Source organism: Paraburkholderia silvatlantica, assembly GCF_003096715.1.
Taxonomy (GTDB): Bacteria; Pseudomonadota; Gammaproteobacteria; order Burkholderiales; family Burkholderiaceae; genus Paraburkholderia; species Paraburkholderia silvatlantica.
Window position 1 is genome coordinate 113,852 of sequence record NZ_QEOL01000015.1, and the last position, 57,671, is coordinate 171,522.

The window sequence follows — 57,671 nt, forward strand, 5'->3', positions numbered from 1 at the left end:
ATGAGGCGGCGTGGCGCGAGAACTTTGCGCTGCTGGAGAAGCACGGTCTTTCGTTCGACCTGCAGCTTTATCCCTCGCAGATGGAGGAGGCTGCCGCACTCGCGCGTGCGCATCCCGGCATTCAACTCGTGATCAATCACGCGGGCATGTTCGTCGAGCGCAACAGCGTCGCGGGCTACCGCGCGTGGCGCGACGGCCTGCGCCTGCTTGCGGCATGCCCGAACGTGGCCGTGAAAATCAGCGGACTGGCGATGTTCGATCATGCATGGAGCGTCGAGAGCCTGCGCCCTTATGTGCTGGAAACGATCGACGCATTCGGCGCGGATCGCGCGATGTTCGCCTCGAACTTTCCGGTGGACCGCCTGTTCGGCGGCTATTCGAAGCTTTGGCATGCGTATGCGTCGATCGTGAGCGGCGCGAGCGAGGGCGAAAACGCGGCGCTATTTCGCGGCAACGCCGAACGTATCTACCGCATTTGAGCGTGTGCGCAACGACAGGGAGACCGGCGTGGAAGCAGAAGCGAAAACCAGGGCCGACAACACTGCGCGGCTCGAACTGCGTAACGCGAGCAAGTCGTTCGGACGCGTGCGGGCGCTCATCGACGGCAGCTTGAAACTCATGCCCGGCGAGGTGCACGCGCTGCTCGGCGAAAACGGCGCGGGCAAGTCGACACTCGTGAAGATCCTTGCGGGCGTGTATCGGCCCGATGGCGGCGAAATGCGCGTCGACGGCGTGGCGTGCGCGTTTGCGACGCCCGGCGAGGCGCGCGACGCCGGTATCGCGGTGATTTATCAGGAGCCCACACTGTTCTTCGATCTTTCGATAGCGGAGAACATCTACATGGGGCGTCAGCCCGTGGATCGCGTGGGCCGCATCGACTACGACACGATGCATCGCGAGGTCGCGGCGCTGCTCCAGTCGCTCGGCGTCGAACTGAGGCCCGAGAGGCTCGTGCGCGGGCTTTCGATTGCGGACCAGCAGGTGATCGAAATTGCGAAGGCGCTTTCGCTCAATGCGAACGTGCTCATCATGGACGAACCCACGGCCGCGCTATCGCTGCCCGAGGTCGAGCGGCTCTTTACGATCGCGCGCACGCTGCGCGAGCGTGGCGTGGCGATTCTCTTCATCACGCACCGGCTCGAAGAAGTCTTCGCGCTCACGCAGCACGTGACGATCATGCGCGACGGCGCCAAGGTGTTCGACGCGCCTACCGCCACGCTCAAGACCCAGGACATCGTCGCGAAAATGGTGGGACGCGACCTCGCCACGTTCTACCCGAAGGCGGACGTGCATCCGGGCGAAGTGATGCTGCGCGTGCGCGGCCTCACGCGCCGCGGCGTGTTCAAGGACATTTCGTTCGACGTGCGCGCGGGCGAAATCGTCGCGCTCGCGGGTCTCGTGGGCGCGGGGCGCAGCGAAGTGGCGCGCGCGATATTCGGCATCGACCCGTGCGACGCCGGGCAGGTTCAGATCGCGGGCAAGCCGTTGGCCTCCGGCATGCCCGCTGCCGCCGTGAAGGCAGGGCTCGCGCTCGTGCCCGAGGACCGGCGTCAGCAAGGTCTCGCGCTCGAACTGAGCATTGCGCGCAACGCCTCGCTCACGGTGCTCGGGCGGCTCGTGCGCTTTGGCCTCATCTCCACGGGGCGCGAAGCGGAGCTTGCCGGGCAGTGGGGCAGGCGCCTGCGCCTGAAGGCCAGCGATCTGAACGCACCCGTGGGTACGCTATCGGGCGGCAACCAGCAAAAGGTGGTGCTCGGCAAGTGGCTTGCCACCGGGCCGAAGGTGCTCATCATCGACGAACCGACGCGCGGCATCGACGTGGGCGCGAAGGCCGAAGTCTACGGCGCGCTCGCGGAACTCGTGAAAGAGGGCATGGCCGTGCTGATGATTTCGAGCGAGCTGCCCGAAGTGCTCGGCATGGCCGACCGCGTGCTCGTCATGCACGAAGGCCGCATCACCGCCGACATCGCCCGTGCCGACGCCAACGAAGAGCGCATCATGAGCGCCGCGCTCGGCGAACCCAACATTCATCTGGGGCACGCCGCATGATGCGCCATTCCACTTCTCCTCACCCCCTGCACGGCGGCGAGCCGCGCCCGCAGCGGCGCAACGCGGGTGCGTTGGCCGAAGCGCTGGCGCGCAGCCGCGAGACCACGCTTTTCGTGGTCCTGCTGGCGATCGTGGGCGGCACGGCGCTCGCGCGGCCGCAATTTCTCAACCTGCAGAATCTGCGCGACGTGCTGCTCAACGTCTCCATCGTGAGCTTGCTCACGGCGGGCATGACGATCGTGATCCTGATGCGCCATATCGATCTCTCGATCGGTTCGACGGTCGGCATCAGCGCCTATGGCGTGGGCAGTCTCTACGTGGCGTTCCCGCATATGCCCGTGCTCGCGGCATTGAGCGCCGGGCTTGCCGTCGGACTCGTTGCAGGCGCAATCAACGCGCTGCTCGTGGCCGTGGGGCGCGTGCCGTCGCTCGTCGCGACGCTTTCCACGCTCTACATCTTCCGTGGCGCCGATTACGCATGGGTGCATGGCGGCCAGATCAACGCCACAAGCTTGCCCGACGCGTTTTCGCGGCTCGCTACAGGCTCCGTGCTCGGCATTCCGGTGCTGGCGCTCATCGCGATCGTGCTGCTGGCCGCGCTCTCCGTCTATCTCAAGCAATTCCGGCCGGGCCGCGAGTACTACGCGATCGGCTCGAACCCGGAGGCGGCGCGCCTTGCCGGCATCAACGTGGAGCGCCGCGTCGCGACGGGTTTTTTGATCAGCGGCGCGATTGCGGGCCTGGCGGGCGCGCTGTGGCTCGCGCGCTTCGGCACCGTGGACGCGAGCACCGCGAAGGGGATCGAGCTGCAGGTGGTCGCGGCCGCCGTGGTCGGCAGCGTGGCGATCACGGGCGGCGTGGGCACGATACTCGGCGCGACGCTCGGTGCGCTCGTGCTGGGCGTGATCAGCATCGCGCTCGTGGTGCTGCACGTCTCGCCGTTCTGGGAGCAGGCGATTCAGGGCGCGCTGATCGTGGCCGCCATCGCCGCCGATACGCTGCTCGCCCGCTCAGTGGCAAAACGCATGATGAGGAAACGCGACCATGGCTAAGAACGCCCCGAAACCCGACGCCGCGCTGCTCACGCGCAAGCCCGGCTTGCCGCTTGACTGGGAAGCGCTGCTCGTCGTCATTCTCATGGCGTCGCTCGCGGTGGGGCGCGTGCTCTCGCCTGTGTTCCTCACGGGTGCGAACATCAGCAACGTGCTGGCGGACCTCACCGAAGTCGCGCTCATGGCATTGCCGATGACGCTCATCATCGTCGCTGCCGAAATCGATCTTTCGGTGGCCTCGGTGCTCGGCGCATCGAGCGCCTTGCTGGGCGTGCTGTGGCACATGGGCTTGCCGATGCCGGTCGCCATGGCGCTCGTACTGGTGGCGGGCGGCCTGGCGGGTCTCTTCAACGCTCTCGTGATCGTGAAGCTCAATCTGCCTTCGCTCGCGGTGACGATCGGCACGCTCGCGCTCTTTCGCGGGCTGGCGTACGTGCTGCTCGGCGACCAGGCGATTGCCGACTTCCCGCCGGGTTATACGCTCTTCGGCATGAGCAACCTGGGCAGCACGTTCATCCCGTTGCCGTTCCTGATCGTCGCGGCGTGCGCCATCGTGTTCACGATATGGCTGCAGGCCACGGCGTTCGGCCGCAGCCTCTTCGCGATCGGTGCGAACAGTACGGCCGCGTCGTTCTCGGGCATCGGCGTGCCGAAGATCAAGCTGCGCCTGTTCGTGCTCTCGGGCGTGATGAGCGCGCTCGCGGGCATTGTGTATACGCTGCGCTTCACGAGCGCGCGCGGCGACAACGGCGAGGGCTTCGAGCTTTCGGTGATCGCGGCGGTGCTGTTCGGCGGCGTGAGCATTTTTGGCGGGCGCGGGTCGATGTATGGCGTGCTGCTCTCGCTCCTGATCGTCGGTGTGCTGAAGAACGCGCTCACGCTCGTCGATGTGTCGAGCGAAACGCTCACGATCGTGACCGGGGCGCTGCTGCTGGCTTCGGTGCTGATCCCGAATCTCGCTGCGCGCTGGCGCACGGTGCGCGACCGCCGCGCGCTGGCGCGGGCCGCTTGAACGTGGTGTGAAAACAGGCAAGGAAGTCAATAGGCGGTCAATCAGCCGGACGCGTCCGGTACCATCGAGGAGACGATTCATGAGAAAGCCAGTACGTCACGTGTGCACGGCCTTGCTGTGCGCGATGCTAATGGGAGGCGGTGTCGCGGCGCATGCGGCCGGCATCAAGGAGGGGTTGAAGATCGCGTTCGTGCCCAAGCAGATCAACAACCCCTACGAGGTGATTGCCGATAACGGCGGCATGGATGCAATCAAGGAATTCAAGGGCGACGGCAAGGTGGTCGGACCTTCGGATGCGGGCGCGTCCTCGCAGGTCTCGTACATCAATACGCTCACCACGCAGCACCAGGACGCGATCGTCATTGCGGCCAACGATGCGAATGCGCTCGTGCCGTATTTGAAGCGCGCGATGGATCAGGGCATCAAGGTCGTTACGTTCGACTCGGACACGGCGCCCGAAGGGCGGCAGATCTTCGTGAACCAGGCGAACGCGGAAAGCATCGGCCGCGGCCAGATCCAGCTCGTTTCGAAGCTGATGGGCGGCGACGGCGAGTTCGCGATTCTCTCGGCCACGCCCAACGCGACGAACCAGAATACCTGGATCAAGTGGATGCAGGAAGAGCTGAAGAAGCCCGAGTATTCGAAGATGAAGCTCGTGAAGATCGCCTACGGCAACGACGACGACCAGAAGTCGTTCGTCGAGACCCAAGGCTTGCTGCAGGCGTATCCGAACCTGAAGGCAATCGTTGCGCCCACATCGGTCGGTATCGCGGCGGCGGCGCGTTATATCTCTTCGTCGCCGGGCAAGGGCAAGGTGGTGGTGACGGGCCTCGGCACGCCTAACCAGATGCGCGCGTTCGTGAAGAATGGCACGGTGAAGGCGTTCCAGCTTTGGGATCCGGGTGCACTCGGCTATCTCGCCGCGTATGCGGCAGCCAATCTGGCTTCGGGCACGATCACGGGCAAGGAAGGCGAGTCGTTTGACGCGGGCAAGCTCGGCAAACGCACGATCGGCAAGGGCGGTGAGGTGATTCTCGGGCCGCCCACGACGTTCGATGCCTCGAATATCGATAACTTCAACTTCTGAGTCACGTTGCTGGTTCGAGGGGCGAGGGCTGAGGCTCGGCCGCCATCCCCTCCACTGGATACGGTATTCGGGACGGAAAATGGGAAGGGATCATCGTCGCCCATTCGTATGGCACGCTGAAATTTGGTTGTAAGTGGCCCTTGTTAGAGTCCACGAAAGCAGTTGTCCTTCGTGGCAGTCAATACAAGAGCGACTTCTCATGGCTATTGTCCGCGCATGCTGGTTCGTTCTGGCGCTGCTTTTCAGTGCTCCCGTCTGGGCCTACCAGACGCGTGTCGTTTCGATTCCCAGCGCCGCGATGCAGCGCACGTTCGACGCGACCGTCGTCTTGCCCGACGACTACGCGCGCGGCAACCACGCCGCGCGCTTTCCGGTGATCTACGTGCTGCACGGCTCGGGCGGCAGCTATGCCGACTGGACCTCGAACACCCGCATCGGCAAGCTCGCCGACCGCTATCACGTGGTGCTCGTGATGCCGGACGGCGGTCACGAGAGCTGGTACATCGACAGCCCGTTCGATCGGAGCAGCCGTTATGAAACGTATGTGGGCAGCGAGGTCGTGTCGTATATCGACACGCATTTCCGCACGATCGCCACGCGCGAGGCGCGCGCGATCACGGGTTTGAGCATGGGCGGATTCGGCGCGCTGCGCATCGCGCTGGACCGGCAGGAGACGTTCGGCGCGGCCGGCAGCATTAGCGGCGCCGTCGATCCGCGCAACTGCGAGGACGAACCCGGCATCGATCACGTATTCGGCGATCCCGCGCGGCACGCGTCGTTCTGGAACAGCAACGCGATCGTGGATAGCGCTCAGGACTTCGAACACGCCCATATCGCGCTCACCATCGACTGCGGCGTGAGCGACTTCTTCGTGCAATCGAATCGGACGCTGCACGAAAAGCTCGTCGAGCTAGGCGTGCCTCACGACTACGCGGAACGTCCAGGCGGCCATACGTGGTCCTATTGGTCGAACTCGATCCGCTACCAGGTGCTTTTCTTCGCCACGGCGTTCCAGCGCGCCGGCTGGCATCCACAAGTGGCGTAACGCGTCACGAAGCGCGCGCTTTTGCGGCGCGCGCGTGTTTGCCGACATCCTTCCAGTTCAGTTACACCATTCCCGCGAACGACTGCCCGGTCTCGGGCACCGCGCTTGCTGTCATGATCCTGCAGGCGCGGGCGCGTAGATCCGTCCTGTTCAACCAGATGCCGGGCATCGGGCGACCGCACGCGGCGCCGGGGCGCGGCGACCACCCTTGAGCCGGTTCGCACCGGATGCAGGAGGACGTCATGCTTCAATACGCTGTTATTTTCTTTATCATCGCGATCATCGCGGCCGTGTTCGGTTTTGGCGGCATCGCGGCGGGTGCGGCATCGATCGCCAAGATCCTGTTCTTCATCTTCCTCGTGATCTTCCTCGTCACGTTGCTGCTCGGCGTCATGAGAAGGGGCTAAACAGCGAGCCACGCTGGTTGCAGTCGAATCGCAGCCCGCCCGCGCGGGCTGCATTTTTGCATTCGACGGCTGCGTCTCGATGCCTGGTATGACGAATTAAATCATCTCGCTTGCAGCCGGGCACGTCACGCGATGGTATCCACCACGCCGCCGTCCACGCGCAGGGCCGCGCCGGTGGTTGCGGAAGCCTCTTTCGAGCACGCGTAGACGATCATGTTCGCCACTTCCTCCACGCTCGCCGCGCGCCGGATGATGGAAGAAGCACGGTGCGTCTGCACGAACTGCGCGGCGACTTCCTCGACAGTTTTGCCCGAAGCGGCCACTTCGTCCTTCAGCATGTGCGTCACGCCGTCCGAGAGTGTCGGGCCCGGCAGCACCGAATTGACTGTGACGCCCGTGCCCGCAAGGCGTTTGGCGAGGCCGCGCGCGAGCGCGAGTTGTGCGGTTTTCGTCATGCCGTAATGGATCATGTCGGCGGGAATGTTCAATCCCGATTCCGACGAGATGAACACGATGCGCCCCCAGCCGCGCTCGACCATTGAATTCGCATAGGCACGCGAGAGACGCACGCCCGACATCACGTTGGTTTCGAAGAAGCGCAGCCACTCGGCATCGGGAATCTCGAAGAAGTCCTGCAGCTGAAACACGCCGAGATTGTTCACGAGAATGTCCACCTGCGGATGCGCCTTCACGAGCGCGTCGCATCCTTGAGCGCCGGAAAGATCGCCGACGAAGCCCTGCACCCGCGCGCCGGGGGCAGCGGCGCGCAGCGCAGCCTCGGCTTCGCGCACGTTTTCGGTGCGTCGGCTGCTGACGATCACGTCGGCGCCCGCGAGCGCGAGGCCCTTGGCCGCGGCAAGACCGATGCCCGCCGCCGAGCCGGTGACGAGCGCGAGTTTTCCAGTCAGATCGATTTTCATGCGGGCTCCTTGAGGGGGGAGGCTGGCCACGCTTGCGAGCGCGCGTTGTACGCGTATTGAACGTTCTGGACGCAACGTCGCGCGCGGCCATCGTGAAGGGAACGGGCAGTGTACTGCTCAGGCGCTCTGGATGCTTGCTCAGGCGTCTCACGCACCCATCGCCGGATCGCTCACGCTGTCCCTGCCGGTTTCCACACGGCCCGCGAAGCGCCTTAGCACGCCGTTCTCCGCGCTCAGCGTGAAGTCGTACCAGCCGCCCGAGTCCGCGAGCGCCCAGTTCGACTGCACCTGTTCGCCGGCACGCAACGCGTAAGTCCAGGGCCCGTCCCTGCGGTAGGCATTGGCCGCCACGCTCACGTTCGAAGCCTCGCTCGCGCGATTCGCGATGCTCAACTCGAGTGCAAGGCTCGCGGGGTCGTACCGCACGCGCACTTCGGGATTGGGCCCATGTGCCGCCGCGCGCACGTTGCCCTCGAAGTTGCGATGAAAGCCGTTCGGGCCGAGCACCCACAGGCGGTACGCGCCGTCGTCGGCGGCGGTGGGCGTCCACGAGTCGCGCAGTGTCTTGCCTGCTTCGACGGTATAGCGGCGCGGTGACCTGTCGAGGTGAAGCGTGTCGTACACGTGAAAGACGGCACCTGCTTGCCCTTCGTTGCCGAACTCCAGTTGGACCTTGTGATGACGCCCGTCGACGCTCGCATCCACGTTGAGGCGGTACGGCAGTGCGCGCGAGGGCCGTGCCTTGCGCGCCTGTTGCGGCATGGTCTGCATGCCGGCCTGTGGCGCCGGCACGGGCTTGAGCGCGTTCTGCTGCTTGTTCAACGCATCGGCCTGCGCTTTCGTCGGCGCGGAAAACGCCTGCACGGGCTTTTCATTCGGCGTGCTGAAGTTGAATGCCGAAGTGAGGTCGCCGAATACCGCACGCCGCCACGGGCTGATATTCGGTTCGCGCACGCCGAAGCGCGTTTCGACAAAGCGCAGCACCGACGTGTGATCGAAGACTTCGGAGTTCACATAGCCGCCCGTGCTCCACGGCGAGACGACGATCATCGGCACGCGCGGCCCGGGCCCGAACGGCAAGCCGTCTGGCGCGACCGGCTTGCCGTCGCCTGGCGGGTTCGGCATGGTGAAGTATTCGTGGCGCGTACTGGCCGTGGATTTGCCTGCGTACTCACCGTCCTTGATGGGCGAGGGCGGACAAGGCGGCGGCATGTGATCGAAGAAGCAGTCGTTCTCGTCGAAGTTCACGAAGAGCACGGTCTTGCTCCAGATGTCCGGGTTGCGCGTCAGCGCTTCGAGCAGCTTCTGGAGATAGTACGCCCCCTGGCCTGGCGTCGAAACGGCGGGGTGTTCGGAGTAGGCCGGCGGCGCGATGATCCAGCTCACCTGAGGCAACTGGTTCGCCGCAATGTCGTCATTGAGCGCCTGCAGGAAGCCGCCATCGGGCATCGTATTGCCGACACCCTTATAGAGCGGCTCGCGCGCGTCGAGCGCCTGGGTCCACGGCACGTTGGGCGAGCCTTCGATCGCCTCGAGCACCGTGCGATAGCTCGCGAACCCGACGAGCGGATTGTCGGAGTAGTTATCGGGCTGGTTTTCGTACACCTTCCACGTCACGCCTGCGGCCTGCAAGCGCTCCGGATACGTGGTCCATTTCAGGCCCGTGGACGGCGCGCCAATGTTGTCCCAACCATTGTTGTCGACCACGGCATAAGACGAAGCCGTGGGGCCGTTCGTGCCGCTGAACAGAAAGAGCCGGTTCGAATTGGTGCCGCCGTGCAGCGAGCAATAGTAGGCGTCGCAGACCGTGAAGGCGTTGGCGAGCGCGAAATGAAATGGCAGGTCCCAGGCCTGAAAATAGCCCATCGAGGCCTCGCCCTTGAACTTTGGCCAATGCGTCATGCGGCCATGGTCCCAGGCCTCGTGGGCGTCGGCCCAGTTGTGTGCGCCGCCCGCGAGCAACGCGTTGCCCTTGCGGCTGTCCAGGTAGAACGGCAGCAGCATGCGTGTACCGTCGCTTTGCTGCCACACGTTGGCACCGTCGGGCAAGGGAATCGTGATGCGGTCCGAGAAGCCGCGCACCCCGGGCAGCGTGCCGAAATAGTGGTCGAACGCGCGGTTTTCCTGCATGAAGACGACGATATGCTGCACGTCTTCAATCGTTCCGGTTGCGTTGTTTGCAGGAATGGCCAGCGCCCGCTGGATGGCGGGCGGAGCCAGGCTGAGCGTCGCACCCGCAGCGGCGGCGCGAAGGAAATCACGGCGGTCCATCGAAGTCATGGGGGGGGGCGCGTTATTGTCGTTGTGTTCGCGACCATTAGCATGACACGTTGGCGCCGCCGCGGGCGCTCGATGAAGGGTTGCCGGTGCGCGTGCGCGCGCGTCAGAGCTTCACGCCTCCGGCCTCTGGCGGCTCCCGGCCCGGCTCGTCCAGCGGCAGGCTCGCGGCGTCGTTGCTCCAGTACGGCTGCCGGCCGTAGTACTGGTGCACGGAGCTGGCCCAGGTGCGGTCCGCCATCGAGGGCCATTCGCCCTTGTCGAAGCCCGGCGCGTTCTTCACGCGTTCGGAGTCGAGCGCGATGACGAAGCACTTGCGTGCCGCATCGAGCGTGAGGGCATTCCACGGCACCGCGAGCAGCTTGTCGCCAATGCCGAGAAAGCCGCCGCTCGACATCACCATGTAGGCAATGCAGCCGCTTTCCACGTCGAGCATGATCTCCTTGACCTTGCCGACTTCGTCGCCGTCCGAACTCAGCACGCGGTCGCCGCCCAGCGTACTGGCCGCCATCACTTCCGGGCCGGGACCCGGCGTTGCCGAGCGGTCGCGGCCGACGATACTTGCGCCGCCGCCGTCCAGGCCCGCTCCTTGGCGCCACACTTCCTTGCCTTGCTCAGAGAGCTCGCCGCTGCTGTGGGTGGCATCGGGCTCGGTGCCGTGCACGGCCATATCGCCGCCCGGCGGCTCCGTGGCGCCCTTCTTCTCGCGCTTGCGTTGCGCCACGCGCTCGTCGTGCGACCGGCCTGCGTATTCGCTCATTTCGACCTCCTTCGGATATGCGCATCGCATCACGTCGCGGTGCGGCCAGGGTTCGATACCATGCCGGTCCCTAAATGGACCGGCTACGCAGATTCCACAGCATCGGTCATGCCGTGGCGTGCCAGACGAGGTCTTCGATCAGGGACCGGTCAGGACACCGAATCAGGAAAACGTCCGCGAACCGGCGCGTCAGTCGCTACAACGATGATGTAAATCGTTCATGCGGTGAACGAGGCTCAAGCTTGTCAGGGCGTGGCGACCCGGTGGAGGATGTCGAGCAGTTGCGAAACCGCGAAGGGCTTGCGCAGGAAGCCCGCGACGTCGGCGTCGGGGGGCGGGGTGACAAGCGCAGAGACGAGCACGAGCGGCACGCCCGCGAGCTTGCTGCTGCGCCTCATTTCGCGCATGAGGGAGAGGCCGTCCATGCCCGGCATCATGCAGTCGGAGATCACGATATCGGGAGGGTCGTCGAGCGCGCTTCGCAGGGCATCCGAACCGTCTGCGGCGGTCCTGACCCGATAACCCTCCTGCCCGACCAGTTCCTTGAGCGCATCGAGCGCGTTCGTGTCGTCGTCGACTAGTAATACGGTTGCCATACGTTTCTTGCGTGAGTGGCCCGGCCAATCATGGCGGCTGTGCCTTTGTTCTTCGCGATCGCGTCGCGGCGGACCGGCGGTCTCCGGCGGCCGTCCACAGAACGCAATTCCTGTTCCCGCAGCACGCAATCGAGATCAGGCGCCGGCATCGTTTCAGTTTCGTTCGTCATCCTTGCGTCGCTGAGCCCCGTTGGGCGGTCGAGCCGCACACGCCCAACTGCGCCGCGACGATGAGCGCCGAGACTTCGGGAAAGCTGCCGAACGCCTCGTCGGGCAGGCGGCGCAAGGCGTCGATCACGTCGCGCGGCGCGCCGCTGCGCTCGGCGCTTTCGATCAGCGTGGCGGGGTGCGCGGGCCACGTGACGCGTTCGAGGGCGTGCAGCACGCGCCCGCTCAGCGCCGCTGCGTTCGAACGCGCCGCGTCTGGGGTATCAGCCCGGGTTGCCTCGCAAGCGGAACCAGGCTTCATCGGCTTCTCCTTCGAAGATCGCGACGCTTCCCGCAGGTGCCATTCCTGGCGCCTTTTACCTGTGCGCGCAGGCGCGCACGTCCTCTCGGGCAATCTGGCGGGAGTTCAGCCGGGAAGCTTGTCGGCGAGCACGTCTGCGCGGCGGATCTGTGGCGGCGCAGCCAGCAGCTCGCCCGCGCGCGCCATCAATGCCGCGGCCACCTGGCCGTTCAGATGCGCGTTGCGGCCGGCTTCGTCGTCGAAGGCGTCGAAGATCGCAAACGTCGTGGCGTCGAAGCGCACGCCGAACCAGGCCAGCGTGGCGGGTTCTGCATCGACCAACGGCTTCGCGCTCGCGAGAAATGCCGCCAGCTCCTCTTCCTTGCCGGGCTGCGCGTGCAGCTCGACGTACAACGCATGTTGGGTCATGACGTGGCTCCTGTCAGGTCGTGGCGTCTCAGGCATGGTCGCGGTCCTTCGGGGCGTTCGTCAAGCGTCGGGAGGGCGCGGCGCGTTTTTCCAGCCTGCCCCTGCTGGCCGGAACGAATGTTTTTCAAAATGATGCCGTAAACCCGGACATATCTTCAGACCACGCCGTACATGCTAGATCCGGTCAATATTCTTCTCGTCACGGTGCTTTCGAGCATCATGAGCCTCGCCATTCTCGGCTCGTTGCGGCCTGCGGGTATTCCCGGTGTCGGGCGGTGGATCGGCGCCTACCTGATGGCGAGCATCGCGATCCTGCTCGCCGGCATGCAACGGCTCGGCTTGCCGATCCTCACCGTCTTCGTTTCGAATACATTGCTGGCGCTAGCCGTGGTGTGCATACTCGAGGGCTGCCGCGAGTTCTTCGGGCTCAAGCCGCGTGTGCCGCTCGCCTACGCAGGAACCGTTGCGCTCGCAACGGGTATTGTGTGGTGGTACTGGGTCGCGCCCAGCCTCGGCGCGCGCGTGGCCGTCGTCTCCGCGTTCCATGCGGCCATTTACGCGTCGATCGGCTGGCTCGCATGGCGTTGCCGCCCGCCCGCGCGCCCCGTCTACAGTTACCGGTTCGTGACGCTGGCGGCCTGGCTGGGCGCATTCGCGCACGCGCTGCGCGGGGTGATGTACGGCAGCGGCTTCGTGAAGCAGTACGGGCTGCTCGACTCCACGCCGCTCAACGTCGCGTGGCTTGCACTCGGCATTCTCGTGCTGCCCGCGCTTTCGATCGGCATGGTTCTGCTCGCGCACGATCGCATGGCCGAACGGCTCGAACGCCTCGCGAACCAGGACGAACTGACCGGCGCGCTTACGCGCCGTGCCTTTCTCGCCCAGGCGAGCGCGTCGCTCGAAGCCGCGCGCGGGAAGGGCCAGCGGGTCGCGTTCGCGATTGTCGATATCGATCACTTCAAGTCGATCAACGACCGCTACGGACACGCCGCAGGTGACCGCGTGCTCGCGCAGTTCTGCCGCGTCGTGAAGGGCGGCGTGCGCGCGGGAGACGTATTCGGCCGCCTCGGCGGGGAGGAATTCGCATTGCTCTTCGTGGGCATGACCCGCGACGAGGTCGTGACGCGGCTCGATGAATTGCGCGTGTTGACGCTCTCCGTGCGCCGCAGCGCCGACACTCCCGCGGGCGAATCGGGCGAGGAGGCCCATGACGGCCTGACGTTCAGCGCAGGCGTAGATGAACTCCAGGCGCAAGACTCGCTCGTCACGTTGATGGCGCGCGCCGACGCCGCGCTGTACGTCGCCAAGTCACGCGGGCGCGACCGCGTCGTGGCCATCTGACGATTCCGCCGGTCTCTTTCGCACAATCTATGCACGATGAATCAACGCTCGCGCCCTTTCGCGGCGCGACGGGCAATCCTTGTCGAAACTCCATGCGCTACGCATAGTTGCGCACTGCGAAGGGCTTAACAGCGCTGTTTTTAAACGATAATTATCAATGGCGCGACTGACGTTGCGTGCAGCGTGAAGGCGCTTTCGCTGCATGGCGTGGGTCCAGGTGGCCTCTCGTGGCGCGCCTCAAATATTTTCGGGCGGGCGTTTCTTCCCTTGTAACCAGTGGCGATCACGCGAAGCGGGATTCGTGCGGATATGAAGGCGCCTGCTCCCGGCGCCACGCGCCCGCATTGGTTTTCTCTCAAGCGCGCTCTGGCGCCGCCGGCCGTGACCGCTCCCCGCCGCGCGCCGCGACTCACGCGCTCGCCAGTCATTGCATCACCCACATTCGAAAGTCCGCTGCCGGAATGCGCACGTCAGGCCTCATCGCGCGTGTCGTTTCGCTGCGGGCACATTACGGGCCTGCCTTTCGGAATCCACCCTGACCAGACAAGTCGCCTCCGGGGCCGGCCTTTAACCACAAGGAGCCTGAGATGAAAGTTGGCAGCAACTGGCGTAACGCACATAACAACGACGCGGCATTGCCCGCATTCCTCGCAGCACGTGTCGATCGGTACTACACCGAGCGCGTGCAGGAAAGCTGGGCCGGGGGGCACATCATGAAGGGCCGTGTTGCCGATGCCGATGCGTTGCACCTTTCGAGTAACGACTACCTTTCGATTGCGCGTCACCCCGAGATTCTCGATGCCATGTGCATGAGTATCCGCTCGGAGGGCAACGGGCTCCTGATGTCGGGCGTGTTCCTGCACGGCGACGATTGCCCGCAGCTCGCGCTCGAAGACCGCTTCGCGTCATACATGGGGGCCGAAGCGAGCGTGCTGTGCCAGTCGGGTTTTGCCGCGAATACGGGGCTGATCCAGTCGATCGCCAATGCGCAGACGCCGGTGTACGTCGACATGATGGCGCATATGTCGCTGTGGGAAGGCATACGCAGCGCCGGCGCGCGCGCGATCAGTTTCTTCCACAACGATGTCGATCATCTCGAGCAGCGCATCCAGCGTTACGGGGCCGGGATCGTGATCGTCGATTCGGTGTACAGCACGAACGGCAGCGTGGCGCCGCTCACGGCGATTGCCGAGGTGTGCGCCGAGCACGACTGCGTGCTGGTCGTCGACGAGTCGCATTCGCTCGGCACGCACGGCCCGCACGGTGCGGGCATGGTGGCCGAACTCGGGCTCATCGACCGCGTGCATTTCCGCACCGCGAGTCTTGCGAAGGCGTTTGCCGGGCGCGCGGGCATCATCAGCTGTTCGCGCCGGTTTCAGGAGTATTTCAAGTGCGAGGCGCTGCCCGCCATTTTCAGCTCGACGCTGCTGCCGCATGAAACCGCGGGTCTCGCGGCGACGCTCAGCGTGATCGAGCGCGAAGACTGGCGGCGCGCGCGCGTCGCGGCCAACGCGCGTTACGTGCGCTCACGGCTTGCCGAGCTTGGCTACAACCTGAATGGCAGCGAAACGCAGATCATTGCGCTCGAAGCCGGGCCGGAACCGCAGACGATCGTGCTGCGCGACGCGCTCGAAGCGCGCGGCATTTTCGGTTCGGTGTTCTGTGCGCCCGCCACGGCGCAGAACCGCTCGCTCGTGCGGCTCTCGCTCAATGCGGCGCTGTGCGAGGAGGAACTGGAACGGCTCGTGCAAGTATGCGCGGAGATTCGCGACGAGGTGCAGATGTGGAACTGGCCGTCCACGCGCCGCAACGAACGCAACGCGGGCCGTGCGCGCGTGCGTATGCCGCAGGCTGTGGTGAACATGCCGATGGTGGCCGTGGCGGCCTGAGCCGCGCGCGGTTGAGGCGGGATGGAGCGAGGCAGCGACAGCGTGGGGTGCGCCCGATTTACGGCCTGCGAAAAACGTAGTGTCAATCAGTGTCGTCAATCAGCGCCGTAAATCAGGGCGAGTCCCACGCCGCCTGGATTTCCCGGTCCAGCTGGTCGAGATGCCGGTCGTAGGGCAGCACGTTGTCGAGCGCGAGCCCCGCCGGCTTCTTCACCACTGCGTAGAGATAGCGGCGGTCGCCGTGAAACTCCGATGCGGGGTGCATATACGGCTGCCATTCCACGCACTGTGACGGGTAATAGCCTTCTGTGCGCCAGAAGTAGGGAAGGCTGCGGCGGCTGTCGAGTTCCGCGAGAAAGCTTGTGGGCGCACCTTGTTCGACGGCGATTTCGCGCACGCCGCGCAGCGATTCGTCGGTGTGAATGACGAGCAGGTACGCGGTGCCGACACCGTCGAACATCAGGAGTCCGTGCGGTTGGTACGAGAGATAGTGCTCGACGATGCCCAATGAATCGGCAATGCCCTTCACGTGCGCGGCGAGCGCATGATCCTTGAGGAAGGCATATTCGGAAACGGCGAGCGCGTCGAGCACCGTGCTGCAGCAGCGGTCGAAATACGCGCGCTGCATGTCGCCGATCGCCTGGTTCAGCGTTTCCACCGCATCGACTTCATGCTTGCGGATGAAGCGGTCGATCAACCCTTCGTTGAAGCTCTTCACGGCCACGTGCTCGTCGGCTTTGCCGGTCAGCACGATTTTCCTGATCGACGGGTCGGTGATGCGGCGGCAAAACTCCATGCCGTTGAGTTCGGGCATGTCGTAATCGACCACCACGACCGAAACCGACTCGAAGCGCGAGGCGTTATGTACGAGGCTACGTATCGCATCGACGCGCATGGCGATGACCTGGTGCGCATCGTTTTCTTCGGTACGGTCCAGATAGGGGCTGAAGATAGGCTCTGCCGTGCGGTCGTGCGGCGCACGGCCATTGAGGAACTTCAGCGCCTCGGAGGGCGAACTGAACAGGCGGAAGGCCAGGTCGGGGTCGAGTTGCAGGCTCAGGTTCGAAAGGAACGCGGCGCTGTCGTCGACGAATGCGACGGTGGTCGGGTAGGAGAACGGCTGAATGGCTTTCGTCATGGCGCAGGGAATGTCAAAACGAACTCGGTATATTCGCCTTTTACGGAAGAGCAGGTAATCGCTCCACCCATCGCTTGCATGACATCGCGGCAGAATGCCAGCCCGATTCCTGCTCCGAGCGTCACGTCATCGGTGGCGGTTGTCGAAGTATAAAAGCGCGTGAAGATGTGCGGCAATACCTCAGGGGAAATACCTGTGCCCGTATCGCTGAAAATCAAACGATTGGCCCTTTGCCCTGATTCAAGACGAATCGAAATCTGCGCGCCTTCGATGCTGCCCATATGCCGGAAGGCATTTTTGAGCAGATTGAAGAGCACGTGAACGGTAAGCATTTCAGATCCGTGAAATTCGAAATCGGGGCGCAGATTGCAGATTACCCGGCGCCGGTCGCCTTCGCGAAACGGAAAACGCGCGAGCGCGGTTTCCACGCAATGTACGATCGAACATGTCGTTGCGTTTTGCATGTTACCGCCCGTGAAGCGCGCCGTGGCGAGCAGCATGTCGATGATGGCATTTGAATGTAGCGCTTCCTGTTCGATGCGGCCTACCACGCCTTGCAGGGAATGCAGATGCGCCACGCGTATTTTGGGCACGGGCAAGCGGCTGCGCTGGGCGAGTTGATAGGTGTCGAGCAGCGCGGGCAAATAGCGCATGAGGCCCGCGGCGCCCACGCGTATCGCCACGAGCGGCGTGCGCAGTTCGTGCGCCACGCTGCCCGCCGTGGCCAGCATGGCGCGCTCCTGTTCGATCTGAATGCGGTCCTGATCGTAATTGGCCACCGCGCCGATCGCCACGGCGAACGAAAAAATCGCCAGATGCGTGAAGTAGTTCGGCCCGAGCACGATGGGGTAGGTGGTGAGGCAGTACGCGATCACCGCGAGGCTGATGCCCACGAGAAACTGCAGCACGAGCATGAGCCAGTCGAGCAGCAGCACCATCACGAACGCCGCGATCAGTGCGCTTTCCACCCACACTTCGTTGCCGTTGTTCTTGAGCAGCATGAACGTGAAAAAGAACGGCAGTGCGTAGAGCGTGCAGAAGTACCAGTACCACGGCAGCAGCTTTTTCAGCGCGGCGGGCCAGCGCTCGAACGCGAGTATCGGCACGAACAGCAATGAGCCGATCAGGCGCAGCGTGAGATTTTCATACGGCTGAGGAAAGAGGTCTTTCCAGACGTAGTAGTAAAGCGGGAAACCCACGCTCGCCACCACGGCGAGCGGGCGCATGCGGCGCTTCACGTATTGCAGGTTGCGCAGCGCGGGCGCGAAGGCGCGCACGAAGCGCGGACGCATCGACGCCCAGGCCCGCCTCAGCCGCACCGAGGTTCTTGACACGTTCATCAGGATGGAATCGCTCATCGTTCTGGCCGGCGCGCGTGATCCGGCCGGTCTTCTTGCGTCTCGCTTTTTTGGTGCCCCGTTTTACCGTTGGGTTCGCGTGATCGGACCCCGTCTCCCGCTGCGCAAAGAAAGACAATATCACCAAAGGATTGCGGCGATGAGGCTGGTTTGGCCCTGGATGGGCTTCGGCGCTGCGTTGGCGGGGGAGTGTTATGCGCAGTGCATCGATTCGCCCCTGTCTGGAGGCATTCGATGGGCGCCGATGGGGGCTTGCAGGGCGCTGGGGTTTGCCTGTGCGGCCTTCAGTTTGCGGGCTTGCGCTGCGAGCAGACGAATTGTTCGATGACGTCGTCCAGCGGCTGCGGCGCGTCGCGATGCGGGCTATGGCCGCCTTGCACAAGCGCGTGGACGCGCGCGTGCGGCACGGCCGCGCCAATCGCCTCGACTTGCGCCATCGTGCCGTAGTGATCATCGAGCGCCTGCACGGCGAGCAACGGCGCGCGAATCGACGCCAGTTCGTCCTCGATGTTCCAGGACCGGAAGGCGGGATCGAGCCAGATATCGTTCCAGCCGTAGAACGCCGAATCGACGTCGTCGTGATAGCGCGCCAGCCTTTCGCGCAGGCGGGTCGTTTCATACGCAACCTTCGTCTCGCCGATGCTTTCGATCGAAATGTCTTCGACGAATACGTGCGGTGCGATTGCCACCGCGCCCGCGAGTGCTTCGGGGAAAGCGGCGGCGTAGAGCAGGGCGATGGATGCGCCGTCGCTATGACCGATCAGCCACATGCGCGCGCGTTCGGACGCGCTCACCCCTAGCGCGTCGAGCAACGCAGGCAAGACGGTGCGCGCCTGCGCCGACAGGAAATCGACCGGCCATTGCACGCCTTGCGCGCGCGGTGTGGAGCGCCCGTAACCCGGGCGCGAATAAACGAGCCCGCGCATGCCGAGGCGTTCGCAAAGCGCGGCAGGCCAGTCTTTCCACATGGCGATCGAGCCGAGACCCTCGTGCAGGAACACGGCGAGCGGCGCCTCGCTCTCGGCTGCGGCGATCCAGCGATATTCGATACGCAGTGCATCGCGCGCAGGCGTGGCGGGCAGATCGGCGAATTCGCTTTCGTTCATGGTGCTTGTCATTGTCGCGACTGAAACTGCTGGCGCAGCCGGAAACGCTGGACGGCCGACGCCGGCACCGTGCGCGCAGAAAGGCGCGCGCTAGATCGCCGCGCGCGCCTTGTCCTCGATGAGCCGCACGAGCGTCTGCAGCATGCGGTTCGCAGGCGTGGGCACGCCAAGCGCCGCGCCGCGTTGCACGACATAGCCGTTGAGGTGATCGATCTCGCTGAGCTTGCCGCGCGCGAGATCTTGCGCCGTGGACGAGTACTGGCCCGGCATGGTCTGCGCGATACGCGTCACCGCGCTGTCCATGTCCGGCGGCAGGGTCACGCCGTCGGCCTGCGCGACGGCCATGCATTCGCCCACGATGTCGCGCATCGTGTCGCTCACGCCCGCACCCTTCACGAGACGCCCATAAGGCAATTGCGTGATCGCCGAAAGCGCGTTGTACGCGCAGTTTACGATCAGCTTCGCCCAGAGCGCGCCGCGCACATCGGCTGAGATTTCCGTGGGCACGCCCGCGTCGATGAGCGTGCGCGCGGCGGCGTCGCTCGCGCGCGTTGGCTCGATCACCAGCTCGCCGCGGCCGTGATGGCGTACATGGCCGGGTCCCGCCATCTCCGTGGCGACATAGACCACGGCGGCCGCCACGTCCTGCGGGATCACGGTGCGCAGACGCTCTGCGTTATCCGCGCCGTTCTGCAGCGTGAGCACCAGCGTGTCGGCACCCAGATGCGGCTTGATCGCGGCGCCCGCGCTCTCGGTGTCGGTCGACTTCACGCAGAACAGCACGAGGTCCGCGCCCGCCACGGCGGCGGCTTCGGTGCTGGCCGTGAGATGCGGCGCGCCGATGCGCTCGTCGAACCGCTGCGCTTCGAGGCGCAGCCCGTCGCGCGTAATGGCCTCGACATGCTGGGGCCGGCCGATCAGGACCACATCGTGTCCCGCGCGCGCGAGCATGCCGCCGTAAAAGCAGCCTACTGCGCCTGCGCCCATGACGGCGACTTTCATTTGCGTCTCTCCTGTGTGGCGTGGGTACTTCGTTGCCTGAAATGTTCCGCGGCGTGCCGGCGCGTTCAACGCAGCTCGAAGCCGAGCGCGCCCAGCGCGTCGCGCAGGCGGTCGCGGCCGTGCAGCGACTCGCGGCTGCGCCAGCGCGCGAGCGAACGCACGGTCCAGCCCGCCGCGCTCAATCCCTGGGCGGTCTGAAAGCCGCCCATGACTTCGTCGTACCGGGCAATGGCGGCCGCCTGCGAAGGCGCATCGTATTGCTCGCGATGGAGCACGACTTCCTGCGGCAAGCGCGGCTTCACATCGGCGGGGCGCGTTTCGTCGGCATAGCCCACGCACAGACCGAACACGGGAAGCACGCGCGGCGGCAGACCCAGTTCCGCGGCGACCTGCTCGGGCCGATTGCGGATGCCGCCGATATACACGGCGCTCATGCCGAGCGATTCGAGTGCGACCACGGCGTTTTGCGCGGCGAGCGCCGCGTCGATCATGCCGACGACCAGGGTCTCCATGTAATGCAGACCTTCGACGCTCGCCCCGCTGCGCGCGCCGGCGGCTTCGAGGCGCGAGAGGTCCGCGAGCCACACGAGAAAGAGCGGCGCGGCGCGAACGTGCGACTGGCCGCCTGCAAGTTCGGCGAGGCGCGCCTTGCGTTCGGGGTTTTCGATGGCAACCACGCTCCACGTTTGCAGGTTCGACGAGGTCGAGGCCGACTGCGCCGCGGCGATCAACGTTTCGAGCGTGCCGTCGGGCAGCGGGCGGTCCGCGTAGTTGCGCACCGAGCGGTGCGCGAGCAGCGTGTCGAGCGTATCGTTCCAGGCCGGCAGCGGCGCGGACCACGGCGTGCCGTAGCGCGCTTCGAGGGCGCGCACGGCATCGGCGAGATCGGCAGCGGGGCGTACGGGCGTGGTGACGTTGGACATCGGGCTTCTTCTCCGTGACAGTTGATTCATGGCGCGCCGCAATCGATCGCCGCGCCAGACGCCGTATGGTACATGGCTCGGGCGATTGGCACAGGCGTTCAACGGCACAGGCTCAAGGGCACAGGCTCGAGGGCACAGGCTCAAGGGCGCGCCAGCAGAGTTCGCGCGTGACCGGTATCATCGGAGGCTGCGCACGCGTTCGAACGGGCTCAGCCACCTCACAGCGACCCGCTTCGTGCGGCGGCGCCATCTTCCGCTTTCCCTGTCTTCGGCAGCCTTGTCTGCCCCTTCTTCCCGGAGGCCGTCCCATGTCCGTTGATTCCCCGAATGCGTCCCCGGTCTGGTTCGTGACCGGCTGTTCGACCGGCTTTGGCCGCGAGCTCGCCCGAGCGGTGCTCGCGCGCGGCTGGCGCTGTGTCGCGACCGCGCGCAACAAGGCGTCGCTCGACGATCTCGCGCCCGAGGCCGGCGATCGCCTGCTGCCCGTCTCGCTCGACGTGACCGACGCCGCGCAAATCGACGCCGCCGTCGCGGCCGCGCAAAAGCAGTTCGGCGCGATCGACGTGCTCGTCAACAACGCAGGCTATGGCTATCAGAGTTCGATCGAGGAGGGCGACGAACGCGAGATCCGCGCGCAGTTCGATGCCAACGCGTTCGGCCTGTTCGCGCTCACGCGCGCGGCGCTGCCGGGCATGCGTGCGCGCCGCAAGGGCCACGTCATCAACATTACGTCGGTGGCGGGGCTCGCGGGCTTTCCGGGTTCCGGCTACTATGCGGCCTCGAAACACGCCGTGGAGGGATTCTCCGATTCGCTGCTGACGGAAGTCGGCCCGCTAGGCATCAAGGTGACCTGCGTGGAGCCGGGGCCGTTTCGCACGGACTGGGCAGGCCGCTCGCTCGTGCAGACGCCGAGCCGTATCGACGATTACGCCGAAACGGCGGGCGCGCGTATGCAGCGCACGGCGCAAGGCAGCGGCCATCAGCCGGGCGACCCGGTGCGCGCGGCGCAGGCGATGATACGCATCACGGAAACGGAAAAGCCGCCGCGGCATCTCGTGCTGGGCGCATTCGGCGTGGAGGCGGTGGCGAACCGCTTGCGCGCGGCGCTTGCCGATATCGAGGCGTGGCGCGAGTTGAGCCTCGGCACCGATTATCCGGCGGGGAGTTGAGTTAGCGGCTCACGCCGTTGCGATCATCAACGTTCCGGTCGCGACTAGCGCCCCGCGCCAGAGCCAGTCGAAGTTGATCCAGCCTCGCCGCAGCACGCCAAGACCGAAATACTCGTAGGCGAGCAGCGCGACGATGGCCGTGGTGGCGAGCGTCGTGACGGTATGCAGCGCGGTGAACGCAAACGAAAGCGCAAGCGGGTTCGCAAGGCCCGCTGCGGCGCCCGCCCCACCGCACAGCGGCAGCATGGCGGGCATCAGCATGAGTCCCGCGCCGTGCAGCGTGGCCATCAACGCAGACCACGCCGCGAGCCCGGCAAAGCCCACGGTCATCCCCACGCGCACGCGGTGCCGGTGGCCATACGCGTACTGCCACGCGGCCCACGCGATCAGGAGCGCGCCGAGGCAAGCGTGCAGCGCAGCGCCCGGCAGATGCGTGCCCAGCGCCGCGGTGGAACTCGTGAACAGCAGAATGGAGGCGGCGTGACCGAGCGCGATGGGCGGCAAAGCGAGCAGCAGCGCCGTGCGGCTTCCGCGCTGCAAGCCGAGCGCGGTCGCGAAGAGCCAGCCCATCGCCGGATTCACGCCGTGAAAGACGCCGCTGCCCACCACGGCTGCCCAGGCGCCCCAGTGTGCGCCGAAGACTTCCTCCATATCAAGCTCCGCGCTTATGGGTAGCAGTACGAATCGGACGAGCAATCGCCGCCTTCGAGCCGGATCTGGTGCGGCCGGTGCGACTTCGGCCATTCGACGAAGAAGCGCTCGTCGAATTCGAGGCCGCCTTCGGGCGCGGCGTCGAGTTTCACCATCCAGCCGTCGATGCCTTCGGGGTAGAACTGCGCGTCGATTGCACCATAAAGCGAGTTGCTGAAATAGACGCGCCGGCCGTCGCGGCTCACTTCCACCATTTGCGGGCCGCCGTTGAGCTTGCGCCCGGGCGCGAAGGGATGTGCCGCGCGCGCCGCAATGCCGCCGATGCGCACGCAACCCGTCAGGCGCGCGCGTTCGGGGTCCGACACATCGTACTGGCGCAAATCGCCCGTTCCCCAGCACGCCACGTAGAGATAGCGGTCGTCGAGCGAGAGTGCGATATCGGTGACGAGCGGCGGCACGGCCGCGAATCCCTTGAGCATGGGCGGCAGATGCTCGGGATCGGCCGGCTCGGCCGGAATTTCGATGATCTTGCGTGCGGCCCACTGGCCGCCGTCGAGATACCACTGCCAGATCGACGCCGAGAGGTCCTTCAGGCTGATCACGGAGTTCACGAAACCGTAGGGGCGCGTGGGGTTGTGCGCGGGGCGCAACTCGAACACGAGCTGGTTTTCCGCGCCGAAGTCGAGCACCTGCTTGTGCTGGCGCGTGTGCAGGTCCCAGAAGTGCAGGCGATGACCATACTGGCCGCCGAGCAGGACCTCGGGCACGAGGCCGTTTTCGAAGGCCGCGGGCAGTCCCCACTCGCTCGTCACGAGCGTATCGTAGCCGAGGTGCCACCAGCCGTCGTAGGCGAGCTGTTGCGGGCCGCGGTCGATCTCCCACTGGCCGAGAATATCGAAACTCTCGTGGTCCATCAGGAAGACGCCGCCGGGCGCCTCGCCCTGTGCGTTCGCAAGCGACGTCACATAAATGCCATCCGGCCCGCAATGCACGGTGTGGGGGCGCGTGTAGCCCGCGCGTTGCGCGACGCTCTCGGGCTCGTGCACGCGTGCGATATGGGGGCGGCGCGCGTCTGGCTTCGTGTCGATAATATGAATGCGCGAGGAGCGCAGCCCGGGAACGATGAGATAGCGGCGCTCGGTATGCGCATGCGGGGCGTTGGGGCACAGGCACGAGCTGCAGGCATTCCAGCCGAAATGGTGGAGCTCGTCGCCGACGTTGGGCATGGCCAGCCGGTGCACGATGCGCCCGAATTCCGGCGAGCGGGGGTCCAGATCGACCACGTCGAGCGAATCGGGCACGCTGCGCGTGGGGTCAAAGCTGGCGACGTATGCCAGTGTCTCCGGCGGGGCTTCGCCTGCCATGCGCGCAGACGGGTAGAAGGTCGGGTCCGGTTGCCACGTCGCCATTGCTGCCCCCTTATCGAACACTCGGAAGATTCGGAAGAGCCCCTATCATGCATCAGAGTGGCGCAGCGCGTTGCACATCTGTTCCATATTCCTTGCGCATAGAAGCTTATGCATTGAAGCAATGAAGGCCGATTAGCTGCATTGCGGGAATAGTCAATTCGCTTTTGCCGCATTTATTCGCGAGGCCAACGTTCCTAGACTTCTACTCAACGGATGCAGACAAGCCGCTGCGCCGATTCGATCAAGTTATTGGAGGTTAGTCATGAGAACGCTCATCAAGGCTGTTGCGATCGCTGCCGTGCTTGCGGTGCCGGCCATTTCGTTTGCACAGTCGCAAGGCAGCAATGGTCCTGTGACGCGTGCCCAGGTGCGCAGCGAGTTGGTGCAGCTCGAAGCCGCGGGTTATCGTCCTTCGGCGAACGACCTTTATTACCCCGTCGATCTGCAGCAAGCCCAGGCCCGCGTGAATGCGCAAGGCGGTGCGCCCGTTGCGCAGGCAACCGGTTATGGCCCGGCTACGAGCGGCTCGTCGCAAAGCGGTTGGCGTACCGATGGCGCCGTAAGCAGCTATTCGCCGCCGATCTATAACGCACATTGAGTTTTACGGCGGCATGAAGCCGATTCATGCCGCATGATGAATATCGGCCCGCGACTGCGCGAAGGCGCATCGCGGGCTGATTTATTTGCCGTCTGCGTAGACGGCGCTCAAAACGCCCACGTTCAGTCTCAGTCCCGCGGAGCAGCACGCTCGCCAATCCACATGCGCGTGGACTCGAGGATCTCGTCCGATAGCGCGGGGTCGTCGCACAGCCGCGCAAGCACGACCGCGCCCACCATCGCGGCCCAGCCGCCAATCGCCGCCTGGCGCGCCGCTGCGGCGCCGGCGCCGTTCATGCCCCCGCTCAGGCGCTCGATCTGACGCTCCAGACCGGCTGTCATGACGGCGCGCGCTTCGGGCGTTTGCCGCGCGGTTTCGGCGGCGAGCGCCGCCGTTGGACACCCGTCCGCCACGTTGTCGCGATGCCCGGCACTGAGGTAGCGCGACGCATAGCGCGCCAGATCGGTATCGCCGCCTTCGCCCTGTGCAAAGACGTGGGCGAGCGTTTGCGCGATCAACTCATCCTTCGACTTGAAATAGCCGTAGAAGCCGCCGTGCGTCAGACCGGCGGCGCTCATTACGTCCGCGACGGTCACCGCATCGTAGCCGTGCTCGCGAAAAAGCCGGCTGGCGGCTTGCAGGATTTGCTGGCGATTCACTTCCACCTGTTCGCGACTAACCCTCATTGTTCTCTCCGCTTCCCATCATGCGATGCTTGACATTATACATGACGGTCATCATTATTCCGTTTACATGACGTTCATCATGTAAAAGACATCCCCACGGAGAAGTTTCTATGTCTGCTAAATCTGCTGTCCTGATCACTGGCGCGTCCACGGGCATCGGCGCCGTCTACGCCGACCGTTTCGCGAGGCGCGGCCATGACCTCGTGCTGGTGGCGCGCGATCGCGCCCGCATGGAAGACCTCGCTGCGCGCCTGCGCGAGCGCGATGGTGTGAACGTGGAAGTCGTTCGCGCCGATCTGGCTTCGCACGCCGACCTTGCGCTGCTGGAGGCGCGACTCGTCGACGACGCACGCATCGGTGTGCTGATCAATAACGCGGGTGCGAGCCTGCCGGGCACATTCGTCGAGCAGGGCCCGGACGCCGTCGCCAGCCTCATCGGTCTGAACGTCACGGCGCTCGCGCGCCTCGCCGCCGCAGTCGCGCCGCGTTTTGCGCGCGAAGGCAAGGGGGCGATCGTGAATATCGGTTCCGTCATCGGCCTCGCACCCGAGTTTCGTTCGAGCGTGTACGGCGCGACTAAGGCGTTCGTGCTGTATTTCTCGCAGTCGTTGAATCTGGAACTCGGCGGCAAGGGCGTGTACGTGCAGGCCGTCGTGCCCGGCGCAACGCGCACCGAAATCTGGGCGCGCTCCGGCAAGGATGTGAATGCACTGCCGGCCGTGATGGAAGTGGACGATCTCGTCGATGCCGCGCTCGTGGGCTTCGACCGGCGCGAGACGGTGACGATCCCGCCGCTGCCCGACGCGCAGCAGTGGGACGACTACGAAGCCGCGCGGTCCGCAATGTTCGCGAACTTCGGGCAGTCGCAGCCGGCGGCGCGGTATCGCGAAGCCATGTAGTCCGATGGACTGCGGGCGGCCAGCGGCCGCTCGCGGTCCATGGCCAGCCGCGCGGCGCGGCCATGGACCGCCGCATCTTCATTACGCCTTCCCCTCGTCTCTCATCGGCTCGCGCCCGCGAGTCCGGCCAGCATCTTCTCCGCGGCTCTCTCCTCGTATCACGCCTCGTATCACGCCTCGTATCACGCTTCGTCCCAGCCCGTTCGCAAATTCAGCGATTTCCGATATCGCGAATTCCCGATTCACGCCATGCTGCGCGCGGGCGCTCGCACTCGGCGCGAGCCGCACGCGTGAGCGCGTGGCCGGCCGTTCCTGGCGCGCGAGCGCGCGGCGCCCTGTACCATTCACCGCACGCCGCCCGGCAACGGCCACGCGGCGCGCGCAAACGAGGACCGGTCGATGCAACGAGTAACACGAAAAGCTGGCGGGTGGTGGACGTTGGCGCTTGCCCTGGTGCTGGGCTTATGCATGGCGTGGGCGTGGCGCGCCTATGCCGCGCGCGCGGTGAGCGTGTCGCCGCAGGGGACCGTGGCGCAGGTGCGCCAGGTGGTGGTGAAGTTCGACGAGGCCATGGTGGCGTTCGGCGCGCCCGACGCGAAGGACCCCGCGCGCCTGCAATGCAGCAACGCGGCTGCCGGCGCCGGTCAGGGCCGGTGGATCGACGGCAAAACGTGGGCGTATGATTTCGCCGCCGATCTGCCGCCCGACGTGCAATGCAGCGTCACGCTCGTCGACGGGCTCAAATCGCAGGCGGGCAGCGCAGTGACGGGCCTGCGCCGCTTCACGTTCTCCACGGGCGGCCCGTTCCCGCTGAGCGTGCGCCCTTATGGCGGCGAAATTGAGGAAAACCAGGCATTCGTGCTGAAGCTCAATGGTCCCGCCACGCCGGCTTCCGTGCGCGAACACGTGTGGTGCGAGTCGGGCGGACTCGGCAACCGCATTCCAGTGCGGCCTGTCGATGCGCCCACGCGCGCGGCGCTGCTCAAGCATTTCCGGCTCGAAAAGGACAGCGCGAGCGTGCTCACGCTCACCTGCCAGCAAACGCTGCCCTCCAGCGCGAAGATGCAGCTCGTGTACGGACGGGGCGTACTCGGGCCGAACGGCACGCCCAACGACGTGGAACGACGCTTCGATTTCACGGTGCGCGAGCCGTTCACCGCGAGCATGAGTTGCGAGCGCGAGAATGCGAAGGCGCCATGCACGCCGCTGCGGCCCGTGCGTATCGATCTGAGCGCGCCGATCGCGCGGGCCGACGCGCAGAAGTTCCGTCTGCAAGGGCCCAAGGGGGAAGTCGCGCCGACTTTCCGCCCGGATGACAAGAACAACGAAGTCAGCTCGATCACGTTCTCCGCGCCCTTGCCCGAGCGCGCGACGCTCACGGTCACCGCACCCGCCGGCCTCGAGGACGTAAGCGGGCGGGCGCTCTCGAACGCCGATCTGTTCCCGCTGCATACGGCGACCGCGCCGATGCCGCCGCTCGCGAAATTCCCGTCCTCGACCTTCGGCATCATCGAGCGCCATGCGGAGCCCGGCACGCCGCCGCTCGTGCCGGTCACGCTGCGCAACGTCGAAGCCGACCTGCACGTGCAGGGGCTCAACGCGGGCGAGGCGAAGTTCGCAAGGCTCGCGGTGCAGTCCGATACCGACATGCGCCGCTGGATGCGCCTCGTCGACCAGTTCGACACTTTCGGCATGAGCGAAACGTCGATCAACAGGCTGATGCCAGGGCTGCTCGCGCGGGCGAAGTCGCCCGTGGTGATTCCGCGCACGACGGGCGAGGGGAATGACGACGCGAAGGAGCGCATCATCGACGTGCGCTCGCTCTCGCTGCTCGACGGCCAGCCCGGCGTGCAAACGCTCGCGCTGCCCAAAGCCGATCCAAAGGCGTTGCGGCCGTTCGAAGTGGTGGGCATTCCCGTGCCGAAGCCGGGTTTCTACGTGATCGAACTCGCCTCGCCAACGCTCGGCGCCTCGCTGCTCGGCAAGCCGGCGCCCATGTACGTGCGCACGGCCGTGCTCGTCACCAATCTGGGCGTGCACTTCAAGCAGGGCCGCGAGAACAGCGTGGTGTGGGTCACCTCGCTCGACAAGGGCGAGCCTGTAGCCGGCGCCGACGTGCGCGTATCGGACTGCAATGGCGAGACGCTCGCCACGGGGAAGACGGATTCCAATGGACTCCTGACGATAGACGGGCCGCTTGCGAATCGTCGCGACTGCGGTGAAAACAGCTTTAACGGGCTGTTCGTTTCGGCGCGCATCGACGACCCGAAAACGGGTCCCGACATGGCCTTCGTGCAATCGGACTGGAATCGCGGCATCGAGTCGTGGCGCTTCAACGTACCGACCGACACGAGCCTGCAGCCCACGGTGCGCGCACATACCGTGTTCGACCGCACGCTGCTGCGCGCGGGCGAGACGGTGTCGATGAAACACTTCATTCGCGCCCAGACGATGCATGGCTTCGCGCTTGCGCAGCAGTACCCCACGCGCGTGACGATACGCCATGCCGGCAGCGGCCAGACCTGGCATCTGCCGCTCAAGTGGGCCGCGGACCACACGGCGGACTCGACCTTCGAGTTGCCGCCCGAAGCGAAGCTCGGCGAATACGACGTCTCGCTCGACGACGGTGACGCGAACGCGGGCACGGCAAGCGACGGCAATGACGAAGCGGACGACAGCGCAGACGTGGTTCATATGAGCTACGACAGCGGCAGCTTCCGCGTCGAAGCATTCCGCTTGCCGGTGCTCAAGGGCACGATCGCCGTACAGAACGAGAAAACGTCGCCGCTCGTCGCCGCCACGCAGGCGAGCGTGGCGGTGCAGATCGATTATGTATCGGGCGGCGCGGCTTCGAATCTGCCCGTGCGGGTATCGGCGCTCGTGAAGGAAACGACGCCGTCGTTCGCCGGCACATACGGCGATTTCAGTTTCGCGCCGTATGTGAGCGCGGGCGAGGCCGACGACATGTCCAACGACACGTCCGGGGATGAGGACAGCGGCCCACGGGAGGACAACGAGGTCGCGAAGCTCGTGGCCGACAAGGCGCCGCTCACGCTCGACCGCAACGGCGCGGGCACGCTCGTGCTGAAGAACCTGCCGGCCGTGGATGCGCCGAAGCGCCTCGCGCTCGAAGCGACCTTCGCGGACCCGAACGGCGAAGTGCAGACCATCAGCGGCGCGGCCACGCTCTGGCCTGCTGCCGTGGTGGCGGGCATCAAGTCGGGCCATTGGGTCTCCGTGGGCAGGACCGTACCGGTCACCGCGCTCGCGCTCGACCTGCAGGGCAAGCCGCACGCGGGCGTGAAGCTCGACGTGCGCGGCGTGGCGAAGATCACGACGACTTCGCGCAAGCGCATGGTGGGCGGATTCTACGCCTACGACAACCACACGCAAACGCGCGATCTCGGCACGCTGTGCAGCGGCACGAGCGACGACCACGGCTTGCTCACGTGCGACGCGAAACTCAAGGAAGCGGGCAACATCCAGCTCGTGGCCATGGCGCGCGACGGCGACGGCCATACTTCCACGGCGACGACCTCGGTATGGGTCACGCGCGAGGACGAACTCTGGTTCGGCAGCGAGAACACGGACCGCATCGACGTGTTGCCCGAGAAGACGAGCTACGAACCCGGCGAGACCGCGCGCTTCCAGGTGCGCATGCCGTTTCGCTTTGCGACGGCGCTCGTGGCCGTGGAGCGCGAGGGCATCATCGAAACGCACGTGGTGCAACTCGACGGGCGCGATCCGACCGTCGAGTTGAAGGTGAACGACGCCTGGGGCCCCAACGTCTACGTTTCGGTGCTCGCGCTGCGTGGACGCATTCACGAGGTGCCGTGGTATTCGTTCTTCACGTGGGGGTGGAAAGCGCCGCTCGAATGGGCGCGTGCGTTCTGGTACGAGGGGCGCCAGTACGAGGCGCCCACGCCGCTCGTCGATCTTTCGAAGCCGGCTTTCCGTTACGGGCTCGCGCAAATCCGCGTGGGCGACGCGGCGCACCGCCTCGCGGTGAGCGTGACGCCGGACGCGAAACGCTACGCGGTACGCGCAACGTCGCGCGTCCAGTTGCGCGTGCAGCTTCCGGGCGGTCAGCCGGTGCCCGCGGGTACGCAGATCGCCGTGGCGGCCGTCGATGAAGCGCTGCTCGAACTCATGCCCAACCGCAGCTGGGATCTGCTCGACGCCATGCTGCAGCAGCGCGCTTATGGCGTGGAAACGGCCACGGCGCAAATGGAGATCGTCGGGCGCCGCCACTTCGGGCGCAAGGCAGTGCCGGCAGGCGGCGGAGGAGGCCATGGCGCGACGCGCGAACTCTTCGACACGCTGCTCTACTGGAACCCGCGCGTCACGCTCGATGCGAAGGGCGAGGCGCAGGTGAGCGTGCCGCTGAACGACTCGATCACGCGTTTTCGCATTGTCGCGATTGCCGCGAGCGGGGTGGCGCGCTTCGGCACGGGCAGCGCGACCATCGAGAGCACGCAGGACCTTCAGCTGATCTCGGGCCTGCCGCCGCAGGTGCGCGAGGGCGACACCTTCCGCGCACAGTTCACGCTGCGCAATACGACCACGCGCACGATGAAAGTGCTCGTCACACCGAACGTGCCGCCGCTCGCGCTTGCCGCGCAGACCGTGGACCTCGCGCCCAATTCGTCGCGTGAGATCGCGTGGACAGTCGCGGTTCCCGACGATCTCGCCGAAGCGGAACGGCCCGCGCTCGCGTGGAACGTGAGCGCGGCGGAGCAGGGCGGCGCGCATGCGGCGGACGCGGTGAAGCTCGCGCAGCAGGTGCGCGCGGCGATCCCCGTGACGGTGCAGCAGGCCACGCTCGCGCAGGTGGACGGCACACTTTCCATTCCCGTTGCGCCGCCGGCCAGCGCGAGCGTGACGCGTGCAGGCGCGGTGCGCGGCGGCATTGCAGTGTCGCTGCAGCCGAAGCTCGCGGACGGCCTGCCCGGCGTGCGCCGCTGGTTCACGCGCTATCCGTATTCCTGCCTCGAGCAGCAGACGTCGATCGCGATCGGCCTGCGGGACCCCGCGCGCTGGCAGGCGGAACTTGCGCGCCTGCCGGTGTATCTGGACCGCGACGGCCTCGCGAACTACTTCCCGCCCGCAGACGACAGCGCGAGCCGTGGCAGCACCGCGCTCACCGCGTACCTGCTCACGGTGAGCGACGAGGCGTCCAAGCTCGACCCGCGCTTCGCGCTTCCCGACGCCTTGCGCAGCAAGATGGTGGAGGGCCTCACGGGTTTCGTGGAAGGCCGCATCGAGCGCCATTCGTGGGCGCCGCGCCGCGATCTCGATCTGCGCAAGCTCGCCGCCATCGATGCGCTGTCGCGCTACGGCGCGGCGAACGCACGCCAGTTCGGCTCGATCGAGATCGCGCCGAATCAGTGGCCCACGTCGGCGGTGATCGACTATGCGGAAAGTCTCGCGCGCATGCGCGATGTGCCGGATCGCGCAGAAAAATTGGCGCAGCTCGAACAGATCCTGCGCGCGCGTCTCACGTGGCAAGGCACGCAGCTGACGTTCTCGACAGCCGCCGAAGACGATTTGTGGTGGCTCATGACGGGCACGGAGGTCAACGCCGCGCGCCTCGCGCTGGCCTTCGTCGACAACCCCGCATGGAAGGAAGAAATGCCGCGGCTCGTGGCGGGCCTGCTCGCGCTGCAACGCAACGGCGCCTGGAGCACGACGACGGCGAACGCGTACGGCTCGCTTGCGGTCGAGCGCTTCTCGCGCGTGTTCGAGCACGATCCGGTGACGGGCGCGACGAGGATCCGGCTCGGCGATATGTCTCGCATCGTCGGCTGGAACGCGGCGGCACCATCGGCGGCGCAAGCGGCATCGCAGTCGGCGGCGCGAGCGGTATCGAGTGCCAGCGCCGCCACGGCGGCGACACGCAACGCGCCCGCGCGCAGCATGCTGCTCGCATGGCCAAGGCAGGGCACGGCCGCGCCGCTCACGTTGACGCAGGAGGGAACCGGCAAGCCGTGGGCCACGGTGGAAAGCCTCGCCGCGGTCGCGTTGCGCGCGCCGTTCGCGGCGGGCTATCGCGTCGCGAAGACGATCACGCCGGTGGACGCCGCGGTGAAGGGCGTGTACACGCGCGGCGACGTCGTACGCGTGCGCCTCGACATCGACGCGCAGACCGACATGACGTGGGTCGCCGTGAACGACCCGATTCCTTCGGGCGCGACGATCCTCGGCTCCGGGCTCGGGCGCGATTCTGCCGTGGCGACGCAAGGCGAGAAGCAGGACGAGAACGGTCCGTGGCCCGCGTTCATCGAGCGCGGCTTCGACGGTTATCGCGCCTACTACGCGTTTCTGCCGAAGGGCAAGGTCTCGCTGGAGTACACGGTGCGTCTCAACAACGCCGGCACGTTCGGGCTGCCGCCCACGCGCGTGGAGGCGCTCTACGCGCCGGCCACGTTCGGCGTCGCGCCTAATGCGCCGATGGTCGTGAAGGCGGCGCCATGAGCGGCCCATTCGCGCTACGGCATCGCGCAGCGGGGGCGCTCGGCGTCGCCACGCTGTGCCTCGTGCTGCTGCCGCGGCCCGCGTTCGCGCTGCCGACTTTCGACGACGTGCGCAGCCAGTGGCAAAGCTCCGACTGGGTGCTGCTCGCGCGCGACGGCACGCCGCTGCAGCGCACGCGCGTGGAGCGTACCGCGAGGCGCGGCGACTGGGTCGCGCTCGCCGACGTTTCTCCGGCGCTGCGCGAGGCGATCGTCGTTTCGGAGGACAAACGATTCTACGAGCATGGCGGCGTGGACTGGCGCGGCGCGGCTGCCGCCGCCTGGGCCAACCTGTGGAATACACGCACGCGTGGTGCTTCCACGGTCACGATGCAGCTCACGGGCCTGCTCGACGACGACCCGAAGCACTCGGGCCAGCGCTCGCTCGCGCAGAAGGCCGTACAGGCCGTGGATGCGCTGCGGCTCGAACGCGCCTGGCGCAAGGACCAGATTCTCGAAGCGTATTTGAACCTGGTGCCGTTCCGTGGCGAGACCGTGGGTCTTGCCGCGCTTTCGCAGACGCTGTTCGGCAAGACGCCGTCGGGGCTCGACGAACGCGAATCGGCCGTCGCCGCCGCGCTGATCCGTGCGCCCAATGCGCCCTATACGAAGGTCGCCACGCGTGCGTGCCGCATCCTGCGCGACATGCGCGCAGCGAACGTCGACGGCGGCTGCCCGAATCTCGATGCCTTCGTGCAGATGGCCTTCGCGCGCCCGGCCATCGCCGCCGACGATCCCTCGTTCGACGGCCGCAGCGAAAATTCGCCGCAGCTTGCGCCGCACTTCGCGCGCCAGATCGCGAACGCCGTGCATCCCACGCCCGGCATGCGCGTGCGCTCGACGCTCGACGCCAGCCTGCAACGCTACGCGCGCGACACGCTCACGCGCACGCTCATCGAACTCAATGCGCGCGCGCATCCGCGCAACGTGCAGGACGGCGCGGTCGTCGTGCTCGATAACGCAACGGGCGAAGTGCTCGCGTGGGTCGGATCGTCAGGAGGCCTGTCGAAGGCACGCGAAGTCGACGCGGCGCTCGCGCTGCGCCAGGCGGGCTCGACGCTCAAGCCTTTTCTCTACGCCGAGGCCATCGACGAGCGCCGCGTGACGACCGCTTCGCTGCTCGACGACGCGCCGCTCGATCTCGCGGCGGGCGGCGGCCTGTACATGCCGCAGAACTACGACAAGGGCTTCAAGGGCTGGGTGAGCGTGCGCACCGCGCTCGGCTCGTCGCTGAACGTACCGGCCGTGCGCACGCTCGTGATGGTGACGCCGCATCGATTCGCGAGAACGCTCACGGCGCTCGGCCTGCCGCTCACGCAGGCGGGCGACTACTACGGCTTCAGTCTCGCACTGGGCAGCGCGGACGTGAGCCTCGTCACGCTCACGAATGCGTATCGGGCGCTCGCCAACGGCGGCGTCGCGAGCCCGATCGCCGAATTGCCTGCGCCTGCGCAGCCCGCACAAAAAGGCGCGTCGAAGCACATATTCAGCCGCGAGTCCGCGTTCATCGTCGCCGACGTCCTCGCCGACAACAATGCGCGCACACGTACCTTCGATTTCGACAGTCCGCTGGATACACGCATGTTTTCCGCGGTCAAGACGGGCACGAGCAAGGACATGCGCGACAACTGGACCGTGGGCTTCACGTCACGCTATACGGTAGGCGTGTGGGTCGGCAATGCGGACGGCTCGCCCATGTGGGACGTGTCGGGCGTGACCGGCGCGGCGCCGGTGTGGGCTGCCATCGTCGGCTATCTGCATCGGCGCGTGCCGAGCGTCGCGCCTGCCGCGCCACCTGGCGTCGAGCACGTGCGCGTGCAGTTCGCCGATGCCGTGGAGCCTTCCCGCAACGAGTGGTTCATTGCGGGCACGTCCACGCCGCAAGTGGGCCTGGCATCGAATGCCGCCGATCTCGCGCGTGGACCCGCGCAGATTGGCAGCCCCGTCGACGGCACCATTTTCGCGCTCGATCCCGACATTCCCGCGCCGCGTCAGCGCGTCTGGTTCGAGCGTGCAACGGGCTCGAATGCGCGCGTGAACTGGCGCCTGGACGGCAAGGCGTTGGGCGGCGCCGCACGCGTCGCGTGGCTGCCCTGGCCTGGCAAGCACACGCTCGAACTCGTCGATGCGCGGGGGCGGGTGACCGATACCGTGCACTTCGAGGTACGCGGCGCGGTTGCGAAGCCGCCGAAGTCGATGCGCGCCGACGCCGCGCAAGGCGGCGCGGCGCGCTGAAGCAGAGGCGAGTTCTTACTTTGTCGGCGCAGTCGCTGCGGTTGCCGCCGGTGCCGGCTGGCCGCCTTGCGCCCCCTGCTGCTGCAGCGTTTGCCGATTGCCTTCCCAGCCGCCGCCGAGCGCGAGGAACAACCGTACCTGATCGAGTGCGACCTGGCCTTCGGCCGCGGCGACCTGCGCGTGCACGCTGGTTAGCGTGCGAGTGGCGTCGAGGTCGGAGAGGAACGGTTCGCGGCCCGCAGCATAGAGACGATGCGTTTCGTCCGCCGACTGCTGCGCGGACGTGTAGGCCGTGCGCAACGCATCGGCGCGCTGGTCGTCGGCGGCATAGGTCGCGAGGCTCGATTGCGTTTCGCGCAGCGCGTTGAGCACCACGCCGTCGAAGTGCGCGAGCGCGCCGCCCGTCGCGGCCTCTGCGGCGCGCACGCGGTCGCGCTGGCCGTTGACCGGGAAGGTCCAGCTGATCAGGGGGCCGAACGACCAGGCATTGGTCGCGGGCGTGAACAGATCGCTGGTCAGGCCGATCGTGCCCACGCCCGCGCCGAACGTGACGTCGGGGTACATCTCGGCGATCGCCACACCAATGCGCGCCGTCGATGCCGCGAGCTGGCGTTCGGCCTCGCGCACGTCGGGGCGGCGTTTGAGCAGCGCGGCGCCGTCGCCGACGGGAATCGGCTGCTTGAGCCGGGGCAGACGGTTGCACGCGAGCGCGGCGGGCGGCAGGTCCTTGGGCGCGCGTGCGAGCAGCATCGCGAGCTGATACTGGGCCACGCGGCGGCGTCCCTCGAAGCGCGGGATATCGGCGGCGATCGTGTTGGCCTGGGTCTGCCCGCGCGTCACGTCGGGCTGGTTGCCGCGCCCCGCGTCGCGCAGGCGCTTCGTGAGCGCCACGCGCTCTTTTTGCAGCTTGAGCGATTCCTGCGCGATCTCCAGTTCCTCGGCGGCCGAGCACGATTCGACATACGCCTGCGCCACGTTGGCGACCACCGTGATGCGCGCGAGATCGGCCGCGGCTTCCACGGCTGCGTCGTCGGCGCGCGCGGCTTCCACGCCGCGCCGCAGCTTGCCGAACAGGTCGAATTCATACGAGATGTTGACGCCGAGGTCTCCCAGCGTCGCGACAGGCACCTTTTCGAACAGGAGGAACTGCTCGCCCGACACCTGCGCGCGCTCGACGCCGGCATGCGCGTTGCCCGAGAAGCCGCCCTGCGCGTTGGCCACGTCGACCGCCGCACGCGAGCGCGCAAGGTTTGCAGCCGCCACGCGCAGGTCCGTGTTCGACTTCAGCGCTTCCTGCACCAGTTCGTTGAGCGTGGGGTCGTCGTAAAGCTGCCACCAGTTGGCGGGTACGCCCAGTTGCGAGACCGGCGCATGGTCCGCGCCTTCGATCGGGCCTTGCGCGAGCGGCGAATTGACCACGGCTTCCTGCGGCACGTGGTAGTCGGGGCCGAGCGTGATGCATGCGCCCAGCGCGAGCGCGAGCGGCGCGAGCGCGAGGTTGGGCCAGGCGTTGGGGCAAAAGCGGCGGCGCCAGAGACTGCGGCGTGTCATTGCGAAGCTCCGGCAGCCTGGGACGCGGCGGGGGCGCTCGCACTCGTTGCGGGCTGCGGGGCGGCGGCGCCGCTTGCATGGTTCGCGGGCGAGGCCTGGCGGCCGTTGTTCGCTTCGGTGCGCACGGCCACGGTGGCCGTGCGGCCCGCGATCATGCGGAAATCGGCGGGCACTTCGTCGAGCGCCACGCGCACCGGAATGCGCTGCGCGAGACGCACCCAGCTGAAGGCCGGATTCACGTTGGGCAGCAGGTTCGGCGCCGCCTGGCGGTCGCGGTCCTCGATCGCTGCGACGATGCTTTGCACATGGCCACGCAGCGCTCGCGTCTCGCCCATCACCGTGATTTCCACGGGTTGGCCGATCTGAATGCCGTGCAGGCGCGTTTCCTCGAAGTAGCCATCCACGCGGAACGAATGCATGTCCACGACGGCGACCACCGCGCGGCCTGCCGTGACGTACTCGCCGACACGCGGCGCGCGGTCGTTCAAATAGCCGTCCACGGGGCTCACGATCGTGGTGCGCTGAAGATTGAGCCTGGCGGTGTCGACCTGGACCTGGGCATCGGCGGCCGCGGCTTCGCCCTGATCGACGCGCGTGCGGCTTTCCTCCAGCGTTTCCGCGGCCACGAGATTGCCGAGCGCGAGATTGCGCGCGTATTCGCGCTTCGCCTGGGCGAGCGTGGCCTTGCGCTGCTCGAGCGTGGCCTCGGCGAGACGCAGCGCGAGCGCGTAGCGTGCCTGGTCGATCACGAACAGCACCTGGCCTTGCTTGACCTGCTGGTTGTCGGCGACGTCGACGCGGGTGATGAGGCCGCCTACGTCGGGCGCGACCTGGATCACGTCGGCGCGCACACGGCCGTCGCGCGTCCACGGCGAGAACATGTAGTAGTTGACGATGCGCCACAGCACGAGGGCGGCGACCACGACGACGATGAGCGTCAGCAGGATCTGTCCTGCGGAGAACCAGGTTTTTTTCACGTTCACGTTAATTCACGAAGCGATGCGACACGATGATGACGGCAGCCAGCACGAAGACATAGATGCCGAGATCGAAAATGGAACGATGCCATACGAGCCGATAAAAGCCGACACGCGTGAGCACCTTGCCGATCACGACATTGATGAGGTATGCGATCAGCATCAGCACGAGCACGGCGGGCACGAACACGCCAAAGATATCGATTTCGCCGATCATGATGCGGGTTTCGAAAAAGGATAAGAGGGATGCGCGCTCATGCCGTGGCCTCGGGGTTGGACGGCGATTGCGCCGCGAGAGCCGGATAGAGCGCGATGCGCAGGCCCACCAGCGCGTGCAGCGTGTCGCGCAGCCAGCGCTGCGAGACGAGCGCGCGCGGTGCGGGCTGGACATCGGCGTCGGCAACGGTGGCGGGCGGCAGTTGCGCGCGCGCGCGGGCCGCGACGCGGCGCATGGCGTCGTCGATGCTGGAGAGCAGCGCGGACGGGGCGTCCTGGCGCACGCGCGCACGCGCGCAGCGCGCATAGTGGTCGCTTATGCCCGCGAGCACGCGGTCGATCGCGTCGGGCACGTCGCCGTCGAGTTTGTGGCGCGAGCGCCGCAAATCGAGCGAATTGAGCGCGATACGCAAATCGCGGAAGCTCTCGATCGACGGATGGCGGTGCTCGTCGGAAGCCGCGAGTCGCGGAATGAGTTGCATGAGGCGATCGACCATGCGCGAGGTGAGATTGCGCTGGTCCGCGATAGGCGTGGGCGATGCCGAGAGCGCGACGTCGCTCCAGCTCGAGCGCAACAGGCGCCGCGCCGCGAGTTCGGCGCCGAACGGACGCGTGACGCGCGTCCACAGATAGGCGAACAGGAGGCCCGCCACGCCGGCGATATTGCTGTTCAGGAAGACGAAGAAGTCCGACTCGTAAGCACTCTGCACGCTGATGAAGGTGGCCGTGTTCACGGCCACGAGCATCGTCACCATGTTGAAGGCCGGGCGCGGAATGAGCGTGCCGATCAGGATGAACGGGCCCGCGAACAGCAGCACGAGCATCGCGAAATCGTGCACCTTGGGCAGCGCGACGAACAGATAGAGGCCGGCGAATACCACGCTCGCCGCGGTGGCGAGGAAAAAGCGGAACACCAGCGGCGCGGGCTCGTCGGATGCCGCGAAAAAGCAGCAGGCCACGGCCGCAAGCGTCACCGCGCCCGCGCCGTCGTGCCAGCCCGAGCTGACCCAAAGCCAGCAGGCCACGAGAATCGCGCTCATCGGCACGAGGCACGAGAACAACATGAGGCCGCGATCGTAGAAGCGTTCCGTGCCGCCAAGGCGCCAGTGACGATAGCGCGGCCGCCACGTGCCGATTTTCGCTTCGTGCGCGATGAGCGCGCGCAGCGCGCGGCAGTCCTGCCACACGTCGATCACCTGGCCAAGGCGCCAGAGCGCGTTCGAGAGCAGCGCGCCTTCCCAGCTCGAGAGTGCATCGCGCGCGGGCTGCAGCGTCGCGATGCGCTTGCGCAGATTTTCTGCGCTCGGGTCGCCCGCGTCGTCGCGCATCTCGGCCGCGCGCGTGGGCAGCGGCTCGTCGAACCAGCGCGCCGCGTCGGCGAGCAGGCTATCGAGGCCCTCCGGCCACGCGTGCAGATCGCGGCGCAGCGCGACGAGCGGGTCGGCGAGCGCGGAGATCATCGGGAGGAAGAGTTGCATGCGTCCGCGCAGCGACTCGGCGCGCTCGAGGATCTCGGGGTGCGTGTGGTCGTAGCTCAACTGGCTCAGCAGGAATTCGAGCTGGTTGACCGTGGCGGCGAGACGTTGACGGCACGCCGAAAGCGCTTTGCCCGCAATATGGCCCGAGAGCGTTTCGCGGCCGTACCAGGCGGCATCGCGGAACCAGGCGTCGGCGCGCTCGATGAGCGTGGGCGCGAGGCGGCTAGGCAGGATGGTGCTGCCCACCACGCTCGCGCAAATGATGCCGACCGTGATTTCCTGCGTGCGCGCGATCGCCACGTCGAACACGGTAGTGGGATCGGTCACGGTGGGCAGCGCGATGAGCGGCATCGTATAGCCCGCGAGCATGAACACGTAACTGCGCGCGGTGCGGTCGGAGATCGCCAGATAGAGCAGCGTGCCCGTCCAGGTCGCGACGATCGCGCTGAAGAGGAGCGGCGTTTCGACGAAGGGCGGCACGAGCGCGATGGCCGCGGCCGCGCCGAGCGCGGTGCCGAGCGCGCGGTAAAGCGCCTTCGAGCGCGTGGCGCCCACGAACGGGTTCGAGACGATGTACACGCTGGCCATCGCCCAATAGGGGCGCGGGAGCTGAAATTTGAGCGCGATATAGAGCGCCAGCATCGACGCGGCGAAGGTCTTGACCGAAAAGAGCCAGTCGCGGATGGTGGGGTAGGTCATGAGTCCGCTGTCTGCTTTCAGTCGTGTAAGGGCCGGTCGGCCTGGTCCGCGGGGGAGGCTGCATTGAACGCGTTGAGCACGCGCAGCGTCGCTTCGAGGTCGGCGCGGCTCACGCCCTTGAGCACGCGGGCGCGCAGCGAGCGCAGTTCGTCCTCCATGCGCTCGGTCACGGCGCGGCCTTCGCTCGTGAGCGAGATCGTTTTTGCGCGGCGGTCGTCGGGGTCTTCGTCGCGGCGCACGAGGCCCGCGGCGCAGAGCTGGTCGAGCAGACGCACGAGCGACGGGCCTTCTATGCCAACGTGCTCCGCGAGCGTGACCTGGCGCACGGCTTCGCCAAGGCGCCCGGCGGTGAGAAGCGGCGCGGCGCATGCCTCGGAGACGTTGTATGCGGTAAGGGCGCCGTGCGTCGTGCGCCGCCATTTGCGTGCTGCCACGACGAGCGTGCTGCTGACCGCAAGGCGTAAAGTATGAAGATTCGACATCGGCGGATGATAGCCCAAAGCGATTCGATAGCAAACTATCATTTTCTTTCGCGGCGCCACGAACCGGATGGTATTCGACTCGTGGCCGGTCTGCTTTTTATATGGTGTGCGGTGATGCGTACGGCCAACAGTGCCCGACGAGCGCGGCTGTTTCGGCGTTGTTTTATATGCGCTTAACTATTTGACCGGCCGGAAAGCAGGGCGGGAAGCTGCATCATGTCGGTGAATACGTGCGCAACGCCGGCCGCGAGGAGTGCCTGCGCGCTGCTGTGGCCGGGCTCGGGCGGGCTGTAGCCGAACACGGTGGCGCCCGCGGCGAGGCCCGCGCGGGCGCCCGTGACCGTGTCCTCGATCACGGCGCAGCGGCCGGGCTGCACGCCGAGACCGGCTGCCGCCGCGAGATAGACATCGGGATGCGGCTTGCTGCGCGGCATTTCGTGGCCGCTGTAGATGTGGCCTGCGAAGCAGTCGAGCAGGTCCACCTTGCGCAGCTGCAACTCGACCTTGCGCCGGTCCGCACCCGAGGCGACGGCGATGCGCCCGTTCATGGCCGCGTGCACCGCGCGCACGGCTGCGGGCGCGCCCGGAATCTCGACGAGATCGCGCGCCAGCGCTTCATTGCGGCGCGCGCGAAAGCCTTCGAGCCAGGCATCGGTAATCGCGAAACCCGTATGCGCCTCGATGCGCGCGGCTTCGTCTTTCACCGCCTTGCCGACGAAGATGCGCATGGCTTCGTCCACCTCGAGCGTCCAGCCGAGTTCGCCCAGCATCTGCGTGAGCACCACGTGCGTAATGCGTTCTGAGTCGACGAGCACGCCGTCGCAGTCGAAGAGGATGGCGTCGAAAGGGATGGGGGACATCTTCGCTTGGGTTTGCCTGCGGTTGCTTTCAGTTGCCTGCGGTTGCGTCATGCGGCGCGCATCGGGATCGCGCGCGCAGGAGCGCGATGATAACCGGGGTCGCGTTTGCGTGGGCGGTTCGCTTAACGCCGCGCTTCGCGCGAGCCGGCCGAAAGCGACTCTTCGAGCGCGGCAACCCCGGCGGGCAGATCGACCCTCACGCCGAGATCGCTCATGGTGCGGCCAAGCGCGTGCACGGTGCGAAAGAGGTTGTGCTCGCGGCACTGCTCGCCCATCTGCCCGATGCGAACGATCGGGAGACCGAACGATCCGGCGATCTCCACCTGGTACTGCTGCGAGATGTGATTGCACACCTCGCGCGCAGTGACGCCCTCGGGCAGCCCGATGCCGACCACGGAATTCAGGCGGCACGATTGCGGCGTATAAAGCGCGAGGCCCAACGCGCTCACGCCGCTTTGCAGCGCGAGCGAGCAGCGCAGGTGGCGCGCAAAGCGTTTTTCGAGCGTTTCCGTGCACACGAGGCGCAGCGCTTCGTGCAGCGCCAGCACGCCCGAGACGGGCGCGGTGTAGTGATAGCCGGCGTTGTGCCAGAAGTTTTCGGCGAGCATGGCGTCGAGGCACCAGTGCGTGTTCGGCGCGGTGCGTGTGCGCACGCGCTCCCAGGCGGCGTCCGAAAAGGCAATCAGCGAAACGCCCGGGATCGAAGAGAGGCCCTTTTGGCCGCCCGTGATGACGACGTCGATGCCCCAGGCGTCCATTTCCAGCGGCATGGTGCTCAGCGTGCAGACGGCGTCCACCACCACGAGCGCCCCGGCGGCCTTGGCGAGCTGCACGATTTCCTTGAGTTCGCGGTTCCACACCGTATTGGAGGTTTCGCCGTGCACGATCGTGACGACAGCCGGGCGCGTGCGCTCGATGGCTTGCGCCACGGCTGCGAGCGAGGCGATCTCGCGGTCGGCCACATCGAGTGTGGTGACTTCGGCGCCCACGCGGCCCGCCATTTCGGCCATGCGCTGGCTGAAGAAGCCGTTGACGATGGAGAGCACGCGGGTGCCTGGCCACGCGAGGTTCGAGATCGCCATTTCCATGGCCGCCGAGCCCGGACCGGCCACGCCGAGCACCCAGTTCGAGCGCGTCTGGAACACGTAGCGCGCCATCGTCTTCACCTGGTGAATGACGCGCGCCATGGTGTCGCCGAGGTGATTGATGACGACGGTGTTGGCCTTGGCCACGGCGTCGGGAATCGGCACGGGGCCGGCACCCATCATGAGGAGCGGCTCCTCGGGCAGGATGCGGTCGAGCGTTTCGACGATGGGGCAAGGCACGGGCGCGGCCTCGGCCGCTGCCGCCGCTGTGCGCGAAGTGGCCAGCGGGTCGGGGTGGAGCGCGTTGTCGTTCATCTTGAGTACCTGGTTTTATCCTGGAAGGGTTTGCGGAGGACGCGCGCCTCGCGCGCCTTCAGGCAGTGTTGTGCGGCGCGGCAGCGCTGGCCATGTACAGTTGCGCGGAATTTCGCTGAACAGTCGTACGGGCGGCGCTGCGGCACGCTGTGGCATTGGGGCAGCCACCCTATAATCAATCGCATCGCCCGATAATGCAAGGAAGACCGCGTATGCCGCAGTTCGCCGTGGACAACCCGTTTCTTGAAACGCTCGGCGTGAGCGTCGCGCAGTGGCGCGAGGGCTACGCGGAGCTTGTCATGCCCATCGACGCTTCCAAGCTCAATCGCCAGGGCGTGCTGCAAGGCGGCGCGATCGCCACGCTGCTCGACGCCGCCGCCGGCTACGCGGGACTCTTCGCGCCGGTTGGCGCCCCGCCGCGTCATGGCTTCACGCTCTCGCTCACGACCCACTACCTCGACAAAGGGCTTGGCCAGTTCGTGCGGGCGAAGGGGTTTCTGGAGCGCGGCGGCCGATCGATCTTCTTTGCGCGCGCCGAGGCCTGGGTGGACGACCGCCTGCTGATCGCGAGCGCGCAAGGGACGTTCAAGTATTCGTATCCGCAGAAGGCATGATCGAGGCGACTTCTGGTTTAATAGGGATCCGAAATAATCTGGCTGACAAGAAAAGGCCCGCCGCTTCGACTCTCGTTTTCGGATTGGAAGACAGAAAGCGGAACGGATGCGGAATTTATGTTGCCCGTTCAACGAGTGTAAAGTTTTTATTTTAATGATTTCGTAATATTTATTCTTTCAAATCAATGATTTGGCGCATTTTGCATTTAGGGTATTCCCGATTTCCGAATAATGAGATCGGCGAACTTTTTGCAACGGAGAATTGATCCTTGATTATCTCGTCAGACGCGATTCGCCGATCAGATTTCGTCGAAATTAAAATGACGATCGGGAGCGCGTAAAAACCAAAAAGAGCCGATAATTCCATAACCCCGCGCCAGTCGGCCATCTCAGCCGGGAGGCGGTCCACCAACCGCCTGAAAAGCTATTTTCATGAGCATTCTCAGACGCTTTCCAGCATTCCCCTCTATTGATCGATGTCAAAACTCAACCCGATATCCGACCAAACCCCTGGTTGCGATAAAACGATATTATTGATAGCATCCGCGGGTCGCTGATTCAGACCGGTCCACCTTTCCGGTATGAATTGCAGCGAACGGGGCAGGCGGATCGCTTGCGCAACAGAGTCTGTAACTCAGCAGTCTCTCCGAACTCAGCCGCCTACCAGGGCGCTGATACACGCCGGGCCCCGTCACGTCTTTTTCTCTGGTGCTCGTCGTCGTTGTTCCCCATTGAAAATCATTGGGGCGCTGTTCGTTTGCGCAGGTCATTCCGTCTGACCGGTTGACCCGAAAACAATCGAGGAGCTCCTGATGATGCCGCTGTTCTCTCTTAACCGCCTTACCTCCGTTTCCGTGGCCGCCGCGCTGCTCGCATTGGCTGCAAGCGCGAACGCCGACACCGTGAAGATCGCCATTGCCGGCCCGTTCAGCGGCCCGGTCGCCCAGTACGGCGACATGGTCAAGGCGGGCGCGCTGACTGCGATCGAGCAGATCAACGCGGCTGGCGGTGTGAACGGCAACAAGCTCGAAGCCGTCCTCATGGATGACTCGTGCGAGCCGAAGCAGGCTGTCGCCGTCGCCAACAAGATCGTTTCGCAGCACATCCAGTACGTGGTCGGCCACGTCTGCTCGGGCTCGACGATTCCCGCTTCGGACATCTACGAGAACGAAGGCGTCGTGATGGTCACGCCGTCGGCCACCGCGCCGCAGCTGACCGAAGGCAAGAAGCGCCAGTTCATCTTCCGCACCATCGGCCGCGACGACCAGCAAGGTCCGGCCGCCGCCGCCTACATCATCAACAAGGTCAAGCCGAAGAAGGTCGCGATCCTGCACGACAAACAGTCGTACGGCCAGGGCATTGCCACGTCGGTCAAGGCCGCGCTCGACAAGGCGCACATTCCGGTCGTCGTGTTCGAAGGCATCAACGCCGGCGATTCGGACTACTCGGCAGTCGTCACGAAGCTCAAGTCGCAGGGCGTGGACTTCGTCTACTTCGGCGGCTACCACCCGGAAATGGGCCTGCTCATGCGCCAGTCGCGTGAACAGGGCGTGAAGGCCACGTTCATGGGTCCGGAAGGCGTGGGCAACAAGGACGTGACGGCCATCGCCGGCCCGGCTTCGGAAGGCATGCTCGTCACGCTGCCGGCCGACTTCGCCTCGGACCCCGCCAACGCGAAGCTCGTGAAGGCCTTCGCCGACGCCAAACGCGATGCGAACGGCCCGTTCCAGATGCCGTCGTACGCGGCCGTCGAAGTGATCGCCGACGGCATCGCCGGCGCGAAGAGCACGGACCCGGCCAAGGTTGCGGCCTACCTGCACAAGAACGCGTTCAACACGCCGATCGGCAAGGTCGAGTACGACGCCCAGGGCGACCTGAAGTCGTTCCGCTTCGTCGTCTACACGTGGCACAAGGACGCTACCAAGACCGCCGCGAACTGATCCCGGCGCTGCACGCTGCAAACGCCCCGTCTTGTCCTGGGGCGGGGCGTTTTCATGGCGGTTGTGCGCGCAACTCAAGAAAGGGTTGGTACGGTTCCAAAGGTCTCTCATCGGCTTCATGGCCGCGGGGCTTACGCATGAATGATTTTCTTCCTCAGTTCACCCAGCAGCTCGTCAACGGGCTCACGCTGGGTGCGATCTATGCGCTGATCGCCATCGGCTACACGATGGTCTACGGCATCATCGGCATGATCAACTTCGCTCACGGCGAGATCTACATGATCGGCGCCTATGTGGGCCTCGTCACGCTCACGGCCATCGGCACCTCGGCGGGTTATCCGCTGCCGCTCGTGCTGGGCGCGGCGCTCGTCGTTTCGGTGGCGGTCACCGGGCTCTACGGTTTTGCGGTCGAGCGCGTGGCGTACCGGCCGCTGCGCGGCGGGCCGCGCCTCGTGCCGCTCATCTCCGCCATCGGCATGTCCATCTTCCTGCAGAACTACGTGCAGATCGGGCAGGGCGCGCGCGACGTGTCCGTGCCGATGCTCATTTCCGGCGCGCTCGACTTCAACATGGGCGGCAACTTCGAAGTGACGGTTCCGTACTCTCGCATGCTGATCGTCGGCGTGACGCTCATGCTGATGATCGCGCTCACGCTCTTCATCTCGCGCTCGCGCATCGGCCGCGCGTGCCGCGCCTGCGCGGAAGACATGAAGATGGCGAACCTGCTCGGCATTGACACGAACCGCGTGATCTCGTTCACCTTCGTGCTCGGCGCGATGCTCGCGGCGGTGGGCGGCGTGCTGATCGGCCTCACGATCGGCAAGCTCAACCCGTATATCGGCTTCATTGCGGGCATCAAGGCGTTTACGGCCGCGGTGCTGGGCGGCATCGGCAGCATTCCGGGCGCGATGCTCGGCGGCGTGCTGCTCGGTCTCGCCGAAACCTTCGCTTCGGGCTACATGCCCGCGGAGTACAAGGACGTCGTGGCCTTCGGCCTGCTCGTGCTCGTGCTGCTGTTCCGTCCCACCGGCCTGCTCGGCAAGCCGGACGTCGAAAAGGTGTGAGGTCGAAATGAGTCAGACTGTTTCGGTACGGGTGCCCGCACAGGGCGCCACTTCGTCGCAAACCGTGAAAGGGGCGCTGGCCGCCGCCGTCGCGACCATCATTCTCACGGCGCCCATTCTCGGCCTGCAGCTCACGCTGGACGGCTATCAGGTCGTGCTGCAGCAGCACTGGCGCCCCGTCTGGATCGCGGCCGCCGTGGTGTTCGTGTTCCAGCTCGTCAAGCCGATGTTTGTGCGCGCAACGCGTGGCGTGCGCCTGCCCAAGGCGCCTGCACTCGGCGCGCGTCAGCAGCGCGCGGCGATCTGGGTGCTGCTCGCGTTCGGTGCGGTGTTTCCGTTCATGGGTTCGCGCGGCGCGATCGACGTGGCGACGCTCGCGCTCATCTACGTGATTCTCGGCCTGGGCCTGAATATCGTAGTGGGTTTCGCGGGTCTGCTCGACCTGGGCTATGTGGGCTTCTACGCCGTGGGCGGCTATACGTATGCGCTGCTCAACCAGTACTTCGGCTTCACGTTCTGGGAATGCCTGCCGCTCGCGGCGCTCGCCGCGGCCGCCTTCGGTTTCGTGCTCGGCTTCCCGGTGCTGCGTCTGCGCGGCGACTATCTCGCCATCGTCACGCTCGGCTTCGGCGAGATCATCCGCTTGCTGCTCAATAACCTCACGAGCATCACGGGCGGCCCGGACGGCATCTCCAGCATTCCCAAGCCCACCGTGTTCGGCTTCGAAATGGCCCGCCACGCGAGCGTGGAGGGTGCGAAGACGTTCAATGAGCTGATCGGCGTCGAGTACAGCGGCGAGCACATGGTGATCTTCCTGTACCTGCTCGCGCTCGTGCTGGTGGCGTTCACGCTGTTCGTCACGAGCCGCCTGCTGCGCATGCCGATGGGACGCGCCTGGGAAGCGCTGCGCGAAGACGAGATCGCGTGCCGCTCGCTGGGTCTGAACCCCACGCGCATCAAGCTCTCGGCATTCACGCTGGGCGCGTCGTTCGCGGGTCTCGCCGGCGCGTTCTTCGCGGCGCGCCAGGGGCTCGTCACGCCCGAGTCGTTCACCTTCATCGAGTCGGCGCTCATTCTCGCCGTGGTGGTGCTGGGCGGCATGGGCTCGCAACTGGGCGTGGTGCTGGCCGCGATCCTGCTCACGGTGCTGCCCGAAGTGGCGCGCGGCTTCGCCGAGTACCGCATGCTGATCTTCGGTCTGGTGATGGTGCTGATGATGATGTGGCGTCCGCAGGGCCTGTTGCCCGCGAGCCGTCCGCACGTGGAGTTGCCGCAATGAGCGCACAAGCTTTGTTGAAAGTGGCAGGCCTGCAGATGCGCTTCGGCGGTCTGCTGGCCGTGGACGGCATCGACTTCGACGTGCGTCCGAATGAAGTCTTCGCGATCATCGGGCCGAACGGCGCCGGCAAGACCACGGTGTTCAACTGCGTGGGCGGCTTCTACAAGCCCACCGCGGGCGACATCGTGCTCGAGGGCCGCGCCATCACCGGCCAGCCGAGCCACCAGGTGGCGCGCCGCGGCCTCGTGCGCACGTTCCAGAACATTCGCCTCTTCAAGCAGTTGACGGTGCTGGAAAACCTCATGGTCGCGCAGCACCTGAAGGTGAACCGCAACATGCTGAGCGGCCTGTTCGCGACGCCCGCGTATCGCCGGGCCGAGCGCGCCGCGCTCGAACGCGCCGCGTACTGGCTCGAGCGCGTGGGCCTGAAGCCGGTCGCGAACCGCGAGGCGGGCACGCTGTCGTACGGCCATCAGCGCCGGCTCGAAATCGCACGCTGCATGATCACGGATCCGCGTCTTCTCATGCTCGACGAACCCGCGGCAGGCTTGAACCCGCAGGAAAAGGTCGAGCTCCAGCAGATGGTGGACGGCCTGCGCCACGAGTTCGGAATCTCCGTACTCCTGATCGAACACGACATGAGCCTCGTGATGGGCGTGTCGGACCGCATCCTGGTGATGGAGCACGGCAAGCCGATCATGACCGGCAAACCCGACGAAGTGCGCAACGACCCGCGCGTGATCAAGGCCTATCTCGGAGAGGACTGATGCTGAAGCTGGAAAAGGTCCATACCCACTACGGCGCGGTTCAGGCGCTGGCGGGCGTGTCGATCGAAGTGAACAAGGGCGAGATCGTCACGCTGATCGGCAGCAACGGCGCCGGCAAGACCACGCTCATGATGACCGTGTGCGGCACGCCGCGCGCTTCTGCGGGGAACGTGACGTTCGAAGGCGAGGACATCACGCGCACGCCCACGCATGAAATCATGCGCAAGGGGATGGCGATTTCGCCGGAAGGCCGCCGCGTGTTCCCGAGCCTCACGGTGCTCGAAAATCTGCAGATGGGCGGCTTCTTCGCCTCGCAGCACGAGATCGATGCGGGCATCGAGCACGTGTTCAAGCTGTTCCCGCGCCTGAACCAGCGTGCGAAGCAGCGCGCGGGCACGATGTCGGGCGGCGAGCAGCAGATGCTCGCCATCGGCCGTGCGCTAATGAGCAAGCCGCGTTTGCTGCTGCTCGACGAGCCCACGCTCGGCCTCGCGCCGCTCGTGATCGCGCAGATCTTCGACATCATCCGCACGATACGCGAGGAGGGCGTGACGGTGTTCCTCGTCGAGCAGAACGCGAACAAGGCGCTGCACGTGGCCGATCGCGGCTATGTGCTGGAAACCGGACGCGTGGTGCTTGCCGACAGCGCCGACAATCTGCTCGCCAACGACAACATCAAGCGCGCCTATCTGGGCGGTTGATCGACGCGGACACGACCGCGCTGCGGCCCGCACGATTCGCGCTCATCGAACGCGGGTTGCGCGGGCCGTTGCTTTTTGCGTCGACGAATCCTGAATCAATCGCCGCGTACAATCGCGAGCTGCGCGATCAAACCCATCAGCTCGGCCTGGCGGCGCGTGGTGGTTTTCGCGAACACGTGATGCAGATGCGTGCGCACGGTCGAGGGCAGCACCTGCAGCGCTTCGGCCACGTCTTTCGGGTTGAGGCCCTTGCCGACCTCGCAGGCCACGCGTGCTTCCGCGGGCGTGAGGCCGAACAGCGCGACGAGACGCGTTTCCACGCCGCGCCGCGACGATTGCGGATCGATCACGATAAGCATCGCCGTGGCGGCGCGTGCGCCGTGGGCGAAGCCGTCGGCGTGACGGTGCTCGCCTGGCGGCGAAATGAGCACCTGGAGCGGCTCGTCGGGCGGCTGGCGGGCGATCAGCATGGCGCCGCCGCTGCGCCCGCGCACGTCGCGCCCGGCCGCACGCGCGATCAGCGAGCGCAACTGCTGGGTGGCGCAAGCCGTGGTGGCGCCGAGCACGGCGTGTTCGGTGCGCAGCCCGTTTGCGCGGGCGAGCTGCGCCGCGGCGGCGCGATTCGCGAACACGATGTGCGCGTCGGCGTCGACGATCAGTACGCCATGCGCGAGCGCGTCGAGTGCGTCGGCGGGGGCATGGTTGCCGTCGTCGCGCGAGGCGAGGGTGCGGGCCGTGTGCCGCTGCACGCGCAAGGCATTGCGCAGATGCGGCAGCAGCGAGCGCAGCGCATCCAGTTCGTCTTCGCTATAAAAGCGCGTTTCATGGCGCAGCGCGCCGAGCACGGCGGCCATATCGCCTTCGCGCAGCACGTTCGCGAAGGCCACCGTGTAGAAGCGCTGCGGGCGCACCCACTCCTGCACGAAGGCGCTGCGTTGCAGACTCCCCTGCGGGTGGATCATCGTGTCGGTGACGAGCGTGCCGGCGGCCCAGCGGCGCACCTGCGGCACGAGCGGATCGAGGCCGCCGTAGTGCTGCGCATACGATTGGGCGAACGAAGCGTCGATGCCGTCCCACTCGGCGAGCGAGAACGTGCTTTCGGGCGGCAGCATGGTGAGATTGACGTGTTGCGCGCCGATGCGTCGTGCAATGCGCGCGCATACATCCGGCCAGCGTTGCGCGTCGAAGCCGGCATCGTAGATCGCATCGATCAGGGCGCAGGTTTCATCCGGCTCGCCATACCGCACGCGCGCGCTGTGAGCAACCGTGTCGATAGCCGCGGCGTGCGCGGCCGTTGTGGGCCCCATGCTGGTCTCCTGGCTGGAATTTATCAACGGCAGAAGGCCTCGGGCACGCCGTGCGCGGTTGCATATAGGGCCATGTGGCACTGCAACGACGCGAGCGGGCGCTCAGGGCGCAAATCCACGTTTGCAAACGGCCGGCGGGAGGGGATGCAGTGCAACATCCCGGGTACCTGTTCTGAATGAATAGACGATCAAGCCTACGATTCGCTTTCGTCGGGAGAGATTTTGGGTTTCGTTACATCCGATGCATTCCGGGTACTGGACAAGCGCGCCGCGCTCACGATAATTGAGCGTCCCCACAGGCGCGCCGCACGGGGAAAATGCGGTTCGCACAGTGAAAGTCAGAGAAAGCGGAGAGTCCCTGGATGTCTGAAGAGTACGAAGTGCACGGCCCGCACGACCACGCGGTCGAACACGCCGCGGCGGGCCATGGCGGGCACGGCGAGGGCGATCCGTTCCCGGGCCGCATGGCGGTGATGACGGCCATCCTCGCTTCGATCGGAGCGATCTTTGCCTACCAGAGCGGCAACAGCGAGAACCTGGCGCTCTATTACAAGAACGAAGCGGCGATCCGCAAGACCGAAGCCGCGAATCAATGGGCTTACTATCAGGCGAAGGGCGAGAAGCAGAATCTCGCGGAGCTGGGCGCGCAACTCTCCGCGCTCGCGCCGAATTCGGACGCCGCCCAGAAGCGCTTTGCCGCCGACGCCGACCGCTATCGCCAGCAGAAAGAGCCGATCCGCGCCAAGGCGGAGGCGCTCGAAAAAATCGTCGAGCAGGACGATGCGCTAAGCGAGCACGTGCTGCACGGCCATCATCGCTGGGCCCAGGCCACCACGCTCATCCAGATCTCGATCGCGCTCACGGCGATTACGCTGCTCACGCGGCGGCGCTGGCTGCTCAATACGTCGGTGGGCGTGGCCATCGTCGGAGTGGGGCTGGGCGCGTTGGCGTTCTTCGGCGGCTGAGCTTCACCCGCCGCACACGATCGCCGTGAGCAGCAGCGGCACGACCGATTGCACGGTGGCGTCGCTGTTGGCGTCACGCACGCGCGAGCGCACCTTCTCCGCGGGCGCGGACACGACCACGCCGTAAAGCGGCGAGGTGATCTCCTTGCCGGCGCCGCGCTTGAAGAGCGTGTCGTCGCGGTCGTAGCCGAGCACCACGTATATCGGGAAGCCGAACGCGCTCAGGCGGGTGCCGCGCACGGGGCTGAACGCGTTGACCGAATTCGCTTCGACGCGGCTCGGCTCGGGCTCGATGGATTTTTCGTCGATGAGCGACGATATGAACGTGTGCGGATCGGACTTGCAGTCGAACTGCTGGTCGCGCGCGGCGGATTGCGCGGATTGCGCATGCGCGGCCACCGGAACCAGCAGGGCGGCAAAAGCGGCGAGGCCGCTCAGTGCGTTGCGCAGCGTGGTGGCCGGGAACGCGAATATCACGGGAGTGTGGTGCTTGGTCATGGCTAGAGCAGCAATGCCGGGTGAAGACCGGTTGATTCCATTCGACAGCCGGACTTCGTTCGTGTTCAAAGCTTACGGCACATAAATTGCGCGGGCCGTGCGCCCGCGCACATCTGCATGCCGGATCGGGGAGGTTACAGCATCGACTTCGCCTGGCTCAGGATCTTGTCGCAGACCTGCTTTGCGGCCTCCTCCTTGAGGCCGCCGCCCGTGAGGTCGAGCTTCTGTCCGTTGCCGGCCGTAAGGATGCCGCCCGTGCCCTGCGTATAGCCGCTATCGGTCGTGTTCGCGCCGCCGGGCAGCTTGCTAAGCAGCGAGTCTTTCACGCTGCTCGCGGCGTCGGCGTTCAGGTAATTGTTCTTGATGCAGTACTGCAGCACGCCGGTGACGTTGCCGAGACTGTTCGAGGTGAGCGAAGGCGCCGAAAGCGGGTTGCCGAGGCCGCCCAGGTTGCCGAGCGCACCTTGTGCCGAGCCGCCGCTGTTGGCGCCACCGCTGCCGCCCTGGTTGAGCAGGTTGCCGAGCTGCGCCTGTGCGGCGCCCCAGGGGGCGAGCAGCGCCAGGGTCAGGGCGGCCGTCAACGCCGTGGCGACGCCCGGCGTGGCGACGCGCGGAACAGAGGTTTGCATACACGAATCTCCGTGGTGGTTCAGTGCGCCCTTACTATAGACGGATTCGTTTTCGCGGCCTCGCTACGTGACGCCGCACGAGCGTTCGGTTGGCGGCGGTGCAACCGGTGCGAAGCGCGCAACGGTTTCGCTGTGACCGTTTCGTGTTGCATCGGATGATTTCATCGGCGTGTCATTTGTTGCGGGCACAACAATGACGGCGCAGGAGCGAATCGGGGTGTCTGGAGACGGTGGTGTCTCTCAAGTGGTATGCATGCGTTCGGAATCGTGCGGGGCGCGGACCCCGCGCCGGCGACGCAACGAATGAACCTGTTACAACTGTATTGACGCTGTAAAACACCACGTTTACAGGCCTTTTTTGGCAGTATTCCCGGCGATTCAAGGTGGAGATTGTTTCTAACCGTAACACTTATTACGGCCCTCCTCATCGGCTGGTTTCAGGTGGTATGCTTCCTGCACAAATTCTCCCTTGCACGAGTGAGACCACGTTTATTGCGTCAATACAGTGAAAGAACGCACTGCCAGAGTGCGCCTCGCGACGCAAATGAACACGTCATATAAGCATATGGTGCAACCGAGCTAGCCAACGCGGGCAACAAGATCCGCGAGCCAGTGCTCCGTCAATGCAGCCCCGGTCCGGCTGCGTGGAGAACAGCATGAATTTCGAAGAACTGAGCGACGACGAGTGGATGCAGGTGTCTTCGCTCGTGTCAGATGAACCTCCAATCAGGCTTAACCGGCGCGGCCGCCCTCGCGCCGAGCCGCGCGTCGTGGCCAATGCCGTCCTCTGGATTCTCACCACCGGTGAGTCGTGGTCGCGCCTGCCCGCGCGTTATCCGTCCGGGCCTACCTGCCGCCGCCGTTTCGAGGAATGGCACGGCAACGGCACGTTGATCGAGCTGGTCGAACTGCTTTCGCAGCGCGGCCGCAAGTTCGTTTATGTGCCCCAGCCCGCGCAGGCCGATGCCCAACCCGTTGCAGTCGCAGTCGAAGAAGTCGCCGAGGACGACGGCCAGCCGGCCGTGTTCTGGAAGAGTCCCGAGGCCTGGCAGGCGCCCGCCGCGCTCGCCGACGCGCCGCTTGCCGATCCCATGGAAAGCATGATGCGTCAGCTCGCGGGCGGCGAACCGGCATGGCCCGCTTCGCTCGATGCGCCTGTCGTGTCCAACGCCACGACGGCAGCGAGTGCGTCGACCGTTGCGAGTGCGACGCGTTCGCAAAACGATGCGCCGTTCGCACCGTTCTCGCCTTCCCGCGTGAGCAAGCCTGTTGCGACTCGCGCGATGCCGCGCGACGCGTCGCATCGCAGCGTGCACCCTGCGGGCGGCGTGGTGCAGGTCGCGGAATGGCGCGGCTATACGATGAACCTCACCGTCCAGCCCGTGCGCAACCGCATGTTCCGCGGCGCCGTGGAAATTCTCAAGGACGGCAAGCGCATCGAGCGCTCGGGCCTGATCGGTCCGCCGTTCCAGGATCGCGAATCCGCGCGGAATTTTGCCTTCGACTGGGCGCGTGAATGGCTCGAGCGCGAAGGCATGGCCGAGTCCGCGTCCGGCGCTTCGTGGCCGGGTTCGCATCCCGCGAGGCATGCCGCGTCGAACGGTGCGGCACAGAGCGCTTCGCAAACGGCGTTGCCCGGCGCCGCACCGCACGCGCCCATCCAAAGCCCAGGCGTCGCGCGCGGCGATCCGTCCGATGCCGCCGCCGCGCGTGCGTTGCCTCCGGCCGTGGGCAGTGTGCGGCTTGCGCCGCTGCAAGCGCCGGTACAGCGTTACACCGCCACCGGCGCACTGCTCTCGGGCAGCGAAGCGCGCGAAGCCAATACGGCGTCGTCCGGCACCGCCGAACGCCGCACGGCCGACGTCGCCGGAACGCGCTACCGCACGCTCTCGCGCTGATCCTGCAAGGCCGCGCGCGGTGCGCGCAGCCTTCCTGCATTGCCGCTACTGCTTTCTTCACTGCCTGCCGTACTGATCGTCGAGACGCACGATATCGTCTTCGCCGAGATACGAGCCCGACTGCACCTCGATGATTTCGAGCGGCATCTTGCCGGGATTTTCCAGTCGATGCGACACGCCAAGCGGGATGTACGCCGACTCGTTTTCCGAAACGATGAAGCGTTCTTCCCCACGCGTGACGAGCGCGGTGCCGCGTACGACGACCCAGTGCTCGGCGCGATGGTGATGCATCTGCAGCGAGAGGCGTGCGCCCGGCTCGACCACGATCCGCTTGACCTGGAAGCGCTCGCCGCTGTCCACGCTGTCGTAATGACCCCACGGGCGATGCACGAGGCGGTGCGCCACGGCTTCGGTGCGGCGTTCCTGCTTCAGGCGTTGCACGATCTTCTTGACGTCCTGGGCGCGCGAGCGGTCGGCGACGAGCAGGGCGTCCGGGGTCTCCACGACCACGAGGTCCCGGGTGCCGAGGCAGGCCACGAGCCGGCCGTCCGAATGCGCGAAGGTGTCGCTGGCGCCTTCGAACATTACGCGGCCGTGCGCGACGTTGCCTTCGTCGTCCTTGGGCGAAACCTGCCAGACGGTGTCCCATGAACCGAGGTCGGTCCAGCCGGCCGTGAGCGGCACGACCACGCCGCCTGCGACCGTCGGGTCGCCGGCGAGCGGCTCCATCACGGCGTAGTCGATGGAGTTCGAAGGCGAACGTGCGAACGCTTCGCTATCCACGCGGAAAAAGTCGCCGTCTGCCTTGCCGTGCTCGATCGATTCCGCGCATGCGGCGTAGATGGCCGGATGAAAATGGCGAATCGCCTTGAGCCAGGTCGATGCGCGCACGATGAAAATGCCGCTGTTCCACCAGTAGCGCTGCGAAGCGACGTATTGCTGCGCCAGCTCGAAATAGGGCTTTTCGACGAAACCGTTCAGACGCCGCGCACCGTTGGGTTCGGCGTTCGCGAGCGGCTCGCCCACGTGAATGTAGCCATAGCCCACTTCGGGATGCGTGGGCACGATGCCCATCGTCACGATCTGGCCGTTCGCAGCATGACGCACGCCTTCGGCCACGGCGTTCTGGAACGCTTCGAGGTCCGCGAGCGCATGGTCGGCAGGCATGACCACGAGAATGCCGTCTTCCTGCGAGGCGGCCACCGACATCGCGGCGATCGTGAGCGCGGGCGCCGTATCGCGGCCCACGGGCTCGAGAATCAGACGTGCGCGCTTGCCCGCCGCGCGAACCTGCTCGGCGGTGGTGAATCGATGTTCTTCATTGCAGACGATCAGCAACTCCTCTGCGAGCGTCACGCGCTCGGCGAGCGCATCGAGGCGGCCCGCAGTGCTGGCCAGCAGCGACTGCTCGCCAACGAGGTTGATCATCTGCTTCGGATATTGCTCGCGCGACAGTGGCCACAACCGCGAGCCCGCGCCGCCCGCAAGCACCACAGGGCACACCTGCAATGCACTGCGCGTTTCGGCACGCGTCTGGGACGCTTTCGCCGATGCCGTAGCGGAACCCGTATCCGTCATCTCGCTCTCCTGTAAAAGGTATCGGTGATGCGATTTGTAGCATGCTTAAAATCGTCATAAATAGCGCCGTAAAGAAGAAAACGGAAAATATTCGAATTAAATTTAAATCACGCTTCCGTCACATCGGAATTCGGATAAAAAATTCAATAAAAATTCCGTTGCCGGTCGCCGCAATTTCCTGCCGGAACCCGTAATCGGGCCTCCTGCCCGGAAAAATCTGCCGGAACGATCGGGATCCAGAGCCGGTTCAGGAGGGCACCCCGGCAATCTTTGCCGACAAAATTCACAAAAAAAATGACCCGAAAGGGGCGAAACAATTGGAGATACTTTTGAGGCTTGCGGCCTGAATTTTTATCGCGCCTTATTAGGGTTTATTCGGATCAGAATTAGCGAAGCCGGACGCTTTTTTGCGGCGACGCAGTCCCAGAAACTTTTGCAGCGACCGGCCATGATTTGCAGTGCGTGGCCGCGATTCATTTTTTAAACCCGAGGTGCCGGACATGCTCAGCGTTCTAGCCAGAATTTTCGACGTTGCCGCCATTGCCGCTGGAGCGCTGCTCGCGGCCGCCTTGCACCGTGGCCAGTTCGTGCCGCTCACCGACGCGGAGAGCGTGGCGCTCGCGTTCAACTGCGTGCTCGCGATCTGGATGTTCCCGGCATTCGGGATCTACAAGTCGTGGCGCGGCAAGTCGCTGTACGTCCTCTTTGCCCGCGTGTGCGCTGCCTGGCTTGCCGTGGAGGGCACGGGCATCCTGCTGAGCTTCAGCCTGCACCGCGCCGATTCGCTTTCGCGCCTATGGCTCGCGTACTGGGTCGTCGCCTCGGTGGCGCTCCTGATCGTCGCGAAGGCGCTCGTGCACATGGTGCTGCGCGGCATTCGCCGCGAGGGTTACAACCAGAAGGCCGTGGCGGTGGTGGGCGGCCCGCGCTATGGGCGCTTCCTGATCGAGCACATGCGCTTTCACCCGGAAGCGGGCTTTCACCCGGCGCTCGTGTTCGACGAGGACAGCGACGCGGACGGCGCCGCCGCAATCGACGGCGTGCCCGTGGAACGCAACCTCCAGGCCATGCTCGAGTTCGTGCGCAAGAACGAGGTGCGCGAGCTGTGGCTCGCCTTGCCGATCACCAAGGAGCGCACGATTCATCGCATCGTCACCGCCTTGCGCAACGACTTCGTGAACATCCGTTTCATTCCGGACGTGCGCAGCCTGTCCTTCTTCAGCCAGCCCGTGGTCGATCTGCTCGGCGTGCCGGCCATCAATCTCGCGGCCTCGCCGGTCACGGATCTGCGCGTGCTGCCCAAGCGCGTGTTCGACATCGTGTTCGCGGGCGGCGTGCTGGTCGCGCTGGCGCCGCTGCTCGCCGCGATCGCGCTTGCCGTGAAGCTCACGTCGAAGGGCCCGGTGTTCTTCAGGCAGCGCCGCAAGGGGCTGGATGGCAACGAGTTCGAAATCTACAAGTTTCGCTCGATGAAGGTCCATGCGGAAGTCGCGGGGCAGGTCACGCAGGCGCGCCGCAACGATCCGCGCGTAACGCGGGTGGGCGCGTTCCTGCGCCGCACGAGCCTCGACGAGCTGCCGCAGTTCATCAACGTGCTCAAGGGCGAGATGTCGGTGGTGGGTCCGCGTCCGCACGCGCTTGCGCACGACGACATCTACAAGGACCTCGTGCGCGGCTACATGGCGCGCTATCGCATCAAGCCGGGCATTACGGGCTGGGCGCAGGTCAACGGCTTTCGCGGCGAAACCGATCGCGTGGAAAAGATGCGCG

The 57,671-nt window shown here is 65.8% G+C and carries 48 protein-coding genes (2 of these 48 running past the window's edge); 23 read left to right on the forward strand and 25 right to left on the reverse strand.

Annotation, left to right across the window (positions count from 1 at the left end; genetic code table 11):
* The 7 genes from C7411_RS20525 to C7411_RS20555 all read left to right on the forward strand — a co-directional run.
* Positions 1-479, forward strand: partial view of an amidohydrolase family protein gene (locus C7411_RS20525; protein ID WP_110385893.1) — the 3' portion only. The gene continues 427 nt to the left of window position 1, outside the view; 479 of the gene's 906 nt are visible here — the last part of the coding sequence; its start codon lies beyond the left edge, outside the window; its stop codon occupies positions 477-479.
* Between the two features lie 28 nt (positions 480-507).
* The gene (locus C7411_RS20530; protein WP_110385894.1) at positions 508-2,049 is read left to right on the forward strand and encodes a sugar ABC transporter ATP-binding protein; all 1,542 of its coding nucleotides are present in this window, start codon (positions 508-510) and stop codon (positions 2,047-2,049) included.
* Positions 2,046-3,101, forward strand: coding sequence for an ABC transporter permease (locus C7411_RS20535; protein ID WP_110385895.1), 1,056 nt, complete (start codon positions 2,046-2,048; stop codon positions 3,099-3,101). The genes C7411_RS20530 and C7411_RS20535 overlap by 4 nt, the downstream gene beginning before the upstream one ends.
* Positions 3,094-4,113, forward strand: a complete 1,020-nt coding sequence (locus C7411_RS20540; protein WP_110385896.1) for an ABC transporter permease — start codon at positions 3,094-3,096, stop codon at positions 4,111-4,113. Before C7411_RS20535 ends, C7411_RS20540 begins: the two co-directional genes overlap by 8 nt.
* 79 nt (positions 4,114-4,192) lie before the next feature.
* On the forward strand, positions 4,193-5,200 hold the full coding sequence (gene rhaS, locus C7411_RS20545; RefSeq protein ID WP_110385897.1) for a rhamnose ABC transporter substrate-binding protein: 1,008 nt from the start codon (positions 4,193-4,195) through the stop codon (positions 5,198-5,200).
* A 199-nt stretch (positions 5,201-5,399) separates the two neighbouring features.
* A complete protein-coding gene (locus C7411_RS20550) occupies positions 5,400-6,245 on the forward strand; it encodes an alpha/beta hydrolase (RefSeq protein ID WP_110385898.1) in 846 nt (281 codons plus the stop codon).
* A 242-nt stretch (positions 6,246-6,487) separates the two neighbouring features.
* Complete coding sequence (locus C7411_RS20555; protein ID WP_042262158.1) at positions 6,488-6,652, forward strand: DUF1328 family protein; 165 nt, start codon at positions 6,488-6,490, stop codon at positions 6,650-6,652.
* A gap of 125 nt (positions 6,653-6,777) precedes the next feature.
* On the opposite strand, the gene C7411_RS20560 is transcribed toward C7411_RS20555, so the two are convergent.
* The 6 genes from C7411_RS20560 to C7411_RS20585 form a co-directional block, all read right to left on the reverse strand.
* Positions 6,778-7,572, reverse strand: a complete 795-nt coding sequence (locus C7411_RS20560; RefSeq protein WP_110385899.1) for an SDR family NAD(P)-dependent oxidoreductase — start codon at positions 7,570-7,572, stop codon at positions 6,778-6,780.
* Positions 7,573-7,719: 147 nt separating this feature from the next.
* Complete coding sequence (locus tag C7411_RS20565; protein WP_110385900.1) at positions 7,720-9,852, reverse strand: phosphocholine-specific phospholipase C; 2,133 nt, start codon at positions 9,850-9,852, stop codon at positions 7,720-7,722.
* A 103-nt stretch (positions 9,853-9,955) separates the two neighbouring features.
* Positions 9,956-10,450 carry a PRC-barrel domain-containing protein gene (locus tag C7411_RS20570; RefSeq protein ID WP_373682617.1) on the reverse strand — a complete coding sequence of 165 codons (495 nt, stop codon included), beginning with the start codon at positions 10,448-10,450 and terminating at the stop codon, positions 9,956-9,958.
* A 404-nt stretch (positions 10,451-10,854) separates the two neighbouring features.
* On the reverse strand, positions 10,855-11,205 hold the full coding sequence (locus C7411_RS20575) for a response regulator (RefSeq protein WP_110385901.1): 351 nt from the start codon (positions 11,203-11,205) through the stop codon (positions 10,855-10,857).
* Between the two features lie 166 nt (positions 11,206-11,371).
* A complete protein-coding gene (locus C7411_RS20580; RefSeq protein WP_110385902.1) occupies positions 11,372-11,674 on the reverse strand; it encodes a DUF2795 domain-containing protein in 303 nt (100 codons plus the stop codon).
* Between the two features lie 105 nt (positions 11,675-11,779).
* Complete coding sequence (locus tag C7411_RS20585) at positions 11,780-12,082, reverse strand: putative quinol monooxygenase (protein ID WP_110385903.1); 303 nt, start codon at positions 12,080-12,082, stop codon at positions 11,780-11,782.
* Positions 12,083-12,253: 171 nt separating this feature from the next.
* Between C7411_RS20585 and C7411_RS20590 the strand changes: the two genes are divergently transcribed.
* On the forward strand, positions 12,254-13,423 hold the full coding sequence (locus tag C7411_RS20590; RefSeq protein ID WP_110385904.1) for a GGDEF domain-containing protein: 1,170 nt from the start codon (positions 12,254-12,256) through the stop codon (positions 13,421-13,423).
* A 587-nt stretch (positions 13,424-14,010) separates the two neighbouring features.
* Complete coding sequence (cqsA, locus tag C7411_RS20595; RefSeq protein WP_110385905.1) at positions 14,011-15,312, forward strand: alpha-hydroxyketone-type quorum-sensing autoinducer synthase; 1,302 nt, start codon at positions 14,011-14,013, stop codon at positions 15,310-15,312.
* A 112-nt stretch (positions 15,313-15,424) separates the two neighbouring features.
* On the opposite strand, the gene C7411_RS20600 is transcribed toward cqsA, so the two are convergent.
* From C7411_RS20600 to C7411_RS20620, 5 genes are all read right to left on the reverse strand, one after another.
* Complete coding sequence (locus C7411_RS20600) at positions 15,425-16,450, reverse strand: response regulator (protein ID WP_110385906.1); 1,026 nt, start codon at positions 16,448-16,450, stop codon at positions 15,425-15,427.
* Positions 16,447-17,808 (reverse strand): sensor histidine kinase, encoded by a 1,362-nt coding sequence (locus C7411_RS20605; protein ID WP_243413255.1) that lies wholly within the window; start codon positions 17,806-17,808, stop codon positions 16,447-16,449. Before C7411_RS20605 ends, C7411_RS20600 begins: the two co-directional genes overlap by 4 nt.
* 284 nt (positions 17,809-18,092) lie before the next feature.
* Positions 18,093-18,914: an alpha/beta fold hydrolase gene (locus C7411_RS20610; protein WP_243413256.1), complete on the reverse strand. Its 822-nt coding sequence runs from the start codon at positions 18,912-18,914 to the stop codon at positions 18,093-18,095.
* Between the two features lie 90 nt (positions 18,915-19,004).
* Positions 19,005-19,916: a ketopantoate reductase family protein gene (locus C7411_RS20615; RefSeq protein ID WP_110385908.1), complete on the reverse strand. Its 912-nt coding sequence runs from the start codon at positions 19,914-19,916 to the stop codon at positions 19,005-19,007.
* Between the two features lie 65 nt (positions 19,917-19,981).
* Positions 19,982-20,839 (reverse strand): NADPH-dependent oxidoreductase, encoded by an 858-nt coding sequence (locus C7411_RS20620; protein WP_110385909.1) that lies wholly within the window; start codon positions 20,837-20,839, stop codon positions 19,982-19,984.
* A 308-nt stretch (positions 20,840-21,147) separates the two neighbouring features.
* Between C7411_RS20620 and C7411_RS20625 the strand changes: the two genes are divergently transcribed.
* Positions 21,148-22,008 carry an oxidoreductase gene (locus tag C7411_RS20625; protein ID WP_110385910.1) on the forward strand — a complete coding sequence of 287 codons (861 nt, stop codon included), beginning with the start codon at positions 21,148-21,150 and terminating at the stop codon, positions 22,006-22,008.
* Between the two features lie 9 nt (positions 22,009-22,017).
* Here the strand turns inward: C7411_RS20625 and C7411_RS20630 are convergent, their stop codons facing one another.
* Entirely contained in the window at positions 22,018-22,659 is a 642-nt protein-coding gene (locus C7411_RS20630) for a hypothetical protein (protein ID WP_110385911.1), read from the reverse strand.
* A 14-nt stretch (positions 22,660-22,673) separates the two neighbouring features.
* Complete coding sequence (locus C7411_RS20635; RefSeq protein WP_110385912.1) at positions 22,674-24,068, reverse strand: selenium-binding family protein; 1,395 nt, start codon at positions 24,066-24,068, stop codon at positions 22,674-22,676.
* 262 nt (positions 24,069-24,330) lie between these two features.
* Here C7411_RS20635 and C7411_RS20640 point away from each other — a divergent pair, with 262 nt between their 5' ends.
* Complete coding sequence (locus C7411_RS20640) at positions 24,331-24,666, forward strand: DUF4148 domain-containing protein (protein WP_110385913.1); 336 nt, start codon at positions 24,331-24,333, stop codon at positions 24,664-24,666.
* Positions 24,667-24,794: 128 nt separating this feature from the next.
* Here the strand turns inward: C7411_RS20640 and C7411_RS20645 are convergent, their stop codons facing one another.
* Positions 24,795-25,352: a TetR/AcrR family transcriptional regulator gene (locus C7411_RS20645; protein ID WP_110385914.1), complete on the reverse strand. Its 558-nt coding sequence runs from the start codon at positions 25,350-25,352 to the stop codon at positions 24,795-24,797.
* A gap of 110 nt (positions 25,353-25,462) precedes the next feature.
* Here C7411_RS20645 and C7411_RS20650 point away from each other — a divergent pair, with 110 nt between their 5' ends.
* From C7411_RS20650 to pbpC, 3 genes are all read left to right on the forward strand, one after another.
* Positions 25,463-26,251 carry an SDR family NAD(P)-dependent oxidoreductase gene (locus C7411_RS20650; RefSeq protein WP_110385915.1) on the forward strand — a complete coding sequence of 263 codons (789 nt, stop codon included), beginning with the start codon at positions 25,463-25,465 and terminating at the stop codon, positions 26,249-26,251.
* Between the two features lie 399 nt (positions 26,252-26,650).
* Complete coding sequence (locus C7411_RS20655; RefSeq protein ID WP_110385916.1) at positions 26,651-32,725, forward strand: alpha-2-macroglobulin family protein; 6,075 nt, start codon at positions 26,651-26,653, stop codon at positions 32,723-32,725.
* Positions 32,722-34,998 (forward strand): penicillin-binding protein 1C, encoded by a 2,277-nt coding sequence (pbpC, locus tag C7411_RS20660; protein WP_110385917.1) that lies wholly within the window; start codon positions 32,722-32,724, stop codon positions 34,996-34,998. Before C7411_RS20655 ends, pbpC begins: the two co-directional genes overlap by 4 nt.
* Positions 34,999-35,013: 15 nt before the next feature.
* On the opposite strand, the gene C7411_RS20665 is transcribed toward pbpC, so the two are convergent.
* The 7 genes from C7411_RS20665 to C7411_RS20695 form a co-directional block, all read right to left on the reverse strand.
* Positions 35,014-36,549, reverse strand: a complete 1,536-nt coding sequence (locus tag C7411_RS20665; protein WP_110385918.1) for an efflux transporter outer membrane subunit — start codon at positions 36,547-36,549, stop codon at positions 35,014-35,016.
* The gene (locus C7411_RS20670) at positions 36,546-37,526 is read right to left on the reverse strand and encodes an efflux RND transporter periplasmic adaptor subunit (protein WP_110385956.1); all 981 of its coding nucleotides are present in this window, start codon (positions 37,524-37,526) and stop codon (positions 36,546-36,548) included. The genes C7411_RS20665 and C7411_RS20670 overlap by 4 nt, the downstream gene beginning before the upstream one ends.
* Positions 37,527-37,533: 7 nt before the next feature.
* Entirely contained in the window at positions 37,534-37,743 is a 210-nt protein-coding gene (locus C7411_RS20675; RefSeq protein WP_027818583.1) for a DUF1656 domain-containing protein, read from the reverse strand.
* Between the two features lie 37 nt (positions 37,744-37,780).
* Entirely contained in the window at positions 37,781-39,919 is a 2,139-nt protein-coding gene (locus C7411_RS20680; protein ID WP_110385919.1) for an FUSC family protein, read from the reverse strand.
* 17 nt (positions 39,920-39,936) lie between these two features.
* The gene (locus C7411_RS20685; protein WP_110385957.1) at positions 39,937-40,401 is read right to left on the reverse strand and encodes a MarR family winged helix-turn-helix transcriptional regulator; all 465 of its coding nucleotides are present in this window, start codon (positions 40,399-40,401) and stop codon (positions 39,937-39,939) included.
* A 173-nt stretch (positions 40,402-40,574) separates the two neighbouring features.
* Positions 40,575-41,261, reverse strand: coding sequence for an HAD family hydrolase (locus tag C7411_RS20690; protein WP_110385920.1), 687 nt, complete (start codon positions 41,259-41,261; stop codon positions 40,575-40,577).
* A gap of 122 nt (positions 41,262-41,383) precedes the next feature.
* The gene (locus C7411_RS20695) at positions 41,384-42,529 is read right to left on the reverse strand and encodes a pyridoxal-phosphate-dependent aminotransferase family protein (protein WP_243413264.1); all 1,146 of its coding nucleotides are present in this window, start codon (positions 42,527-42,529) and stop codon (positions 41,384-41,386) included.
* Positions 42,530-42,873: 344 nt separating this feature from the next.
* On the opposite strand from C7411_RS20695, the gene C7411_RS20700 reads away from it, so the two are divergent.
* From C7411_RS20700 to C7411_RS20725, 6 genes are all read left to right on the forward strand, one after another.
* Positions 42,874-43,275 (forward strand): PaaI family thioesterase, encoded by a 402-nt coding sequence (locus C7411_RS20700; protein WP_110385922.1) that lies wholly within the window; start codon positions 42,874-42,876, stop codon positions 43,273-43,275.
* Positions 43,276-44,090: 815 nt separating this feature from the next.
* Positions 44,091-45,215, forward strand: coding sequence for a branched-chain amino acid ABC transporter substrate-binding protein (locus C7411_RS20705; RefSeq protein WP_110385958.1), 1,125 nt, complete (start codon positions 44,091-44,093; stop codon positions 45,213-45,215).
* A 137-nt stretch (positions 45,216-45,352) separates the two neighbouring features.
* Entirely contained in the window at positions 45,353-46,279 is a 927-nt protein-coding gene (gene livH, locus C7411_RS20710; protein WP_110385923.1) for a high-affinity branched-chain amino acid ABC transporter permease LivH, read from the forward strand.
* A gap of 7 nt (positions 46,280-46,286) precedes the next feature.
* A complete protein-coding gene (locus C7411_RS20715; RefSeq protein ID WP_110385924.1) occupies positions 46,287-47,558 on the forward strand; it encodes a high-affinity branched-chain amino acid ABC transporter permease LivM in 1,272 nt (423 codons plus the stop codon).
* Positions 47,555-48,325: a high-affinity branched-chain amino acid ABC transporter ATP-binding protein LivG gene (livG, locus tag C7411_RS20720; protein WP_110385925.1), complete on the forward strand. Its 771-nt coding sequence runs from the start codon at positions 47,555-47,557 to the stop codon at positions 48,323-48,325. The genes C7411_RS20715 and livG overlap by 4 nt, the downstream gene beginning before the upstream one ends.
* On the forward strand, positions 48,325-49,026 hold the full coding sequence (locus C7411_RS20725) for an ABC transporter ATP-binding protein (RefSeq protein ID WP_110385926.1): 702 nt from the start codon (positions 48,325-48,327) through the stop codon (positions 49,024-49,026). The genes livG and C7411_RS20725 overlap by 1 nt, the downstream gene beginning before the upstream one ends.
* A gap of 95 nt (positions 49,027-49,121) precedes the next feature.
* Here C7411_RS20725 and C7411_RS20730 read toward each other — a convergent pair whose 3' ends face one another.
* On the reverse strand, positions 49,122-50,333 hold the full coding sequence (locus tag C7411_RS20730; protein WP_110385927.1) for a helix-turn-helix transcriptional regulator: 1,212 nt from the start codon (positions 50,331-50,333) through the stop codon (positions 49,122-49,124).
* A 362-nt stretch (positions 50,334-50,695) separates the two neighbouring features.
* Here C7411_RS20730 and C7411_RS20735 point away from each other — a divergent pair, with 362 nt between their 5' ends.
* On the forward strand, positions 50,696-51,298 hold the full coding sequence (locus C7411_RS20735; protein ID WP_110385928.1) for a DUF4337 domain-containing protein: 603 nt from the start codon (positions 50,696-50,698) through the stop codon (positions 51,296-51,298).
* Between the two features lie 3 nt (positions 51,299-51,301).
* Here C7411_RS20735 and C7411_RS20740 read toward each other — a convergent pair whose 3' ends face one another.
* Positions 51,302-51,796 (reverse strand): hypothetical protein, encoded by a 495-nt coding sequence (locus tag C7411_RS20740; RefSeq protein ID WP_110385929.1) that lies wholly within the window; start codon positions 51,794-51,796, stop codon positions 51,302-51,304.
* A gap of 134 nt (positions 51,797-51,930) precedes the next feature.
* Positions 51,931-52,425 carry a DUF2501 domain-containing protein gene (locus tag C7411_RS20745; protein WP_110385930.1) on the reverse strand — a complete coding sequence of 165 codons (495 nt, stop codon included), beginning with the start codon at positions 52,423-52,425 and terminating at the stop codon, positions 51,931-51,933.
* Between the two features lie 656 nt (positions 52,426-53,081).
* Between C7411_RS20745 and C7411_RS20750 the strand changes: the two genes are divergently transcribed.
* Positions 53,082-54,323, forward strand: a complete 1,242-nt coding sequence (locus C7411_RS20750; protein WP_165822848.1) for a transposase — start codon at positions 53,082-53,084, stop codon at positions 54,321-54,323.
* A gap of 57 nt (positions 54,324-54,380) precedes the next feature.
* On the opposite strand, the gene C7411_RS20755 is transcribed toward C7411_RS20750, so the two are convergent.
* Positions 54,381-55,901 carry a mannose-1-phosphate guanylyltransferase/mannose-6-phosphate isomerase gene (locus C7411_RS20755; RefSeq protein ID WP_110385932.1) on the reverse strand — a complete coding sequence of 507 codons (1,521 nt, stop codon included), beginning with the start codon at positions 55,899-55,901 and terminating at the stop codon, positions 54,381-54,383.
* 500 nt (positions 55,902-56,401) lie between these two features.
* Between C7411_RS20755 and C7411_RS20760 the strand changes: the two genes are divergently transcribed.
* Positions 56,402-57,671 carry the 5' portion of an undecaprenyl-phosphate glucose phosphotransferase gene (locus C7411_RS20760; protein ID WP_110385933.1) on the forward strand. The gene runs 110 nt beyond the window's last position, so the window shows 1,270 of its 1,380 coding nt (coding positions 1-1,270); the start codon lies at positions 56,402-56,404; its stop codon lies beyond the right edge, outside the window.

Coding starts and splice junctions, on each gene's coding strand:
- C7411_RS20640 (WP_110385913.1), top strand. CDS start 24,331: ATGAGAACGCTCATCAAGGCTGTTGCGATCGCTGCCGTGCTTGCGGTG.
- C7411_RS20540 (WP_110385896.1), top strand. CDS start 3,094: ATGGCTAAGAACGCCCCGAAACCCGACGCCGCGCTGCTCACGCGCAAG.
- C7411_RS20735 (WP_110385928.1), top strand. CDS start 50,696: ATGTCTGAAGAGTACGAAGTGCACGGCCCGCACGACCACGCGGTCGAA.
- C7411_RS20565 (WP_110385900.1), bottom strand. CDS start 9,852: ATGACTTCGATGGACCGCCGTGATTTCCTTCGCGCCGCCGCTGCGGGT.
- C7411_RS20645 (WP_110385914.1), bottom strand. CDS start 25,352: ATGAGGGTTAGTCGCGAACAGGTGGAAGTGAATCGCCAGCAAATCCTG.
- C7411_RS20675 (WP_027818583.1), bottom strand. CDS start 37,743: ATGATCGGCGAAATCGATATCTTTGGCGTGTTCGTGCCCGCCGTGCTC.
- C7411_RS20650 (WP_110385915.1), top strand. CDS start 25,463: ATGTCTGCTAAATCTGCTGTCCTGATCACTGGCGCGTCCACGGGCATC.
- C7411_RS20690 (WP_110385920.1), bottom strand. CDS start 41,261: ATGTCCCCCATCCCTTTCGACGCCATCCTCTTCGACTGCGACGGCGTG.
- C7411_RS20580 (WP_110385902.1), bottom strand. CDS start 11,674: ATGAAGCCTGGTTCCGCTTGCGAGGCAACCCGGGCTGATACCCCAGAC.
- C7411_RS20745 (WP_110385930.1), bottom strand. CDS start 52,425: ATGCAAACCTCTGTTCCGCGCGTCGCCACGCCGGGCGTCGCCACGGCG.
- C7411_RS20535 (WP_110385895.1), top strand. CDS start 2,046: ATGATGCGCCATTCCACTTCTCCTCACCCCCTGCACGGCGGCGAGCCG.
- C7411_RS20600 (WP_110385906.1), bottom strand. CDS start 16,450: ATGACGAAAGCCATTCAGCCGTTCTCCTACCCGACCACCGTCGCATTC.
- C7411_RS20655 (WP_110385916.1), top strand. CDS start 26,651: ATGCAACGAGTAACACGAAAAGCTGGCGGGTGGTGGACGTTGGCGCTT.
- C7411_RS20755 (WP_110385932.1), bottom strand. CDS start 55,901: ATGACGGATACGGGTTCCGCTACGGCATCGGCGAAAGCGTCCCAGACG.
- livG (WP_110385925.1), top strand. CDS start 47,555: ATGAGCGCACAAGCTTTGTTGAAAGTGGCAGGCCTGCAGATGCGCTTC.
- C7411_RS20665 (WP_110385918.1), bottom strand. CDS start 36,549: ATGACACGCCGCAGTCTCTGGCGCCGCCGCTTTTGCCCCAACGCCTGG.
- C7411_RS20685 (WP_110385957.1), bottom strand. CDS start 40,401: ATGTCGAATCTTCATACTTTACGCCTTGCGGTCAGCAGCACGCTCGTC.
- C7411_RS20680 (WP_110385919.1), bottom strand. CDS start 39,919: ATGACCTACCCCACCATCCGCGACTGGCTCTTTTCGGTCAAGACCTTC.
- C7411_RS20750 (WP_165822848.1), top strand. CDS start 53,082: ATGAATTTCGAAGAACTGAGCGACGACGAGTGGATGCAGGTGTCTTCG.
- C7411_RS20725 (WP_110385926.1), top strand. CDS start 48,325: ATGCTGAAGCTGGAAAAGGTCCATACCCACTACGGCGCGGTTCAGGCG.
- C7411_RS20630 (WP_110385911.1), bottom strand. CDS start 22,659: ATGGAGGAAGTCTTCGGCGCACACTGGGGCGCCTGGGCAGCCGTGGTG.
- C7411_RS20715 (WP_110385924.1), top strand. CDS start 46,287: ATGAGTCAGACTGTTTCGGTACGGGTGCCCGCACAGGGCGCCACTTCG.
- C7411_RS20705 (WP_110385958.1), top strand. CDS start 44,091: ATGCCGCTGTTCTCTCTTAACCGCCTTACCTCCGTTTCCGTGGCCGCC.
- C7411_RS20555 (WP_042262158.1), top strand. CDS start 6,488: ATGCTTCAATACGCTGTTATTTTCTTTATCATCGCGATCATCGCGGCC.
- C7411_RS20730 (WP_110385927.1), bottom strand. CDS start 50,333: ATGGGGCCCACAACGGCCGCGCACGCCGCGGCTATCGACACGGTTGCT.
- C7411_RS20700 (WP_110385922.1), top strand. CDS start 42,874: ATGCCGCAGTTCGCCGTGGACAACCCGTTTCTTGAAACGCTCGGCGTG.
- C7411_RS20550 (WP_110385898.1), top strand. CDS start 5,400: ATGGCTATTGTCCGCGCATGCTGGTTCGTTCTGGCGCTGCTTTTCAGT.
- C7411_RS20615 (WP_110385908.1), bottom strand. CDS start 19,916: ATGAAAGTCGCCGTCATGGGCGCAGGCGCAGTAGGCTGCTTTTACGGC.
- C7411_RS20625 (WP_110385910.1), top strand. CDS start 21,148: ATGTCCGTTGATTCCCCGAATGCGTCCCCGGTCTGGTTCGTGACCGGC.
- C7411_RS20740 (WP_110385929.1), bottom strand. CDS start 51,796: ATGACCAAGCACCACACTCCCGTGATATTCGCGTTCCCGGCCACCACG.
- C7411_RS20695 (WP_243413264.1), bottom strand. CDS start 42,529: ATGATGGGTGCCGGCCCCGTGCCGATTCCCGACGCCGTGGCCAAGGCC.
- rhaS (WP_110385897.1), top strand. CDS start 4,193: ATGAGAAAGCCAGTACGTCACGTGTGCACGGCCTTGCTGTGCGCGATG.
- cqsA (WP_110385905.1), top strand. CDS start 14,011: ATGAAAGTTGGCAGCAACTGGCGTAACGCACATAACAACGACGCGGCA.
- pbpC (WP_110385917.1), top strand. CDS start 32,722: ATGAGCGGCCCATTCGCGCTACGGCATCGCGCAGCGGGGGCGCTCGGC.
- C7411_RS20605 (WP_243413255.1), bottom strand. CDS start 17,808: ATGAGCGATTCCATCCTGATGAACGTGTCAAGAACCTCGGTGCGGCTG.
- C7411_RS20575 (WP_110385901.1), bottom strand. CDS start 11,205: ATGGCAACCGTATTACTAGTCGACGACGACACGAACGCGCTCGATGCG.
- C7411_RS20610 (WP_243413256.1), bottom strand. CDS start 18,914: ATGAACGAAAGCGAATTCGCCGATCTGCCCGCCACGCCTGCGCGCGAT.
- C7411_RS20635 (WP_110385912.1), bottom strand. CDS start 24,068: ATGGCGACGTGGCAACCGGACCCGACCTTCTACCCGTCTGCGCGCATG.
- C7411_RS20560 (WP_110385899.1), bottom strand. CDS start 7,572: ATGAAAATCGATCTGACTGGAAAACTCGCGCTCGTCACCGGCTCGGCG.
- C7411_RS20620 (WP_110385909.1), bottom strand. CDS start 20,839: ATGTCCAACGTCACCACGCCCGTACGCCCCGCTGCCGATCTCGCCGAT.
- livH (WP_110385923.1), top strand. CDS start 45,353: ATGAATGATTTTCTTCCTCAGTTCACCCAGCAGCTCGTCAACGGGCTC.
- C7411_RS20585 (WP_110385903.1), bottom strand. CDS start 12,082: ATGACCCAACATGCGTTGTACGTCGAGCTGCACGCGCAGCCCGGCAAG.
- C7411_RS20590 (WP_110385904.1), top strand. CDS start 12,254: ATGCTAGATCCGGTCAATATTCTTCTCGTCACGGTGCTTTCGAGCATC.